The organism is Stenotrophomonas maltophilia, from assembly GCF_013464485.1.
Taxonomy (GTDB): domain Bacteria; phylum Pseudomonadota; class Gammaproteobacteria; order Xanthomonadales; family Xanthomonadaceae; genus Stenotrophomonas; species Stenotrophomonas maltophilia_AW.
Window position 1 is genome coordinate 1 of record NZ_RAUX01000016.1, and the last position, 54,588, is coordinate 54,588.

The window sequence follows — 54,588 nt, forward strand, 5'->3', positions numbered from 1 at the left end:
CCTCCCCCCCCCCCCCCCCCCCCCCCCCCCCCGGCCCGCATCCGGGAGTCGGGGCTTCCCGCGACCCACCCACCACGGAGGGGCTCCGCCGCTGGCCGGCCCGGCCGAAGGCCCGCCCTCCGCGCGATACAATGCCCACCATGAACACCCCACAGGATTCCAGCCTCGGTCGCGAGGTCAGTTACCCGTCGCAGTACGATCCCGGCCTGCTGTTTCCCATCCCCCGCAGCGGTGCCCGCGCCGAGATCGGCCTCGATGACGCCGCGCTGCCGTTCGTCGGCCATGACCGCTGGCACGCCTTCGAGCTGAGCTGGCTCGACCCGCGCGGCAAGCCGCAGGTGGCCGTGGCCACCGTGCAGGTGCCGTGCACCTCGCCGCGGTTGATCGAATCGAAGTCGTTCAAGCTGTACCTCAACTCCCTCAACAGCACCCGCATCGACAGCGCCGAGGCACTGCGCGAGCGCCTGGTGGCCGACCTGTCGGCCTGCGCCGGTGCGCCGGTCCAGGTCGAGTTCGGCCTGCCGGGCCTGCGTGAGACGCCGCTCGGTGAATCCATCGACGGGCTGGACGTGGAGATCGACTGCTACGGTCCGCCGCAGGCGGACTTCCTCGCCGCCGATGCGGGCGAGGTGGTGGAAGAGACCCTGGTCTCGGCGCTGCTGAAGTCCAACTGCCCGGTCACCGGCCAGCCGGACTGGGCCACGGTCAGCCTGCGTTACCGCGGACCGAAGATCGACCGCGCCGGACTGCTGCGCTACCTCATCAGCTACCGCGAGCACGCCGAGTTCCACGAACAGTGCGTTGAACGGATCTTCAGCGAAGTGTCTACGCGCTGCCAGCCGCAATGGCTGGAAGTGGAGGCCCGCTACACCCGCCGTGGTGGCCTGGATATCAATCCCTGGCGTGCCAGCCCCGGCATCGCTGCCCCGGCTGCGACCTATCGCGAACTGCGGCAGTAACCGCCGCAGGCGGTCGCCCGTTGTGCCGGGCCATGCCCGGCGAGCACCGCGGCCAAGCCCAGCACCGCCGGCCAGCGGCCGGCACTACCGCACACCTTCTCTCCCGATTGTTCAGCCGCCCCGGGGGGCGGCTTCACATCTGCACCATCCCCATTTAACAACCTCCATGGCACCGTGCGAACCACGTAGTCATGCAGACGGGAGTTGTGGATGAGTACCGAGAAGAAAGCCGATTTCTCCGGCGTCAGTGGCAGTGTCGACAGTACCGCCGAGCAGGTGCCGAAGGCGGACTTCTCCGGCGTCAGCGCCTCGGTGGACAGCACCGCAGACGTTGTCAGCGGCGGCACCTATACCGTGCAGAAGGGTGACTCGCTGTCGAAGATCGCCAAGCAGCATCTGGGCGACGCCAATGCCTGGAAGAAGATCTTCGAAGCCAACCGCGATGTGCTTGATGACCCGGACAAGATCTTCCCGGGCCAGACCCTGAAACTGCCGCCGAAGTAAGCCGGCCGAACGTCGTCCGACAATCCCTGGGAGGAACCCCGAATGATCAAGACCACCCCGCTCCAGACCGCCCTGATCGCCGCCCTGCTGGGCAGCGTCGCCTTGGTCGGTTGCAAGAAGAAAGAAGAGTCGACCGACAGCAACGCCGCTCCGGCAGCGACCGCTCCGGCCGAACCGGCAGCACCCGCACCGATGACCGGCGCGCCGCCGCCGATGGCCGAAGCCGCTGCAGTGAGCGTATCGGCGGTCACGGTCGGCAAGACCGCAGCCGCCGACAAGTCGGTTGCGACCACGGCATTGTTCGCACCGAAGGACGACGTCATTGTCTCGGTCAAGACCGACGGTGCCGCCAACAACGTCACCGTTGGCGCGAAGCTGACCTACCAGGACGGCCAGGTGGCCGGTGAACAGAACGCCACACTGAACACCAGCGGTGCAGAAACCACCAACGTCACGTTCAAGAATGCAAAGGGCTGGCCGGCCGGCAAGTACCGGGCCGAAGTCACCGTCGATGGCAAGGCGGCCGGAACGCCGCAGGAGTTCGAGGTCAAGTAAGTCCTGCCGACTCTCTCCCGGCAGGGCTCACGATGGACGCAGCCGCGAGGCTGCGTCCTTTTTTATTGGGCGATGCCGCTTTGGGGGCTACCGGGATACGCTGAACGGAACACGGACAGGTCGGGAGACAGGATGTTCAGCTGGATTGCGCTCACACTCGCAATGGGACCAGTAAATCTCTGGAGCTACAGTTGCGACCACTTCCTATACGGCGCCTGTGTGCGCGTGCCGACAGGCATGTCCGTGACCTACGAGGCACCTGTTGACTTTGGTCTGCACCGCATCAGGCATGATGGTAGGGAAATCGCCCTGATCTACGAGGGCGACGCCCCCGAAAAGCCTGCGTCAGGAAGCACGCCGGATCTTCGTTTCACGGACGGCGGATATGCCGTGTCGGGATACGTAAGGTCGGAAGGACGTTCCACTAGGTACGATGTCTACATTCGGCCCGGATCGTCTGACGCCGGTTCGCTGCACATCCGAGGTGCTGCAGCGACGGCTGATGAACTCGCCAGCCTGGCCGCCGTCGTTGGGGGATTCCGTGTCTGCAATTTCCAGCAAAGCAAGCGCGCACAGACGTTGACCTGTCCGAGGCGTGCCGAGTGGGGGCAGCGATTGTCGGAGTGGGTCATGCGTGCCTCCACGAGCGGGAAGTCGAACTAGCCATCAAGCCTCGGGTTCCAGACCGGAAGCGAGCCAACGACGAAACACAGCGGTCCAGTACCGCCGCGTATGGCACGGCTTTGCCCCGCGCGGCTGAAAACGCGACAATGCAGGGGTTTCCCCGCCGCGCGCCCACCCTGACGGCGACGGGGAAAGCGTGGGGCTCGGCCCCGCGCGCGACACGGTTGCACGTGGCCCGGCGCTGGCGCCGGCCTTCCCCTGAGCATTGCTACAGAGTCCAAGTCCCCCATGTCCAAGATCCTCTACACGCTGACCGACGAAGCACCGTTCCTGGCCACCCAGTCGCTGCTGCCGATCGTCGGCGCCTACACCGCCACCGCAGGCATTGTGGTGGAAACCCGTGACATCTCGCTGTCCGGCCGCATCCTGTCGCTGTTCCCGGAACTGCTCAGTGACGCGCAGAAGGTCAGCGACGACCTGGCCGAGCTGGGCCAGCTGGCGACCACCCCGGACGCCAACATCATCAAGCTGCCGAACATCTCCGCCTCGGTGCCGCAGCTGAAGGCGGCCATCAAGGAACTGCAGGACCAGGGTTACCCGCTGCCGGATTACCCGGAAACCCCTGCCGACGACCAGCAGCGCGACTACAAGGCGCGCTACGACAAGGTCAAGGGCAGTGCGGTGAACCCGGTGCTGCGCGAAGGCAATTCGGACCGCCGCGCACCGCTGTCGGTGAAGAACTACGCGCGCAAGCACCCGCACCGCATGGGCGCCTGGGCGTCGGATTCGAAGTCGCACGTCGCGCACATGGCCGCCGGTGATTTCTATGGCAGCGAGAAGTCGGCCACCGTGGCCAACGCCGGTGCGCTGAAGATCACCTTCCACGGCAAGGACGGCAGCGCCGTCGTGCTGAAGGAGAAGACCGCGGTCAAGGTCGGCGAGATCGTCGATGCCGCCGTCATGAGCCGCAAGGCACTGGCCGCGTTCATCGGTGAGCAGATCGCCGATGCCAAGGCGCAGGGCGTACTGTTCTCGCTGCACCTGAAGGCGACGATGATGAAGGTCTCCGACCCGATCATGTTCGGCGTGGTGGTCAACGAGTTCTACAAGGACGTGCTGGCCAAGCACGCCGACGTGTTGAAGCAGGCCGGTTTCGATGCCAACAACGGCATTGGTGATCTGGCCGCGCGCCTGCCGTCGCTGCCCGAAGCCACCCGCGCTGCGATCGAAACCGACCTGGCTGCCGAGTACGCACAGCGCCCGGGCGTGGCCATGGTCAACTCGGACAAGGGCATCACCAACCTGCACGTGCCGAGCGACGTGATCGTCGACGCCTCGATGCCGGCGATGATCCGCGACTCCGGCAAGATGTGGAATGCCGAAGGCAAGCTGCAGGACACCAAGGCGGTCATTCCGGACCGCTGCTACGCCGGCGTGTACCAGGCCGTCATCGACGACTGCAAGGCGCACGGTGCCTTCGACCCGGCCACCATGGGCTCGGTGCCGAACGTCGGCCTGATGGCGCAGAAGGCTGAAGAGTACGGCTCGCATGACAAGACCTTCCAGATCGTCGCCGACGGCGTGGTCAAGGTCACCGACGACGCGGGCACCGTGGTGTTCGAACACGCCGTGGAAGCCGGTGACATCTGGCGCATGTGCCAGACCAAGGACGCACCGATCCAGGACTGGGTGAAGCTGGCTGTCGAACGCGCCCGCCTGAGCAGCACTCCGGCCGTGTTCTGGCTGGATGCCGCCCGCGCCCACGACGCGCAGGTCATCGCCAAGGTCGAGCAGTACCTGAAGGACCACGACACCAACGGCCTGGACATCCGTATCCTGCCGCCGGTGGAAGCTACGGCCTTCTCGCTGGACCGCATCCGCAAGGGCGAAGACACCATCTCGGTGACCGGCAACGTGCTGCGCGATTACCTGACCGACCTGTTCCCGATCATGGAGCTGGGCACCAGCGCCAAGATGCTGTCGATCGTGCCGCTGATGGCCGGTGGTGGCCTGTTCGAGACCGGCGCCGGTGGTTCGGCGCCGAAGCACGTACAGCAGTTCGTCGAAGAGGACTACCTGCGCTGGGATTCGCTGGGTGAGTTCCTGGCCCTGGCCGCCTCGCTGGAACACCTGGGCAACCGCTACGACAACGCTGCCGCCCGTGTGCTGGCCAAGGCGCTGGACGAAGCCAACGGCCAGTTCCTGGACAACGACAAGTCGCCGTCGCGCAAGCTCGGTGGCATCGACAACCGTGGCAGCCACTTCTACATCGCCCTGTACTGGGCGCAGGCGCTGGCTGCGCAGAACGACGATGCCGCATTGAAGGCGCGCTTCGCTCCGCTGGCCAAGGCGCTGACCGACAACGAGCAGAAGATCGTTGAAGAGCTGATCGCGGTGCAGGGCAAGGCCGTGGACATCGGCGGCTACTACCGCCCGGACGTGGCCAAGGCCAGCAAGGCGATGCGCCCGAGCGCGACCTTCAACGCCGCGCTGGAGCAGCTGCGTGGCTGATCCATCGCCGCCCGCTTGACCCCGGAACCCGCGCTTCGGCGCGGGTTTCTTTTTTGGGTGGCCCCATTCGCCCCCCGTCCAGAACCGTGACTTCCGTCGGCTGTCGGAATGCCGTCAAAGGGGCATGAAACTTGCCCGCGATGGCCGTCGCAGAACCGATCGGACACCGTCTGCAACCGCTCCCGATCTGAGCAGTCGATCACGACGGCTGCCGCTGGCGATGCCCTAGCCTTGGCGACGCGAGGCCACCGGGGAGGTGGCCGCACGGGGAACACGGATGGCACGCGTGCTGGTAGTGGGAACCGACATCCAGGGCGAGCAGGCCCTGCTGCAACGGCTGCGTTTGGCGTCTGCGCTGCCGGACGGCCAGATCCGTCGCAGCCAGGACCTGGACGACTGCGACCTGCTGGTCATCCGCGATACGCCGGCGCTGCGCAATGCGGCCCTTCGCATGCGCGAGCAACGCCCGCGACTGCAGTGCTGGATCGAAGACCTGGGCGGCCAGCTGCGCGACGGCGATGGCCATCAGGACATACTTGATGACGGTGCCATCGGCCGCGCCCTGCGCGGGATGCAGTTGGCAGTGGAGCCCCTGGCCATGCACGCACCCGCACCGATCCGCCTGGCCGATGGTGCACACGCCATCACCCGCCTCCTGCGGGAGCGCCTGCCGTTGCGCCAGGGCCAGGCCCTGCTCTGCGATGCCGGAGAGCCGGTACTGCTGATGGACCTGGAACACGACCAGGCCGTGTTGTTGCAGGAGCCCGCGGCTGCGCTGGTCGAACGCCTGGCCGATGCCTTCGAGCGCCTGCAGCTGGATGCGCTGACGCCGGCGCGCCTGCATGCCCTGGCCGGTGAGCGGCCACGCCAGCCACTACGGCCCCTGCTGTGGCAGTGGGCACAACGCAGCCGCCATTGGCAGGCACTGGACGAGCGCCTGCACAGTGCTTCGGTGAAGCTGCTGCGCTGGCCCGATTTCCGCGTGCTGGGTCATGACCACGATGGCTTCCGCTTGTGCTCGTTGCTGCTCAAGCGTGCATGCACGGTAGACGAGTGCGCGATGCTGCTCGAGCTGCCGGTGGCCGCCGTGCGCGACTTCATCCATGCCGCCTACCTGTGCGGCTATGCGCAGCTGCAGTCCATGCCGGCGGCCCCGGTGACGGCGATACGTGGCAAGGGGGCCGACAGCGGCCTGCTGGCCCGCTTGTGGCGGCACCTGCGTGGGAGCGAGCGCAATGCGTGAGCACAAGGTGGTGGTGCTGGGCGGCATGGGCAGCGGCAAGTCGACCCTGGTGCGCAGCATCGCGGCCGGAGCGGTGATCGACACTGATGTGGCCAACAGTGACCGCGTCGGTGCCGACAAGGCGTCCACCACCGTGGCGCTGGACTATGCAGACATCGACCTGCCCAACGGCGAACGCCTGCGTTTGTATGGCACGCCGGGCCAGCAGCGTTTCGACTTCCTGTGGCCGATCCTGCTTCAGGGTGCCAGCGGCGCCGTGCTGCTGCTGGATGCGCGTCGTGCGGGCATTGCGACCGAACTGGAGGGCTACCTGCAGGTGCTGCAGCCGTTCGCATCGGCCTTGGCGCTGGTGGTGGCGATCACCCACCTGGACCGGGTGCCGCAGGCCGCAGTGGACGATTGGGCTGCACGCGCCTGCCTTGATGGCCAGCCGCTGCCCCTGCTGGCCGTGGATGCCCGTGACCGAGACCAGGGATTGTTGCTGATGGATGTATTGATGAGCGAAATGGAAGCGCACGCACTGGTGGCGGCGCATGGCTGACGGGCAGGTGGCGGTCCTGCCTGACGCTGGCCAGCGTGAGCGCCTGCAGCCGCTGCTGCAGGGCCTCCAGCAGCGGGTGGAAGGCGTGCGTACGGTGGTGCTGGCCAGCATCGATGGCTTTGCCCTGGTCAGCGCCGGTGCCGAAGGACGCGGCGAACGCCTGGCAGCGATGACCAGCGCGATGCTGGCGCTGGCCGCGGCGGTCGGGCGTGAACTGTTGCTGGGAGATCTGCAGACGCTGATGCTGGAGGCCGCAGGCGGCAAGGTGCTGATGCTGGCGATCCAGGCCGAAGGTCGTGCACCGCTGCTGCTGATGGCGGCCTGCGACCAGCGCAGCGTGATCGGCCAGGTGCTGTGGCAGAGCAGGGAATGTGGCCAGGCGATCCTGGCCGAACTCGGCGGACCGTGAGCCCGTCCGCAGGGGAACGAGGGGCTCGAACCAACACCGACAAGGGGTGCGACGTGGCTGGATTGAATGAATCGTTGAATGCACTGATGGGTATCGACGGCGCGCAGGCAGTGGCGCTGGTCGACTACGAAAGCGGCATGCTGCTGGGCGAGGCCGGTGCCGGCATGGACATGGAAGTGGCCGCCGCCGGCAACACCGAAGTGATCCGCGCCAAGATGAAGACCGCCGCATCGCTGAATCTCAACGACAGCATCGAAGACATCCTGATCTCGCTGGGCAAGGCGTACCACATCATGCGCCCGGTGGCGAAGAAGAAGGGGCTGTTCTTCTACATCGTGCTGGACCGTACCAAGTCCAACCTGGCATTGGCCCGGCGCAAGGTGCAGGACGTGGAGGCCGAACTGGCGATCTGAGCCATTGGCTTCGGTAGAGTCGAGCCCGCCCGACTGCTCTTTGCAACTGTAGAGCCGAGCCATGCTCGGCTGCTTCTGCCTGGATCAGCCGAGCATGGGCTCGGCTCTACACAAGCCACCCCACGCCAGCGTATGGTGAAGCCGGTCCTACCGGGTGAGCCACGCATGTCCGAGCCTGACATCGCTGCCGAGCTGGCGCCGCGCATTGCCGGCGTCATCCGCGATGGTTTCGAGCAGTACCACGCCCGCTTCGCGGCGATCTCCGCGCGCGCGCGGCAGCGCTTCGAGCAGCGCGACTGGGCCAGTGCCCGGCAGGACGCGGTCGAGCGCATCGCGCTGTACGACCTGTGCATCGCCGAGCAGATGGATGCGTTGCGCCGCCTCGCCGGTGACGCGATCGGCGAGCGCGCGCTGTGGTTGCAGGTGCACGCCGGCTACAGCGCGCTGCTGCAGGGCCTGATCGACGCCGAGCTGTACAAGACCTTCTACAACACGCTGTCGCGGCGCCTGTTCGCCACTCGTGGCGTGGACCCGGCACTGGAGTTCATCGCCTTCGATGTCGAGCCTTCCGACGCCATCACCCATCCCGTCGCGCGCCATACCTATGCCGTCTCGCCGACGCGGCCGGTGGAGGCACTGCAGCGGGTGCTGGCCGACTACCGCTTCGATGTTCCCTATGCGCACCAGCTGCGGTGCGCCGCGGCCATCGCCGTGCGCCTGCAGGACGATCTTGCCCATTGGGGTGACACGCCGGTGCGCAGCATCGAACTGCTCGATACCGTGTTCTACCGCGAGCGTCGTGCCTATCTGGTCGGCCGCGTGTTCGGCGAGCATCGGTTCTCGCCGTGCGTGATCGCGCTGGTCAACGACGAGCGTGGGCTGCGTGCCGATGCGGTGCTGACCCGGCGCCGCGACGTGGCTCACCTGTTCGGCGTGTCGCGCAGCTACTTCCAGGCCAACCTGGCCACGGTGGGCGATGCGGTGGTGTTCCTGCGCAGCCTGCTGCCAGGCAAGCCCATCGATGAGATCTACACCGTGCTGGGCCGTGCCAAGCAGGGCAAGACCGAGCGCTACCGCACCTTCTTCCGCCACTTCAACGAGCACCCGCAGGAGCGGCTGGTGCATGCCGAAGGCACGCCCGGCATGGTCATGGCGGTGTTCACGCTGCCCAGCTATCCGCTGGTGTTCAAGCTGATCCGCGACCGATTCGCCTGGCCGAAAGCGATGTCACGCCAGCAGGTGGAAGAGAAGTACGCACTGGTGTTCAACCTTGATCGTGTCGGTCGCCTGCTTGATGCACAGCCTTATCGCCACCTGCGGTTCCCGCGTGACCGCTTCGCACCGGCGCTGCTGGACGAACTGCTGCAGCAGTGCGCGCAGAGCGTGCGCATCGATGGCGATGAGGTGGAGATTGCGTTGTGCTATGTGCAGCGCCGCTTCCGTCCATTGAATCTGTACCTGCGCGAACAGGGCGGGGAGGCGATACGTGCAGCGGCGCTGGATTACGCGCAGGCGATCACCGACATGGCGCGCAACAACATCTTCCCCGGGGACATGCTGCCGAAGAACTTCGGCGTGTCGCGGCACGGGCGGGCGGTGTTCTACGACTATGACGAACTGTGCCTGGTCAGCGACTGTGTATTCCGCGCCTGGCCGCAGCCGCGTACGCCGGAGGAGGCGATGGCCGACGAGCCCTGGTTCCATGTTGGCCCGCGCGATGTGTTTCCCGAGCGCTTCGGTCCGTTCATGGGCCTGCCGGCTGCGGAGCTGGCAGCCGTGCGCGAGCACTACCGGCACCTGTTCGATCCGGGCTGGTGGCAAGGCCTGCAGGAACGCTTCGCACGAGGGGACTATCCGGATACACCGCCCTATGCGGGCGCACACCGGCTGGCCTGAGCCGGCTGTCATGGGTGTTGGGACTGAGGTACGCTCGCCGTTCATCACCAAGGATCCGGCAATGATGCGTTCCCCACTGTTTCTCGCCCTCGCGCTGGCCGTAGGTGCCGGCGCCCCCCTGCTTGCAGGCGACGCCACTGCGCAGACCGCGCGTGCTGTACGTGCGACTGCGGAAATGAGCATGGTGCTGTCCGGTCATATCGAGGTCACGCCGGAGGGCGCGGTCAGTTCGCTGGTGCTGGACCAGAAAGCCATGGTCGCCCCGAGCATCGCCTCCTTCGTGGAAGGCACCATTGGTGGCTGGCGCTTCGAACCCACGCTGCGCGATGGCCAGGCGGTGGCCACGCGGGCCCCTTTGCGCGTTCGCCTGCGCGGCAAGGCTGCGGCCGACGGCGGTTATGACATCAGCATGACCAGTGTCGACTTCAGCGAGTACGATCCGAAGGCTACTGATTCGGTGACCCCGCTGCACATGACACCGCCGCGCTACCCGGAGGCGGCCTACCGAAACGGTGGCCAGGGTGAGGTGCTGCTGTTGGTCAAGGTGGCGCGCGACGGAACTGTGGCCGACGTGGCCGCTGAGCAGGTGAACATGGCTGTGGTCGCGTCCGAGCGGACCCTGGCCAAGATGCGCGACATCCTGGCCAGAGCCAGCGTCAGCACCGCCCGCACGTGGACCTTCAAGCCGCCGACCACCGGCGAGGACAGCACCCGGGACAGCTGGACGGTTCGCATCCCGGTGAACTTCGCCCTGAACCATGATCCCAATGCAGAGGCGGAACGCTATGGCCGCTGGCGCGCCTTCATTCCGGGGCCGCGGCAGAGCGTGCCGTGGCACGAGGCGGACCCGGTCGAGCAGGCCGGCAGCGATCTGCTGCCGGAAGGCGGCGTCTACATGGTGGACGCCGCCAAGCGCGGCCTGCGCCTGCTGACCCCGCTGCAACAGAGCTGAGACCCGCTGCGGAGCCGGGCAGCCTGGCTCCGCGTCAGTCGGCGTACGGGTAGACCACCACCCGGTTGCGGCCCTGTTCCTTGGCCATGTACAGCGCCTTGTCGGCCAGCCGCAATGCCTGCTCGGCGTCGACATGGAAGCTGGGGAAGTGGGCCACGCCCAGCGATACGGTGATGGTGCCGACCGGTTCGAAGGGATGGTCGGCGATGTGCTGGCGCAGGCGTTCACCGGCCTGACGGGCCGATTCAGTACTGATGCCCGGCAGCAGCAGCAGGAACTCCTCGCCACCGGCGCGACAGAGGATGTCGCTGTCGCGCGAGTAGCGGCGCATCTGGTCGGCGATGTGGACGATGGCGTTGTCGCCGACGTCATGCCCATAACCGTCGTTGATCGCCTTGAAGCGATCGATGTCCAGCGCCAGGATCGCGAACGGGATGCCCTGCACCTGCAGCGCGTCCAGCGCCTGCTGCAGCCCGCGGCGGTTGAGCAGGCTGGTCAGCGGGTCGGTACGGCTGGCGCGGTTGAGCGTGCCGATGCGGTCCTGCAGCGCATTGAAGCTGTGCAGCACCGCCTGCTTGAGCTGGGCGACCTCGAAGTACCAGGCGCGGATGCCACTGACATGGTTGATCGCATTGCCGGTGTCCTCGCCGCCCTGCACATTGCGCGCCAGCTGCCACAGCGGCATCGAAATGCGGCGCGCGAACCACCAGGTGACCAGCAGCGACAGCAGGCCCAGCGGAATCGCGTTCCAGATCACTGCGGTCATCAACCGCGACAGCGGCTGCAGCGTGGCTTCGGTCGGGCGCTGGGCGATGATGCCCCAGCCGGTGGCCGCTACCGGCGCATAGCCGGCCAGCATCGACACACCACGGTTGTTGCGCACCTGCTGTGCGCCACGTTCACCGCGCACCACCGCCTTCACCGCCGGATTGCCGACCACGTAGTCGCCCACGCGCTTGCCATCGGCGTGGTACAGCAGACGGCCATTGCGGTCGACGACGTACAGGTAGGAGCCATCGCGGTAGTAGTGCTTGCCCAGTAACGTATGCAGTGCGCTGCGCTGGCGCAGGTACAAGGTGCCGCTTACATAGCCGCGATAGCGGCCTTGGCGGTCGAAGATCGGGTGCGACAGCGAGACCAGCAGCTTGCCGGTGGCCGACTGGTAGGGATCGCTGATCATCGGCTGGCGCGCGGCCAGCGCGGCATTGTTGCCGACACTGTGCAGCACCTCGCCCTGCAGCTGCAGGGTCTGTGGCGAGGTGGCGATCACCAGGCCGTCCGCGTCCACCACCAACGAGGAATTGAAGCTGCTGGACTGCAGCTGCAGGCGGCTGGCTTCGTCCTGTGCATGGGCCGGATCGAGGTCGGCCTCGCCCAGCCGGGTGGCGGCATAGGCCAGTTGCTGCTGCGCGGCGAGCAGGAAGTTCTGGGTGGTCTCGGCCAGCTTGGTGGCATAGACGCGGTTGGCCTCCAGCGTGTTGCCGACCAGCTGGTCGCGCTGCACCCGGTAGCTGGCCAGCAGCGTGTTGGCCAGCGCGATGATGGCGCTGAGCAGGGCCAGGGCGAGGATCAGCTTGCCCAGGTTGAGGCGGGGAGACAGCGTTCGCATGCGTCGACGGATCCGGCAGGAGGCTGGACCCGACCGGTTCTCCGGAAGGGGCGACAGCGGGAATCGGTGGCCCGGCCGTCAGGGCCGGGCAGGGGCCGGCGGATTATCGCCAAAAGCGGGCGGCGGCGAAGTGAAGTGCGTCGCCCTGCAGGCAAAAAAAAACCTGCCGCAGCGAGCGGCAGGTTTCTTCCGATACAGCCCCGTGGATCAGCGCTTCATCGAACCGAAGAACTCGTCGTTGGACTTGGTGTTCTTCATCTTGTCCAGCAGGAATTCCATCGCGGCCATTTCATCCATCGGATGCAGCAGCTTGCGCAGGATCCAGATCTTCTGCAGCAGTTCCGGCTCGATCAGCAGGTCTTCGCGGCGGGTGCCCGAACGGTTGATGTCGATGGCCGGGAACACGCGCTTTTCAGCGATGCGGCGGCTCAGGTGCACTTCGCTGTTGCCGGTGCCCTTGAACTCTTCGTAGATCACCTCGTCCATCTTCGAGCCGGTGTCGACCAGCGCGGTGGCGATGATGGTCAGGCTGCCGCCTTCTTCCACGTTGCGCGCGGCACCGAAGAAGCGCTTCGGGCGGTGCAGGGCGTTGGCGTCCACACCACCGGTCAGCACCTTGCCCGAGCTCGGCACCACGTTGTTGTAGGCACGGGCCAAGCGGGTGATCGAGTCGAGCAGGATCACCACGTCCTTCTTGTGCTCGACCAGGCGCTTGGCGCGCTCGATGACCATTTCGGCCACCTGCACGTGGCGCGCGGCCGGCTCGTCGAAGGTCGAGCTGATGACCTCGCCGCGCACGGTGCGCTGCATTTCGGTCACTTCTTCCGGGCGCTCGTCGATCAGCAGCACGATCAGGTGCACGTCCGGATGGTTGGTGGTGATGGCCGTGGCCACCTGCTGCATCATCATCGTCTTGCCCGCCTTCGGCTGCGAAACGATGAGCGAGCGCTGGCCCTTGCCCTGCGGTGCCATCAGGTCGAGGATGCGGCCGGTGATGTCTTCCGACGAACCGTTGCCACGCTCCAGGGTGAACCGGCGGCGCGGGAACAGCGCGGTCAGGTTCTCGAACAGCACCTTGTTCTTCGACGCTTCGATCGGCTCGCCGTTGATGGTGTCGACGATGTTCAGCGCGAAGTAGCGCTCGCCGTCCTTCGGGAAGCGGATGCGGCCGGAGATATGGTCGCCGGTGCGCAGGTTGAAGCGGCGGATCTGGCTGGGCGAGATGTAGGTGTCGTCCGGGCCGGCCAGGTAGCTGGCTTCGGCCGCGCGCAGGAAGCCGAAGCCGTCCGGCAGGATTTCCAGCACGCCGTCGGCGGCGACGCCGTCACCGTGGCGGGTCAGTACCTTCAGCAGGGCGAAGATCACATCCTGCTTGCGGGCGCGGGCCACGCCTTCGGAGATCTGCAGCTGCTCGGCGATTTCCAGCAGCTTCTGTGCCGGCATACGCTTGAGGTCGCTCAGCGAATAGACCGGGAAGCCTTCCGGCACGTTGGCGTGCGGGCGAGGTACGAAGGGCTGCTGCTCGCCGCCGTCGTTGGGCATGCCGTCGTCGCGGAAGCGGTTGTTGTTGCGGTCACGGTCACGGCGGTTGCGGAAGCGGTCACGGCGGTTGCCCTGGCCTTGCCCCTGGCCCTGCTGGCCGTTCTGGTTGTACGGGTTCTGGCCCTGGTTCTGGCCCTGGTTCTGGCCCCCCCCTTGGTGGTTCTGCTGCCGCGGCTGGCCGGATTCGCGACCCTCACCACCTTCGCCACCGCCACTGCTGGCAGGGGCCTCGGCGGCGGGCGCGCTCGGTGCGGGGGCGGGGGCCGGTGCCTCGGGCGCGGTGGCCAGCGGCAGGGTCGGCTGCGCCGGAGCGGCGCTGGTTTCGGCGGCTGCCGGAGCGGCGGCCTTGCTCACGCGGGGCTTGCGCACACGCTTTTCGGCGGGCGCATCGGCGCTGCCGGTTTCGGGAGTGTTATCGGACAAGAGCGTTATTCCTCGCTTGAAGGTGCGAGCGCCCGGCTGGGGCGGCGAACGTTGGGAATGGGTCTGGAAGAAACTGCGTCCAGAGGGTGCGGCACGCGAACGCGGCCGGATATGCCGACACTATCATCGGCCTGCGGCGCCGTGCAAGGGCTGCCGGGAACAGCATTCATCATGGACGCGGGGCGCCCGCCGGCAGCCGCGGGGGGCGGCTGCCGGAAAACAGCAGGATCAGGCCAGGGCCTTGTCCAGCAGGCCGGCCAGCTGAGCCTTGCCCACCGCACCGATCTGCTCGCCAACCTTCTCGCCGTCCTTGAACACGACCAGGTACGGAATCGAACGCACGTGGTACTTGGCAGCCAGCGCACGGTTGTGGTCGACGTTGACCTTGGCGATCTTGGCGCGGCCCTGGTAGGCATCGGCCAGTTCGTCCAGCGCCGGGGCGATCATCTTGCACGGGCCACACCATTCGGCCCAGAAATCGACCAGCACCGGTTCCTTGGAATTCAGTACTGCGCTATCAAAGTCGGCATCGCCGACATGTACAACCTTGTCGCTCATCTTGGTTTCTCGTCTTGGATTGCACCCGGCAGTGCCGGAGGTGGGTGAACTGGGCCATGCCCGGTGGCGCGACCCTCGTCGTTGCCTCGCGGCGCACTGCCGCGGTGCGTTCGGCGGAATGCCTGGACGCTCACGGCCGGCAGTGTACCCCTATCGCAGGGCGGGGACAGGCGCCGGCTGGAACCCAGCGTATCGTGATCGCTTCGAAGCCCGGTATGTGTCGGATTTCACTGTCTTCCCGAAGATGGGGGTGGCAGCGGGCGACACCAGCGATCCCGGCCAGGCCGTTCAAGTCCGGTGTGGCTGAGTGAAGGAAGGTTGTCTCACTGGCCGTGAGACCGTGCATTCCGGTTTGCCGGCCCGAGTGCGTTAAACTGGGGCATTGTGCGGCGCGCGGACCGGGTGGTCCCAGCCTGCCAACCCGCCGCAGGGGCCGCAGTTTGCGACGGTGCCCCTAGACGATGAAGTGCCAGCCGCCCTACAGGCCGGCGGCCATACCAAGACGGACTCATGAGCGACAAACCGCTGACCGATTTGACCTTTTCCTCCTTCGAGCTGCATCCGGCCCTGCAGGCCGGCCTTGAAGGAGCCGGATTCACCCGCTGCACCCCGATCCAGGCGCTGACCCTGCCGGTCGCGCTGGCCGGCGGTGATGTTGCCGGCCAGGCCCAGACCGGCACCGGCAAGACCCTGGCTTTCCTGGTCGCTGTCGTGAATCGCCTGTTGAGCAAGCCGGCCCTGGCCGACCGCAAGCCGGAAGACCCGCGCGCGCTGATCCTCGCCCCGACCCGCGAACTGGCCATCCAGATCCACAAGGATGCGGTGAAGTTCGGCTCCGATCTGGGCCTGCGCTTCGCACTGGTCTACGGCGGTGTCGACTACGACAAGCAGCGCGAGATCCTGCAGCAGGGCGTGGACGTGATCATCGCCACCCCGGGCCGCCTGATCGACTACGTGAAGCAGCACAAGGTGGTCTCGCTGCACGCCTGCGAGATCTGCGTGCTGGACGAAGCCGACCGCATGTTCGACCTGGGCTTCATCAAGGACATCCGCTTCCTGCTGCGTCGCATGCCGGAGCGCACCACCCGGCAGACCCTGCTGTTCAGCGCCACCCTCAGCCATCGCGTGCTGGAGCTGGCCTACGAACACATGAACGAGCCGCAGAAGCTGGTGGTCGAGGCCGAGACGGTGACCGCCGCGCGCGTGCGCCAGAAGCTGTACTTCCCGGCCGACGAAGAGAAGATTCCGCTGCTGCTGGGCCTGCTGTCGCGCAGCGAAGGCGCACGCACCATGGTGTTCGTCAACACCAAGGTGTTCGTCGAGCGCGTCGCCCGTTCGCTCGAAAAGGCCGGCTACCGTGTCGGCGTGCTGTCCGGCGACGTGCCGCAGAAGAAGCGCGAGAGCCTGCTCAACCGCTTCCAGAAGGGCCAGCTGGAAATCCTGGTGGCCACCGACGTGGCCGCGCGTGGCCTGCACATCGACGGCATCAAGTACGTCTACAACTACGACCTGCCGTTCGACGCCGAAGACTACGTGCACCGCATCGGCCGTACCGCCCGCCTGGGCGAGGAAGGCGATGCGATCAGCTTCGCCTGCGAACGCTACGCGATGAGCCTGCCGGACATCGAGGCCTACATCGAGCAGAAGATTCCGTCCGAGCCGGTCACCAAGGAACTGCTGACCGCGCTGCCGCGTCCGGAACGCCCGGCCCCGGCCGCCGGCGAGGAGGGTGAAGAGAACGAGAGCGTCGGCCAGATCTTCCGTGAAGCGCGCGAAGCCCGCGCCGCTGAGGAAGAGCGTCGTGGCGGTGGCCGCAGTGGTGGCCGCTCCGGCGGTGGCCGCGGCGAACGGCGCGACGGCGAGCGCAGCGGCGAACGCCGTTCGCGTGGCCCGCGCAAGCCGCGCGTGGAAGGCGACCAGGCAGCTGCAGCGCCGGCCGAAGGTGCCGAAGCCGCCGTAGCCCAGGCCCCGCGTCCGCCGCGCCCGCCGCGTGCCGAAGGTGCGCCGGAAGGCGCCGCCGATGGCGAGCGCAAGCCGCGCAAGCGCCGTCGTCGTCGCCACGGCCGTCCGGTCGAAGGTGCCGAGGGCGTGCAGGCCAATGCCGGCAACGGCGCCAGCCCGGTCACCCCGGTGCAGGTGGTGGCCAAGCCGGTGCGCACGGCTGCCGATACCGGTGATTCGTTCCTGACGCGCATCGGCCGCAAGATCCGCCGGATGCTGTCGGGCAACTGAGCCGCCGATGGTGGGTGCGGACCTTGGTCCGCACTGAGCCGAGCATGGGCTCGGCTCTACAGCCCCCATGCCGCCCTGTAGAGCCGAGCCTACGCTCGGCTGCTCCTGCGGCTACCACCCATCGCCCCACCATCTCCACGATGTCGCGCCGCTCCTGCATAATCGGGGCATGAGTGTCCTGCGCTTCGACAATGTCAGCAAACAGTACGCCGGTGGCCACGAGGCGCTGATCGATGTCAGCTTCGAGGTCGCGCCGGGCGAGATGCTGTTCGTCACCGGCCATTCCGGTGCGGGCAAAAGCACCCTGCTCAAGTTGATCCACCTGGACGAGCGGCCCAGCCGCGGCGCCGTGGTGTTCGACGAGCGCAACCTGCTGAAGGTGCGCGGCGGCGACGTGCCTCGCCACCGCCGCGCGGTCGGCGCGGTCTACCAGGACCATCGCCTGCTGATGGACCGCTCCATCGCCGAGAACGTGGCGCTGCCGCTGATCCTGCGCGGCACCCGCCGTGGCGACATCGGAAAGCGCGTGCGCTCGGTGCTGGAACGGATGGGCCTGGGTCATCGCGAGAAGGCGCTGCCCTCGCAGCTGTCGGCCGGCGAGCAGCAGCGGGTCGGCATCGCCCGCGCCATCGTCGGCGAACCCAAGCTGCTGGTGGCCGACGAGCCGACCGGCAACCTCGACCCGACCCTGGCGGCAGAGATCATGGCCCTGTTTGCCGAGCTGCCCTCGCGCGGCACCAGCGTGCTGGTGGTCAGCCACGACCTGCCGCTGCTGCGCCGCATGCGCAAGCGCGTGCTGATCCTCAACCACGGCCGGCTGGTGGACGACATCTCGCCGCAGGACCTGGCGGAGTAACGCATGGCGAAGAACGAAAACAGCGAAGCGGCCGCACCCTCGCGCGTGGGCGTCTGGTTCCAGCATCACGCGCACAGCGTGGTGTTCAGCCTGGGCCGCGCTTTCCGCAAGCCGTGGGCGACCCTGCTGACGGTGATGGTCATGGCATTGGCGCTGGCCCTGCCGCTGGGCCTGTCGATCGCGCTGGACAACCTCAAGCAGTTCGCCGGCAGCGTGCAGCAGTCGCGCGACATCAACGTGTTCCTGAAGGGCAATGTCGATGGCCCCGGCGCACTGCGCCTTGCCGGCCAGCTGCGCGACCGCGACGACGTGGCCGAAGTGAACGTGCGCACGCCGGAGCAGGGCCTGCAGGAACTGCGCGATGCCGGCCTCGGCGAGGCGATCGATGCGCTCAACGACAATCCGCTGCCCTCGCTGCTGGTGATCACCCCGGGCCAGGGCAAGGATGACGCACGCCTGGCGCGCGCGCTGGAGAGCCTGCCCGAGGCCGACCTGGTGCAGCACGATGCGCTGTGGCGCCAGCGCCTGGATGCCTGGCTGGCGTTCGGCGCGCGGCTGGTGCAGGTGCTGTCGGTACTGCTGGGCGTCGGCGCCGCGCTGGTGGTCGGCAACACCGTGCGTCTGGACATCCAGGCCCGTCGCGAGGAAATCGGCGTACTGCAGTTGCTTGGTGCCAGCGATGGTTTCATCCGCCGCCCGTTCCTGTACCTGGGCGCGTGGTACGGCCTGGGTGCCGGCGCGGTGGCGCTGGCCCTGATTGCTGCGGCCGGTGCCGCGCTGCGCGTGCCGCTGGCAGAACTCTCGCGCAGCTACGGCAGCCTGTTCGTGCTGCACGGCCTGGACCTGCTGCATGGCAGCCTGGTCCTGCTCGGCACGCTGCTGCTGGGCTGGCTGGGCGCGTGGCTGGTCACCGGCCACTTCCTCCGCCAGACCCGCCCGACCGACACCTGAGACCGGCATGCAACCGCAAGCGCTGAAGCACCTTGAAGGGCCCGCGACGCGGGTGATGGTGGTCGATGGTTCGAAGCTGGTGCGCAAGCTGATCGCCGATGTCCTGAAGCGCGACCTGCCGGGCGTGGAGGTGATCGGCTGCGACAGCATCGAGGACGCACAACAGGCGCTGGCGCAGGGTCCGGTGGACCTGGTGACCACCTCGCTGACCCTGCGTGATGGCGACGGTCTGGCGCTGGCGCGCATGGTCCGCGAAGCCGCCGGCCAGGCCTACGTACCGGTGATCGTGGTGTCCGGCGATGCCCAGCAGCACCTGGAGCAGCGTCGCTTCACCGAATTCGTCACCGACTATTTCGACAAGGCGCTGGGCCACGAGGCGCTGGCGACCTTCATCCGCGGCTATGTGCAGCCGCAGACCATTCCCGGCGCGACCATCCTCTATATCGAGGACAGCCGCGTAGTGGCCGAAGCCACCAAGCGCATGCTCGAACGCCAGCAGTTGAACGTGCTGCACGTGGTCAGCGCCGAAGAGGCGTTCACCCTGCTCACTGCCGAGTCGCTGGGCCGCAGCCGCCACCGCATCGACCTGGTGCTGACCGATGTCACCCTGAAGGGCGAGCTGAGCGGCCGCGACGTGGTGCAGCGCGTGCGCGTGGACTTCGGTTACGGCAAGCGCCGCCTGCCGGTGCTGGTGATGACCGGCGACGGCAACCCGCACAACCAGACCGGGCTGCTGCAGTCCGGTGCCAACGACCTGGTGCTCAAGCCGATTGAAGAGCGGCTGCTGGTCACCAAGGTGCTGTTCCAGCTGCGCCTGGCCCGTTTGAACGATGGACCCCTGATTCGATGATGGATGAAGTAGCCGACACCCCGACGATCCAGCTGGAACCAAGCTGGAAGCAGCATGTCGGTGATTACCTGCTGCAGCCGCAGATGCGTGAGCTGTCCAGCTTCCTGCGCCAGCGCAAGGCCGCGGGTGCGGCAGTGTTCCCGCCCGGCCCGCAGATCTTCGCCGCGTTCGATGCCACGCCGTTCGAGCAGGTGAAGGTGGTGATCCTCGGCCAGGATCCGTACCACGGTCGCGGCCAGGCCCATGGCCTGAGTTTCTCGGTGGCGCCGGGCGTACCGGTGCCACCGTCACTGCTGAACATCTACAAGGAGATCGAGAGCGATCTCGGTCTCCCGCGCCCCGACCACGGCTGCCTGATCCCGTGGGCACAGCGCGGCGTGCTGCTGCTCAACGCCGTGCTGACGGTAGAAGAGGGCAAGGCTGGCGCCCACCAGGGGCGTGGCTGGGAGGGCTTCACCGACCATGTGGTGGACGTACTCAACCGTGAGCGCGAAGGCCTGGTGTTCATGCTCTGGGGTGCCTATGCGCAGCAGAAGGGCAAGGTGATCGACACCCGCCGCCACCGTGTGCTGAAGTCGCCGCATCCGTCGCCCTTGTCAGCCCATCGCGGTTTCCTGGGCTGCCGGCATTTCTCGATGGCCAACGAGTACCTGCAGCGCCGCGGGCAGGCCCCGATCGACTGGTCGCTGCCGGCGCGTTCGGCCCTCTGAGCGGGCCGGGCAGGGGCCCGGCACCGCCAGGGATGAATCAGTGACCCGGTGCTGACACAGTGTCCGCCCGCCGGTAGTAGGCACGCGCGCCTTCGGCAATCACGCTCAGTGCCTGTACGCTGCCGTCGCCGCCGCGGTGGAACAGCAGCTCTGCCCCCACGCTGCCTGCCAGGAAGCGGACGGGCGTCAGCGCCTGCAGCGCGACCGGTGCATCACGCCCGGGCAGACGCAACTGCAGTCCAGTGTCGACCGACTGCACGTCCAGGGTGCTGGCCTCGAACCAGTCGGCCAGGCTGCTGCGGACATCCATCGGCAGGGCGTCATCGAGCATGAAGCGGCCGCTGAAGCCTGCGTAGCTGTCCACCAGCAGTGCCGGATCCAGCGTGCGGATAAGCGGCTTGGCGTTATGGCCGAGTGCATCGGACAAGGCATTGCGGATCTCCCCACGCAGTGCGGGACCGTTGTCGCCATTGGTCAGGATGACGAATCCATCGCCGCTCTCCGGATAGCCTTCGATGCCGGCGTGATAGCTGTCATTGCTGCCGTTGTGGAAGAAGCGGCGACTGGCACCGGCACCGGCCAGCTCCGGGCCCAGACCGCGGCCGGCCGGCGCTACTTCGCTGACCATCTGCAGGGCCAACGGCTGCGGCAGCCATCCACCCTTCGTGCGGATGCTGCGCAGCAGCGCCGCGACGAACCGGCCCATGTCGTTGGCGCTGGTCCACAGCCCGGACGCCGCCTGTTCTGGAAAGCTCTGCCAGCCGCGTGGCAGGGCCTCCGGCAGACCCTCGTTGTCGTGCGCATGGGCAACGTTGCCGTAGCCGGAAGGCAGGGGACTCTGATACGTGCTGCGCGACATGCCCAGCGGCGTGAACACCTCGCGGCGGGCGACGTCGGCGAAGGGTGTACCGGTCATGTCCTCGATCGCCAGCTGTACCACGGTGTAGCCGCCACCGGAATAGTCGACCTGCTGGCCGGGTGCGTGGATCAGGCGTATCGGTTCATTCTTTGCAGGCGCCAGCCCATCCAGTGTCTGCAGCAAGGTCGGCAGGCGTTCGGCGGGCTGATAGTCCTGGAATCCATGCACATTGAAGCCGGCGGTGTGCGAGAGCAGCATGCGCAGGTTGATCGGCGGGTGCAGTCCCTGCGCATCGGCAGGCACATGCCAGCGGCGCAGTCGGGCATCGATGTTCTCCTCCAGTGAGACCTTGCCGGCAGCAACCAGCTTCAGGGTGGTCGCCGCCGCGCCCATCTTGCTGACCGAGCCTACCGAGAACACGGTATCGGCATCCACCGCGTCGCGCGTGCCCGCCTGGCGCAGGCCATATCCGGCGGCGTACACCACCTTGCCATCGCGGATCACCGCAATGGCGGCTCCCGGTACCTTGTAATGGGCAAGGCGTTCGTCGATCGACCATCGCGGCAGCGCTGCGCCCAGCGGGGCTGTGCCGGGGCGCAGGCCATGGGCCATTGCTTGGGCAAAACGCGCAGTGTCTTCAGCGCCGGCGTCAGCGGCCATCACGCGGAACGGGGTCAGGCAGACCAGCAGCGAACACAGCACCAGGCGGTTCATCATCGACATCCTTGCAGGAATGGAAGAGGGTTGGGATCTGCGCAGGCGTTGCCACGCACGCCTGCCGCGTCCGGTCGTTGCGAATGGAACGGGGTATCGCTGCAATGCAGTAGGCAATGCAGCAGCGGCGTCAGCGTCGTTCGCGGCGGGCGCCCTGCGCCAGCAGGTAATCGCGCACGGCCGCGTTGCCGGCCTGGTTCAGCGGTGTTCGCCAGCGCCCCAGCCAGCCGTCGGCTTCCACGCCCAGGTTGATGTCGGCGCCGTGCGCGAGCAGGTACTGCACGGTGACCAGGTGACCTTCGCGCGAGGCATTGATCAGCGGTGTCTCGTCATAGGTCACGACCCGGTTGACGTCGGCACCGGCCTGCACCAGCTGCTCGACGATGGGTTGCAGGCCCAGCGCGGAGGCGACGATCAGCGGATTGCCTTCGCCCAGTGCGGCGCGATCGGGGTCGGCCCCCAGCCGCAGCAGGGCGTTGACCATCGCCGGGTCGCGTGCGCGGATGGCCTGGATCAGCGCCGTGCCATCGCCGAGCATGCGCGCGTCGAGATCGACGCCTGCTGCGGCCAAGGCGTGGACTTCGGCGATCCCATGCGTACTGGCAGCCCGCAGAAGATCGTTGATGCGCGTGTCGGAGGAAACGGGCGCCGACGGTGGTGCCAGTCGTGGTGAGACGGCTACCGCAGTGGCGGTGCAGCCCAGCAGAAGCGTCAGCCCGAGCATCAGCAGGCTGCGGCGCCGCGGTGCCGGTGGTGCCGTCTCGACGAGCTGATCGATGCGCTGCGCCAGCTGGCTGCGCGCGCCGAACATGCCCAGCGCCAGCGTCGGCGCCTCCTCGCGCAGGGCCTGCAGCTGTTCGACACTGGCCAGCAGGGAGCCTGCATAATCCAGCGGTTCGCGCGCCTGCAGCGCGGCACGCGCATCGCAGGCCATTTCGCGCAGTACCGCCAGGCGTGCTTGGGCAACGTGCAGGAGCGGATTCCACCAGAACAGTGCTGTTCCTGCCCGCAGCAGCGTGCTTGTCCACAGGTCGCGGCGCTGCAGGTGTGCAACCTCGTGGCGGACGATGTCGCGCAGCACGCTGTTGTCCAGGCGGGCCAGCAGCGGGCGCGGCAGCAGGATTGTTGGGCGCCACAGGCCGACGACCATCGGCCCGTCGACGGCGCAGGTAGCGATCGTCACGTGGGCGGGCACGATGTCGGCCAGGACCGCGCGCAGTCCGGCGGATGCCGGTTGCGCCAGCCGCCGCAGCCGGCGTGCCTGCAGCATCGCGTCCAGCAGGCGCATGCCCAGCCACAGGGTGCCCAGCAGCCAAAGCGCCGCCAGCACGGTGGACAATGTCTTCGGCAGTTCGACGTAATAGATGTCGGGTTGTCGTCCGGCCTCGTAGACGGCCTCGGCCATCGTTGCCCCCTCGCCAGGCATGGGGTGGAGCGCCGGAGCCGTCGGCGCGGGCAGGGGCAGCGTAGTCGACCAGCCTGGCAGGAAGGCACTGAGCGGCAGCAGCAGGGCAATCGCCATCGCGGCGGTCAGCAGCCAGGAACGTTGTTCGGCACTGAGGGCTCGCCGCCGAGCGAGCCACAGCGCTGGCAGCAGCACAACTGCGGACAACAGCAACTGTCGAACGCCCAGTGCCATCACCAGGTCGATGAGGTTCATTCCTTCCTCCCGGCCCTGGCATCGCTGATGCGCTGCTGCAGTGCCTGCAGTTCGTTGCGGTCGATTTCGCGTTCGTCCACCAGGTGCTGTGCCAGCACGTTCGGTGAGCCGTCGAAGAACTGATGCAGCAGATGGTCGAGCGCTTGCCGGCGGGCCTGCTCGCGGCTGAGCGTGGCGTGATAGATGTAGGCGCGACCTTCCTGGCGATGACTGACAAAGCCTTTCTTCGCCAGCACGTTGAACATGGTCAGCACCGTGGTGTACGCGACCGGCTTGTGTTCGCCGAGCACATCAGCCACTTCGCGCACGGAGGCTTCGCCCTTGTCCCAGAGGATGTCCAGGATGGCCTGCTCGGCCGGCGTGGGGGTCTGGGAGACGGGACGGGCCATGGCATCTACGTATGAATTAGTTGATGCATCGGAGCATGCCGCTGTGGGGCTGTCAACGGGTTTCTTAGTAGTAACGCTCCGTCGCTGTGGGGGCTCGGGCCTGAACACCTGGCAACATCCCCGGCCCTGAATGGGCCTCCAGGCCTACCCGTTCAGCTCCGCTTGACCGGAATCGGCCGGGTTCCGGTGGGTAATTGCTTGAATTCCAAGGGATTGTGAATCCCGAAAAGCGTGCTCGCCACTGTCATCAAATCGCGCTACGGTAGGGCTCTGTTTGGGACCAGTGTTGCATCAATAGGATGCTGGAACTTTTTCCTCCTTTAGCAGTCCAAATCCCGGACTGCTAAGATGGGTGCCTATGAGCCAGAACACCTCTACTGCCCTTGTGGCAAACAATCTCCCGATTCCCAGTGCGCTCGGTTCGCTGGACGCCTACATCGGTGCCGTGCACCAGATCCCGGTGCTGTCGGTCGATGACGAACAGGACCTGGCCCGTCGCTTCCGCGACGGCAACGATCTGGACGCTGCACGCGAGCTGGTGCATTCGCACCTGCGCTTCGTGGTGCACGTAGCCCGCGGCTACAACGGCTACGGCCTTGCCCTGGGCGACCTGATCCAGGAAGGCAACATCGGCCTGATGAAGGCGGTCAAGCGCTTCGATCCCGAAATGGGCGTGCGCCTGGTCTCCTTTGCCGTGCACTGGATCCGTGCCGAGATGCACGAGTTCATCCTGAAGAACTGGCGCATCGTGAAGGTCGCCACCACCAAGGCGCAGCGCAAGCTGTTCTTCAACCTGCGCAAGTCGAAGACGCGCCTGGGCTGGATGAACGCGGCAGAGGTCAGCGCGGTGGCCAAGGATCTGAACGTGTCCGAGCGCGAGGTCATGGAAATGGAGTCGCGCCTGTCCGGTCGCGATATCGGTTTCGATGCGCCGACCGACGAGGACAACGAACACGCACCGCCGTCGCCGGCTGCGTTCCTGGTTGCCAACGACGAAGATCCGTCGATGGCCTATGAGCGTGCCGACAGCGAAGACAACCAGATGCAGCTGCTGCGCGAAGGCCTGGCCGAGCTGGATGCGCGTTCGCGCGACATCATCCGCCGCCGCTGGCTGGATGCCGACAGCAAGGTGACGCTGCAGGAGCTGGCCGACGAGTACGGCGTGTCGGCAGAGCGCATCCGTCAGGTTGAAGCGAACGCGCTGAAGAAGATGAAGGCGCTGTTCACCGCGTAAGGCGGGAGGGCGTTGAAGCCATGAAAAGGCCCGGCATTGCCGGGCCTTTTCTTTTTGGTGGCGTTCTCATCCACGCATGGCGTGGATCTACTGACGCTAGGTAGATCCGCGCCACGCGTGGATGCCCTGATGCCGCGTGGGCCTCAGCCCTCGCGTGTGATCGCGCGCCAGCCGATGTCGTTGCGGTGGAACTCGTTGGCCCACGTCACCTTGGCCACACCGGCGTAGGCATTGGCATGCGCATCACGCACGCTGTCGCCCAGCGCGGCCACGCACAGCACGCGCCCACCAGCGCTGAGCACCTGGCCCTGCGCGTCCAGCGTGGTGCCGGCATGGAACACCTTGGCACTGGCCGGCACGTCGGCCAAGCCGGAAATCACATCGCCGGTGATCGGTGCTTCCGGGTACGGCTTCGCCGCCAGTACCACGCCCAGCGATGGGCGCGCATCCCACTGTGCCTCGATCTGGTCCAGGCGGCCGTCGATGGCCGCTTCCACCAGCTCCACCAGGTCCGACTGCAGGCGCAGCATCACCGGCTGGGTTTCCGGATCGCCGAAGCGCACGTTGAACTCGATCACCTTCGGCGCGCCGCTGGCATCGATCATCAGGCCTGCATAAAGGAAGCCGGTGAACGGAATGCCGTCGGCGATCATGCCCTGCACGGTCGGGTTCACCACTTCACGCATCACCCGTGCATGCACCTCCGGCGTCACCACCGGGGCCGGCGAATAGGCGCCCATGCCGCCGGTGTTCGGGCCGGTATCGCCGTCGCCGACGCGCTTGTGGTCCTGCGAGGTGGCCATCGGCAGCGCATGCATGCCGTCCACCATCGAAATGAAGCTGGCTTCCTCGCCGTCGAGGAATTCCTCGATCACCACGCGTGCACCGGCATCGCCGAACGCGTTGCCGGAGAGCATGTCACGCACCGCGTCTTCGGCTTCGGCCAGGGTCATTGCGACGATCACGCCCTTGCCAGCGGCCAGGCCATCGGCCTTGACCACGATCGGTGCGCCCTTCTCGCGGATGTAGGCCAGGGCGGCGTCCACGTCGGTGTGCACGGCGTAGAACGCGGTGGGGATGTCGTGGCGGGCCAGGAAGTCCTTGGCGTAGGCCTTGCTGCCTTCCAGCTGCGCGGCAGCGGCGGTCGGCCCGAAGATACGCAGGCCAGCAGCGCGGAAGCGGTCGACCACGCCGGCCACCAGCGGTACTTCCGGGCCGACCACGGTCAGCGCCACGCCCTCGGCCTGTGCCAGCGCCAGCAGGCCGTCGATATCGGTGACCTTGACCGCCACGTTGCGGCACTTGTCTTCGCTGGCGGTGCCGGCGTTGCCGGGTGCCACGAGCACTTCACTGACGCGGGAGGACTGGGCCAGCTTCCATGCCAGGGCGTGTTCGCGGCCGCCAGAGCCGATGACGAGGATCTTCATGGGACAGGGTTCTCGGGTACGAAGAAGAAAAAGCCGGGCAGGGCCCGGCTTCGTGATGCGGATCAGTGGCGGAAGTGGCGCACGCCGGTGAACACCATGGCCAGGCCATGTTCATCGGCGGCGGCGATCACTTCGGCATCGCGCATCGAACCGCCCGGCTGGATGACCGCCTTGATGCCGGCGGCGGCAGCGGCATCGATGCCGTCGCGGAACGGGAAGAACGCATCGGAGGCCATCACCGAGCCCTCGACCACCAGGTTCGCGTCGGCGGCCTTGATGCCGGCGATGCGCGCCGAGTACACGCGGCTCATCTGGCCGGCGCCGACACCGATGGTGCGGCTGTCCTTGGCATAGACGATCGCGTTGGACTTCACGAACTTGGCCACCTTCCAGGCGAACAGCAGGTCGGTGAACTGCTTGTCGGTCGGCGCCAGCTTGCTGACCACCTTCAGTTCGTCGCGGGTCATGCCGCGGTTGTCCGAGGACTGCAGCAGCAGGCCCGAGCCGACGCGCTTGCTGTCGAAGTTGTTCAGGCCATCGCCGTGCGGGATGCGCAGCACGCGCACGTTGGCCTTCTTCTGTGCGTATTCCAGCGCGGCCGGCTCGTAGTCCGGGGCAATCAGCACTTCCACGAACTGGCGATCCAGGATCACCTTGGCAGTGGCGGCGTCCAGCGGCTTGTTGAAGGCGATGATGCCGCCGAAGGCGCTGGTCGGGTCGGTGGCGTAGGCCAGCTCGTAGGCATCGCCATTGCCGGCACCGACCGCCACGCCGCACGGGTTGGCGTGCTTGACGATGACGCAGGCCGGTGCATCGAACTGGCGCACGCATTCCCACGCCGCGTCGGCATCGGCCAGGTTGTTGTAGCTCAGTTCCTTGCCCTGCAGCTGCTGGAAGGTCGCCAGCGTGCCCGGCACCGGGTACAGGTCGCGGTAGAACGCGCCGCTCTGGTGCGGGTTCTCGCCGTAGCGCAGGTCCATCACCTTCACGAAGGTGGAGTTCATCTGTGCCGGGTACTCGGTACGCGCCGGCACCGCAGCGTCGGTGGCGGTGACCGCCGACAGGTAGTTGCTGATCGCGGCGTCGTACTGGGCGACGCGGTTGAACGCGGCCACCGAGAACGCGAAGCGGGTGGCGGCCGACAGCTGGCCGCCGTTGGCCTCCAGTGAAGCCAGCAGCTCGGCGTACTGCGACGGATCAGTAGCCACCGCCACGCGGGCAAAGTTCTTGGCCGCCGAACGCAGCATGGCCGGGCCGCCGATGTCGATGTTCTCGACCGCGTCGGCCAGGGTGCAGTCGGCCTTGGCGGTGACCGATTCGAACGGATACAGGTTCAGGACCAGCAGGTCAATGGCACCGATGCCGTGCTCGGCCATCACTGCATCATCCAGGCCCGAACGGCCCAGCAGGCCGCCGTGCACCATCGGGTGCAGGGTCTTGACCCGGCCATCCATCATTTCCGGGAAGCCGGTGACGTCGGCCACGTCCTTCACGGCCAGGCCCGCATCGCGGATCGCCTTGGCGGTGCCGCCGGTGGACAGCAGCTCCACGCCGCGTGCCGCCAGCGCAGTGGCCAGCTCGACCAGGCCGGTCTTGTCGGAAACGGAGAGGAGGGCCCGACGGACGGGCAACAGATCAGCAGTCATGGGGACAGGGCAATCGGCAGCGGAGCGGGGCCGATATTGTAGGCGGTGGGGGCCGGTGGCGGGCGTCGCAGGGCGAAATCGGCGGCCGGCACGGGGCTGTGGCCGCCTTCGGCACAGCCCGGTGGGGCGCAGACTGCAAGCAGTTCGATGCGGCGGCACCGCCCCGATCGGGTAGGCTGTGCCCGGACTGCCAAGGATCCGCAGGGACAGATCGTGTCGATCTATGTATTGAAAGGACGTTTCCAGGACCTGCTGCGTCCGGCCGTGCGCGGCCTGCACCGCACAGGAATCACCGCCAACGCAGTGACGGTGGCGGCCGCCGTGGTCTCGCTGTTGGTGGCCGCCGCGGTGTGGTGCTGCGCGCCGGCCCAGCCCCTGCTGTACCTGCTGCTGCCGCTGTGGATGCTGCTGCGCATGGCGCTCAACGCCGTGGACGGCATGCTGGCCCGCGAATTCGGCCAGCAGTCGCGGCTGGGCGCCTATCTGAACGAATTGTGCGATGTGATCGCCGACGCGGCGCTGTACCTGAGCCTGCTCAGCGTGCCGGGCGTGCGCCCGGAAGCGCTGTGGCTGCTGGCCTGGACCGCGGCGCTGAGCGAATACGCCGGCGTGCTGGGGCTGATGGTCGGTGCCAGCCGCCGCTATGACGGCCCGATGGGCAAGAGCGACCGCGCCTTCGTGATCGGTGCGCTGGGCCTGCTGCTGGCGTTTGAGTGGGTTGGCGCGATGACGGTCACTGGCGTGGCCGCGGCCATGGCGATGCTGTGCGTGCTGACGATGATCAACCGCGTCCGTCGCGGACTGCGGGAAACGGCGGTTTCGCCGAATTAATCAAGCAGATACAAAAAGACAATCAGGAGATTGCATGCGTCAGGCGCAGGAACGGGAATTCCACAGCTTCGACCAGGTACCGCTGTTCTACCGGTACTGGGCGGGCACCACCGCAACGCCGGCCACCAAGGCCATCGTGCTGCTGCACCGCGGCCACGAGCACTCCGGCCGGGTCACCCACCTTGTCGATGAGCTGGACCTGCCCGACACGGCCTTCTTTGCCTGGGATGCGCGCGGCAATGGGCGTTCGCCGGGCGTGCGTGGCGATGCCCCCGGATTCCCTGCGCTGGTGCGTGACCTGGACAGTTTCATCGCCCACATCGGCAGCGAACATGGCATCGCGGTGGAAGACGTCGTGGTGATCGCGCAGAGCGTGGGCGCGGTGGTTGCCGCCACCTGGGTGCACGATTACGCACCGCGCCTGCGTGCGCTGGTGATGGCCTCGCCGGCGTTCAAGGTGAAGTTGTACGTGCCGTTTGCACGCCCGGGCCTGGCATTGATGCAGAAGCTGCGCGGCAACTTCTTCGTCAACAGCTACGTCAAGCCGCAGTGGCTGACCCATGACCCGGCGCGGGTGGAAAGCTACCGCACTGATCCGCTGATCACCCGGCCGATCTCGGTGCGCGTGCTGCTGGGCCTGTACGAAGCGGCCGACCGTATCGTGGCCGATGCGCAGGCGATCAGCGTGCCGGTGCAGCTGCTGGTGTCCGGCTCGGATTTCGTCGTGCACCGCGGCCCGCAGGACCGCTTCTACGAACGCCTGTCCAGCCCGATCAAGGAGCGCGTGCACCTGCCGGGCTTCTTCCATGACACGCTGGGTGAACGTGATCGGGCGCCGGCGCTGGCGCGCATCCGCAGCTTCATCCAGGCGCGCTTCGCCGAACCGCTGCGCGAACTGTCGCGACGCGATGCGCATCGCCATGGGCCGACGTTTGAAGAGTCTGAAGTCCTGGCCTGGCCACCCGAGCGCAGCAGCCTGGCCGACCTGCGCTGGCGCGTGGTGCGTAGCGGCCTGCGTTTTGGCGGCACGTTGTCCGAAGGCATCGCGCTGGGCCTGAAGACCGGTTTTGATTCCGGCAGTACGCTGGACTACATCTACCGCGACGAAGCACGCGGCAAGGGTCCGCTCGGCCGCATGGTCGACCGCAACTACCTGGATGCAATCGGCTGGCGCGGCATCCGCATCCGTGGCCAGCACCTGCAGGAACTGCTGCGTGATGCGGCCCAGCGACTGCGCGGGCAGGGCACGCCGGTGCGCGTGCTGGACGTGGCCGCCGGCCATGGCCGCTATGTGCTGGAAGCGCTGGGCCAGGGCGAACAGCGTGCGGAGCGCATCGTGCTGCGTGATTTCAGCGATCTGAACGTGACCCAGGGCCAGGCCCTGATTGAACGCCTGGGGGCGGCCGACATCGCCCGCTTCGAGCAGGGTGATGCATTCGACCCGGCGCAGCTGGCGAAGGTCGATCCGGCGCCGACGCTGGCGGTGGTATCGGGCCTGTACGAACTGTTCCCCGACAACGATGCCGTGCTGTGCTCGCTGAAGGGCATCGCCGCAACGGTTCCGGTCGGCGGCTATCTGGCCTATACCGGCCAGCCCTGGCACCCGCAGCTGGAATTCATCGCACGCGCACTGACCAGCCATCGCGGTGGTGCAGCGTGGGTGATGCGTCGCCGTACCCAGCAGGAGATGGATGAGCTGGTGCGCCTGGCCGGCTTCGAGAAGGTGGCGCAGCGGATCGATGAGTTCGGCATCTTCACCGTGTCGCTGGCGCGCCGGGCTGCATGATGGCGACGTTGGCCGCAACGCCGCTGGCCGTGGAAAGGCGTCCCTGGCGGCGCGCCCTGTTGTGGCTGGTCCTGCTCGGTCCGTTCTTCTTTGCCAGCTATGGCTTCGCCAACTGGATGGCCGGCCGCCATGCCGAACTGCCGGTGATGGCGTTCGCCTGGGAGACGCGCATTCCTTTCGTGCCGTGGACGATCGTGCCGTACTGGTCGATCGACCTGTTCTACGCGGTCTCCTTCTTCCTGTGCCGGCAACGGTTGGAACTGGACCGGCACGCGCTGCGGCTGTTCAGTGCGCAGCTGATCGCCGTGAGCTGCTTCCTGCTGTGGCCGCTGCGCTTCAGTTTCGAGCGGCCGGAGATCGGCGGCGTGTTCGGTTGGCTGTTCGATGTGCTGCTGGGCTTCGACAAGCCGTTCAACCAGGCGCCGTCGCTGCACATCGTGCTGCTGATCGTGCTGTGGGTGAAGTTCGCGCAGTACCTGCACGGCCTGTGGCGCTTGGTGCTGCATGTGTGGGCATTGCTGATCGGCGTCTCGGTGCTGACCACGTTCCAGCATCATTTCATCGATGTTCCGACCGGCCTGCTGGCGGGGTGGTTGTGCGTGTGGCTGTGGCCGGAGCAGGGCACGCCGCCGCTGCACGCCTGGCGCACTGCGCGTGATGCCAAACGTTGGCGATTGGCTGCGCTGTACCTGCTGGCGGCCGCTGTATTGCTGGTGCCGGTGGTGCTTCTGCGCGGCGCGGCGTTGTGGCTGCTGTGGCCGGTGGTGTCGTTGCTGCTGGTGGCGCTGGCGTATGCAGGGCTGGGTGTGGCGTTGTTCCAGAAGCGTGCCGATGGTCGCCTGACCATGGCGGCACGCTGGCTGCTGGCACCGTACCTGGGCGCCGCCTGGATCAATTCGCGGCTATGGACGCGGCGTGCGCCGCAGCCGGTGCCGGTGATGGACGGCGTGTGGCTGGGACGCATTCCCTCCGAGGCATTGCCGGCACCGCTGGTGGGCGTGGTCGATGCCTGTGCCGAGCTGTCCTGCCGCGCGCCGGGCGCGGTGTATGCCAGCGTGCCGATGCTGGACCTGGTGGTGCCCACGCCGGAACAGCTGCGCGAGGCGGCCGAGACCATCGAGCGGCTGCGGGCGCAGGGGCCTGTGCTGGTGTGCTGCGCACTGGGTTATTCGCGCAGCGCCGCCAGCGTGGCGACGTGGCTGCTGCGCACGGAGCGTGCCGTGGATGTCGAGGCGGCGGTCGTGATCGCGCGTGCTGCGCGTCCTGGCATCGTGCTGGGGACGGCCCATCTTCGTGTCATCACCGAGGCGGCGGGAGCGCACATATGAGTACGGTTCCCGATCTGGCGACCATGCAGCTGCTGTTGCGGCAGGGGCGTTGGCCGGCAGGCCTGTCGCTGGGGCTGCTGCTGGTGGCATTGCTGCTGCTCGGCACCGAGCCGGGCCTGACGATGTTCGCCGCAGGGTTGCTGCTGGCCAGCATGTTTGCGGGGGTGGCACAGACGTATCACGCGTGGCGGGTGGCGCTGGACGCCAGCCTGCTGCAGCTGCTGCGCGATGAGGGCCTGGACGGCGATGCCGCTGCGCGCCGTATCGACCAGCTGCTGCACGACAGTGGCCTGCGCCGCACACAGCCCGACGCGCCGCTGCGCGGCTGGGACGTGCGCTGGGCGGGCATGCGCCGTCTGCTGCTGCGCCAGTATCTGTTGACGGGGGGGCAACTGGTGCTGCTTGTGTTGGCCGTGCTGTGGCCGCAGACGTGAACGGGAGGGACCGATGTTCGCCGAACTGATTGCCCGCGCCTGCAGTGGTGCGATTCATGTAGTGACCGGTGCACGCGCGCTGTGGATCGGTTGTGCGCCGTCCAGCGAGCGTCGCGTCTACTATGGCAACCACGCCAGCCATGGTGACTTCGTGCTGATCTGGTCGTCGATGCCGCCTGCGCTGCGGCGCCAGGTACGCCCGGTGGCTGCAGCCGAGTACTGGCAGCGCGATGGCCTGCGCCGTTACCTGATCGATGCGGTGTTCAACGGCGTGCTGGTCGAGCGCGAGGCCGGCCATCGCCAGCAGGATCCGCTGCAGGCCCTGCGCGATGCCGTGGACGAGGACTGCTCGTTGATCCTGTTCCCGGAAGGCACGCGCAACGTGGGCGATGAGCCGTTGCTGCCGTTCAAGAGCGGCATCTACCACCTGGCCCGGCAACGCCCGGAGCTGGAATTCGTTCCTGTGTGGATCGACAACCTGAAGCGGGTGATGCCCAAGGGCCGCTTCCTGCCACTGCCCTTGCTGTGCACGGCCACCTTCGGCACGCCGTTGCGGTTGCAGGCCGACGAGGACAAGGCCGCCTTCCTGGCCCGCAGCCGCCAGGCGCTGCTGGACCTGGCGCCGAATGGAGGGCGCGCATGAGTTTCCTGATCGATGTGTCCGGCGACCTGGCAACGCAGAGCGTGGGCCAGCAGACCGGGCTGCTGTTCGCCGGCGTCGGTGCGGTGCTGGTACTGGCCACGCTGGTGGCCGAAACGCTGCGCTGGCGCCAGCGCGGCCGGCCCAGCGCGGTGATCGCCAACCTGGTGTCGCGCATCCGCGCCTGGTGGGTGATGGCGATCGTGGTCGGGCTGGCGCTGTTCTTCGGCCGCGCCGGGGTGATCGTGCTGTTCGCGATCATCTCGCTGTTCGCGCTGCGCGAGTTCATCACCCTCGCACCGACCCGCTCGGGCGACTACTACGCGCTGCTGGCCGCGTTCTACATCGTGCTGCCCTGGCAGTACTACCTGGTGTGGATCGACTGGTACGGCATGTACACGCTGCTGATTCCGGTCTATGCGTTCCTGTTCCTGCCGATCCTGTCGACCATCGGCGGCGACACCACGCACTACCTGGAGCGCACGGCGAAGGTGCAGTGGGGGCTGATGATCTGCGTGTTCTGCATCTCGCACGTGCCGCTGCTGCTGAACCTGCACGTGCCCGGCCATGATCCGTCGCGCAACGTGCTGCTGTTCGCCTTCCTGGTGATCGTGGTGCAGTCCTCGGACGTGCTGCAGTACATCTGGGGCAAGCTGCTGGGCAAGCACCTGATCGCGCCGAAGCTGTCGCCGTCGAAGACGGTGGAGGGCTTCGTCGGCGGCGTGCTCAGTGCCAGCGCGCTGGGCGCGGCGCTGTGGTGGATCACCCCGTTCACGCCGCTGCAGGCGTTCGGCCTGTCGCTGCTGATCAACCTGATGGGGTTCTGGGGCGGCCTTGTGATGTCGGCGATCAAGCGTGATCGTGGCATCAAGGACTGGGGCCACATGATCGAGGGCCATGGCGGCATGCTCGACCGGCTGGATTCGGTATGTTTCGCCGCGCCGGTGTTCTTCCATGTGGTGCGGTACTACTGGAAGGCGGGCGGCAGCGGTTGACTCTGCCGGGCTTCCATCCACGCATGGCGTGGATCTACGGGTAGTGCCGGCCGCWGGCCGGAAACTGCCACATMCTGCCATCGTCATGGGGTTGCCGGCCAGCGGTCGGCACTACCCACGCGCGCTTACGCGCTGATGCCGTATTCCTTCAGTTTCTTGCGCAGCGTGGCGCGGTGGATGCCGAGCATCGCGGCGGCGCGGCTCTGGTTGCCTTCGCAGTGGTTGAGGACTTCCACGAACAACGGGATTTCCATCTCGCGCAGCACGATCTCGTAGACATCGTCCGCGTCGCAGCCATCGAGGTCACGCAGGTAACGGCGCACGGACTGGGCGACGTGTTCACGCAGCGGTGGCCGGGGAGCGCCACGACTGTTGTCAGGACGAGAAAGGACAGCGTTCAAGGGGGTTCCCGATTCGGTTGGCCCGTGCGCGCGGAGCGCGCGGCCGGACGAGGTGGTGGCGGCCAGTCTAGCGCGAGCGTGCCCGGCCTGCCACGGTCGGACGCCCGTGCCCGGTCAGAGGAAGTCGAAGGTGAATGCGACGGTGGACGCGGCGGGCTCCTGTACACGGAAGGCGACGCGCGCGCTCTGGCCCGGTTCCAGCACGGCTGCGCCAGGGGGCTCGCCCAGATACTGCGCTGGCGTGAACACGCCGCTGCCGATCACCCGGCCATCGGCATCGGACAGTGACAGGCGCAGGTCCGGCCACGCCTGTGCCCAGCGTGCATCGTTGCGGATGCTGGCCTGCACCTGTAGTACGCCAGCCTGTCCGGGCAGCGGTCGGATTTCGCGGCTGGTCATGGTGAACGCGGTCGGCTCATGCCAGACCGGCAGGGTGCAATGCAGGACGCCGCACAGTGCGCCAAGCCACGCGCGGTTGCCGGCGTCGGCGGCCAGTCGAGCGCGGTCGGCCAGCACGCTCTGCAGTACCAGCAGCAATGCCAGCCCGGCGACCAGAAGCCAGTGCCAGCGGGGTACTGGCAGCGCGCGCGCGCGCGGGGTGCCGAGGAAGCTGGGGGCATCACTGGCGACCGCTGTTGCCTGCGCCGCGACCGGCGCCGGTTCGATGGCCGCTGCATCATCAACGATGACAACGTCATCGTCGTGTCGCATCTCTGTCGCTGGTGGGCGTGCCAGGTCGATGGGCTCGGCTGGCACCTGCTCCACAGGCATTGCGTGCCCGGCTTCGTCCTGCGCGCGCGCATCGGTTGCAGGCGCAGGCTTACCCTCCGGCGTCGTGCGCAGGAAGGTGGCCAGGGGACGGCGCGGTGGGTTCGGCTCGGACATGCTCAGGGCGCGGGCTCGGATCCAGCGGTCATTCAACCACGATCAGGCGCGGCGCACGCCGGTGATGCGCATCCAGTCACCATCCTGGGTGGCCTGCAGATCGTCGAACCATGCTGCATAGCGCTGCAGCAGTTCGCCTTCCTGGCCATGCAGGATGCCGGACAGGGCGATGCGGCCACCGGCAGCAACGCGCGCAGCCAGCAGTTCGGCCAGCGCGTCCAGCGCCGAGGCGAGGATGTTGGCGACCACGATCGGATAGGTCGCGACCGGTTCGTCCTGTGGCAGGTACACGTGCATGCGGGCCTGCTCGCCATTGCGCTCGGCATTGTCGGCGGTCGCGACCAGCGCCTGCGGATCGTTGTCCACGCCGATGGCTTCGGCGGCGCCCAGCTTCAACGCGGCCAGCGCCAGGATGCCGGAGCCGCAGCCGAAGTCGAGCACGCGCTGGCCCTGCAGCAGGCCATCCACGGCCAGCTGGTCCAGCCAGCGCAGGCACAGCGCGGTGGTCGGGTGGGTGCCCGATCCGAATGCCAGGCCCGGGTCCAGCCGCACCACCGCGGCGTCGGCGGCCTGCGCGGCCTCCGGCAGTTCATGGTTCCAAGGCACGATCCAGGTGCGGCTGCCGAAATCCATCGGCTGGAACTGGTCCAGCCAGGCGCGCTCCCAGTCTTCGTCCTCGACCGCGCGGAAGCTGCCGCTGCTCCAGTCCAGTTCCGGATCGAAGGATTCCAGTGCGGCCAGCAGCAACAGCGCGTTGCTGTCGGCGGGGAACAGCGCGCTCAGCACCAGCGTGTCCCACAACGGGGTCTCGCCGACGCCCGGTTCGAGGATGGCCTGTTCGTTGCTGGTATCAGCCTCGGCATCAAGCAGGGTCACGGCCAGTGCGCCAACGTCCTCGAGCGCATTTTCATAGCGGGGCTGGGTGGCTTCGGTGCAACGCAGGGTCAGTTCCAGGAACGGCATGGCGGTGGGGGCAATCGCGGGAAAGGGGGTCATGCTAGACCATCGCGGCGTCTCCGTATTGCATGAGATCTCGCCCTCGGATGAACGAAGCCGATTCAGACAGGCCCGCAGGGCCTTGCTAGACTTGGTGCTTTCCTGTGTGCCGCATCGCCACTGTCGCCAATGGCCTTCGCCCCGACCCTGAAAACTTGGTTGCTCGTGCTGCCGGCCGTGGCCGTGCTGGGCGTGGCCGGTTACCGGGCGAGCGGCCATGCAGCGGCATCCTTGCGAGCGCCGGCGGACCTGTCGGGAGTGGTGGCCAGCGACGGTGCTGCGCCGTTGCCGGTGATGCCGGAGGCGCTTGCCCGTCGCCTGGCGCCGTTCGAGCGTGGCAATACGCTGCCCTCGGGCCTGCCCCTGGATGTCCGTGCCGACATTGAAGACGCCACCGATCTTTATGCCTATGCACAACGGCTGCGTGCGCAGGCGGACGAGGGCAACCACGAGGCACGCTGGATGCTCAGTCGTGTCTACGACTATTGCGCGCAGTATGCAGTCGATCCCGGCGGCTACCGCTTGGACAACAACGTGCTGGCCGGGCTGGGCCTGACGGCCTCACCGGCAATGGTGCAGGCGCGCGAACGCGTCGCGCAGCGTTGCGGTGGTTTCGTTCCCGGCGACAAGCTGGGCACGGCGCTGGTGCTGGCCGAACGGCGCAAGGCGGCTGCTCAGGGCAACCTGGCCGCGGAGGCCGCGCTCTTTGCCGAGGGCGAACCCCTGCAGGACAGCCCCGAGTACCGGCGCGACCTGGCTGAACGGGTGCGCGCCTCGCGCGATCCGGAGGCTTTCATGGCGATCGCGCCGGGCATGGGTGTGCGTGCATCCGGTGACCGTGCGCTTGACGGCCTGGTGGCGGGCGAGCAGCTCAGTGAACTGGCATGGCGGCTTGCCGCCTGCGAACTCGGTCTACCGTGTGGGGCCGACAGTGTGCTGGTGAACAGTTTTTGTGCGAACGGAGGGATCTGTTCGCAGGATGGGACGCAGGATTTCCGGGATTTCGTGTATGACGCTGCGGTGTCGCGGCAGGGCGCTGAGAAGATGAAGGAATGGATCAAGCGACTGGTTGGAAAGAGGAACGAGCAATGAACTACCGCCGATTCCTGCACGGGGCCAAGTTCTGGTTCTGGGTGGCCCTGTTCGTGGCCTACTCGGCCGGCGCGGTTGGCCTGTTGATGATCGATACCTATGAAGATCGCTACCGGCATCTGTCGAAGGTGGAGCTGACCACGGTGAAGGCGCAGGAAGATGTGCGCCGTGCCGGTGCCAGCCAGGTGGCGGCGGTCTACCGCGCGCAGAGCGGCATGCCGTTCGCCTCGTTGCCGGCAGGCAGTACCTTCCAGGTGGTGTGGCCGGATGGTTCGACCGAGACCATGGTGATCGTTGATCCGACCTCGCCCAATGGCGTGCGTCCGCTGGCGAACTCGCAGATTCCGGCCGAAGCAGCCGGCAAGCGCTGATGCGCCTGCTGTAGAGCCGAGCCTACGCTCGGCTGTGCTTTCCGGCAAGCCGGGCATGGGCCCGGCTCTACAGCAACAGAAAAGGGCGGGGAAATCCCCGCCCTTTCCATGTCCAGCATCTGGAGCCGCTCAGGTCAGCGCGATCGGCTTGTTCTTGCGTTCGGCCAGGCGCTTTTCCAGGTAGTGGATGTTCTGCCCACCGGCCTGGAAGCCCTTGTCACGCATGATGCGCTGCTGCAGCGCCACGTTGGTCTTGATGCCGTCCACCACCATCTCGCTCAGCGCCACCCGCATGCGGGCGATGGCGGTTTCGCGGTCCGGGCCGTGCACGATCAGCTTGCCGATCATCGAGTCGTAGTTCGACGGCACGCGGTAGCCACTGTAGATGTGGGTGTCCACGCGCACGCCGGGGCCGCCCGGCGGATGGAAGCCGGTGATGGTGCCCGGGCTCGGCACGAAGGTTTCAGCATCTTCGGCGTTGATGCGGCATTCGATGGCGTGGCCGGTCAGCACCACGTCGCTCTGCTTGATCGACAGCTTCTGGCCGGCGGCGATCTTCAGCTGCTCGGCCACCAGGTCGATGCCGGTCACCATCTCGGTCACCGGATGTTCCACCTGGATGCGGGTGTTCATTTCGATGAAGTAGAAACGGCCGTCCTCGTACAGGAACTCGAACGTGCCGGCGCCGCGATAGCCGATGCGGATGCAGGCTTCCACGCACACCTTGCCGATCTGCTCGCGCTGCTCGGCGGTGATGCCGGGTGCCGGCGCTTCTTCCACTACCTTCTGGTGGCGGCGCTGCATCGAGCAGTCGCGCTCACCCAGGTGGATGGCATTGCCCTGGCCGTCGGCCAGTACCTGGATTTCCACGTGGCGCGGGTTCTCCAGGAACTTCTCCATGTAGACCTCGCCATTGCCGAACGCGGCCTTGGCCTCGCTCTTGGTGGTTTCGATCGAGGTTTTCAGCGAGGCTTCGGCGTGCACCACGCGCATGCCGCGACCGCCACCGCCACCGGCGGCCTTGATGATGACCGGGTAACCGATCTCACGGGCGATCTTGGTGTTGGCGACGATGTCCTCGCCCAGCGGGCCGCCCGAACCGGGCACGCACGGCACGCCGGCGGACTTCATCGCGCGGATGGCTTCCACCTTGTCACCCATCATGCGGATGGTGTCGGCCTTGGGGCCGATGAAGATGAAGCCGGACTCTTCCACGCGCTCGGCGAAATCGGCGTTCTCCGACAGGAAGCCGTAGCCCGGGTGGATGGCCTGGGCGTCGGTGACTTCAGCGGCGGCGATCAGTGCCGGAATGTTGAGGTAGCTCTGCGGCGACGGCGCCGGGCCGATGCAGACCGACTCGTCGGCCATGGCCACGTGCTTGAGGTTGCGGTCGACCGTGGAATGCACGGCCACCGTGCGGATACCGAGGGTGTGGCACGCGCGCAGGATGCGCAGCGCGATCTCCCCTCGGTTGGCAATGACGACTTTGTCGAGCATGGCGTGCCCCTCAGCCGATCACGAACAGCGGCTGGTCGAATTCCACCGGCTGGCCGTTCTCACCCAGGATGGCGACGATGGTGCCGGACGTGTCGGCCTCGATCGGGTTGAACATCTTCATTGCTTCGATGATGGCCAGGGTCTCGCCCTCCTTGACCTGCTGGCCAACGGTGACGAAGGCCGGCTTGTCCGGGGCGGAGGACGCGTAGAAGGTGCCGACCATCGGCGAGCGCAGCACGTGGCCTTCCGGCAGGGCCGGGCCCGGCTTGGCGGTGCCGCCGGTGGAGGCTTCGGTGGGCGACTGCATCGGCATGGCCGGCGCAGCCGGGGCGGCCGGCGCGGCGTACACCGGGGCGGCGACCGGAGCGGCATAGCCGGCCACCGGGGCGCGCGACAGGCGTACCGACTCTTCGCCTTCCTTGATTTCGATTTCAGCCAGGTTCGACTCTTCCAGCAGGTCGATCAGCTTCTTGATTTTGCGGAGATCCATGGTGGCCTCTTTGCTATTGATGTCAGTGTGGTGGGAAGCGCATCGCGCTCGGGTCAAAGCAGTTCGTAGAACTCGCGCAGCTGCCGCGTACGGTCGCGCGTCTGGGTAATCAGGCACTGCATTTTCGCTGGGTTGCGCGAGGTGCCGTCTGCGTTGAAGGCATACACCGCCTCGCAGTCTGCATCGCGCAGGGTGATCCAGATGCGCTGGGCCTTCACCAGGTGCTGTTCGGCCGCCGCGCAGTGGCTGCAGCTGCCGTCGGCGGCCTGCGCCTTCAGTTCACCGCGCGCCTGCGCGTAGACGGCGTTCAATGCGCTGTCGGCATCATCCAGGCGATCGGAATCGCACATGTCGCGTTCGTAACCGCCGGTGGCCTGCGCGCAGTCGATGCCCGCAGCCGCGCGCTCGGCAGCGACACTGGCGCCGCACAGACCGGCCCACAGCAGAACGCCGGCAAGCACGCGCGGCAGCACGTTCACGCGCGGGCCGCCTGCACGCGCAGCAGTGCTGCGTCCATCGCGTAGCGGTAGCTGTCGGTGCCAAAGCCGCAGACCACGCCCACGGCCTTGTCACTGAAGTAGCTGTGCTGGCGGAACGGTTCGCGGCTATGCGGATTGGACAGGTGAATCTCGATGAACGGCACGGCCACCGCCGCCAGCGCATCGCGCAGAGCCACCGAGGTGTGGGTGAAGGCGGCGGGGTTGATCAGGATGAAAGCGGTTCCGTCGTCGCGCGCGGCCTGCACGCGGTCCACCAGCACGTGCTCGGCATTGGACTGCAGGCTCTCCACCGCGTGCCCGGCGGCCGAGGCCTGGGTGGCCAGCGCCTGGTCGATGTCGGCCAGCGTGGTGTGGCCGTAGACCTCCGGCTCGCGGGTGCCGAGCAGGTTGAGGTTGGGGCCGTGCAGGACCAGCAGCTTCGCCATGGGATCCGGAAGACGGGAAAGGGCGGCAGTCTGGCGGAACCGGCGGATGCTGTCCAGTTCGGCGAAGTTTGGCGCGTTTCAATCGTATGTTTGAAATTCCCCGGAGGGCTTGCGGCCGTATGGCGGGCGCTGGATCAAGGCGCGCTGAACGCTGTGCTGGCGGGGGGATGCGCGCATGTAGGGCGACGATGGCGGCAGGGTCATCGCAGGGGGATCCACGCCATATGTGGATGAAGGAAGTTCGATGCGCAGCAAGCTACGCACCCACCTGAAAGGCGGTTCAAGTCTCCAGCGGCACCGTCGGCACCACGTTCGGGAACACCTCTTCAAGTGCTTCCCGCTGGCCCGGCTTGGGCACCGGCCAGTTGTAGGCGTTCACCGGCTGCGCGCGGTTCACCCACAACGCGTAGTACAGATGATCGGCGCGGCCATCGCCGGTATTGGGGTGGATCAGGATGGTCAGGCCCAGGCTGTTGAGCTGCAGCCAGGGCACCAGCACCGGCAGCAGGTCGTTGCTGAAGCCGAAGTAGAACGACGGCGTGACATGGGGGCCGCGCGGCTCCAGGTTCCAGTTGCCCAGTTCCACCGGGAAGCGCTCGGTAGCCCAGCGCCGCAGCAGGGCGGCCTTCTCGAAACTGTCCTCATCGAAGTAGATGTGCGCGTGATAGCTCTTGATGTCGGTGTAGGGGCGGGGCGTGCTGGGTAACGTGGCTTCGCCGGGGCGCACGCTGACCGGACGCGGGGTGGGTTCGCCCGCGGTGGCCTCACCCCAGGGGCTGCGGCCCTTTGGCGTCGGCGGCACGATGGCGCGAAAGCCGGGGCGTCCTGGATGCGTGGTGTTCACTGTGCCCTCGTCGCGCGGGGCCGCAACGGCGGTCGTCGCACTGGCAAGGCTGCCGACAGCCAGGCCGGCTGAAGCGATCAGATGGCGGCGTGCAGGCGAGAGCAGGTCGGCCCAGTGGGCGTCATGGTCACCGGTGTCGATGAAGGTGTCGGCTGGAAAATGAGGATCCGGGTGCATGAAAGGCTCCGTAGCGGCATGCCGGGGACAGGTAAGCACGCTCGGACAGCAGCGCCGTCTGCGTCCAATAAGCTGCCGGCATCACCTCATGCACGTTCGCCCTCGCTGCCATTGAGCGCGACCCAACGGTGGGCTAGGGTGCAGGTCCGCCCCCCGGAGCCCGCCATGATCCCGCTCGACGCCGACACCCAGCGCAAGCGCGCGACGTTTCGCCAACTGCACGCACAGGGGTGCTTCGTGCTGCCCAACCCGTGGGACGTGGGCAGTGCACGCTACCTGCAGCGGCAAGGCTTCCTGGCGTTGGCCACGACCAGTGCCGGCTGCGCCTGGAGCGAAGGGCGGCCGGATGGCGCGGTCTCATTGCAGGCCACGCTCGAACACCTGCGGCTGATGGTGGCAGCGACCGCGTTGCCGTTGAATGCAGACTTCGGAGATGGCTTCGGTGCCACGCCGCAAGCGGTGGAAGTGGCGGTGGCTGCGGCAATCGATACCGGCATTGCAGCGCTGTCGATCGAGGACGCCAGTGGCGTGGCTGATGCGCCCCTGCGTCCGATCGATCAGGCGGTCGAGCGCCTGCGTGCTGCCCGTGCAGCCATCGACCGCGCGGGCGGCGACGTGCTGCTGGTCGGGCGTGCGGAGAACTTCTTCGTCGGCGTGCCGGATCTGCAGGACACGGTGCAGCGCCTGCGCGCCTATGCCGAGGCCGGTGCAGACGTGCTGTACGCACCCGGCATCACTACCGCCGAGCAGATCCGCGCGGTTGTTGCCGCTGCGGGATCGAAGCCGGTGAACCTGCTGGTCGGTGGGCCGACGCCGCTGAACCTGCAGGACATTGCCGCGCTCGGCGTGCGCCGGGTCAGCCTGGGTGGTGCGCTGGCGCGCGCCGCATGGGGAGGAATGATGCAGGCGACACAGCCGATCGTGCAGGAAGGTCGTTTTGATGGCCTGCAGCAGGCGGCCTCGGGCGCGGCGTTGAACGCCTTGTTCCGCTGACGAAAACCTCGGCGCGGGCCCAGGCCAGCACACAGCGGTAGATCCACGCCATGCGTGGATCGATGCGCCTGCGATTACAGCGCTTCCATCCCACCCTTGGGTAGCGTCACGCCAGGCTCCAGCGCTGGCAGCAGCTGTCGCAGCAGCGCGGGGTTGTCCAGCAGTGCGGCGCCGTCCAGGTAACTCCATTGCGTGCCACCGACACGGCGAACGGCCACCATGAACGAGGTGCTGCGCATCGGCGTTTCGCGCACACGAAGCAGCGACTGCCGCGGCACGAAGCAGACTTCTTCGTCACCGGCCGCGTAGGTGCGCCCCGGCACGCCAGCCTCGTCGCTGATGACGATGACCCCTGCCTTGCGCAGCGCCCTCACCGAGTCCCGGGTCATCTGTGCATAGCCTTCATCACCGCCGGCCAGGCGTTTCAGGCTGGGATGGGTGCGGGCAATGATCAGCTCGGCATCGCCACGAGCGAACGCGTTCATCATTGCCTGCGCGTCCTGGCGAAGGGTGGCCGATTCGGCCGGACTGAGCTCGCCGGCCTGGGACGGAGCGGCGGTCGTGGCCAGAAGCAGGAACAGCGGCAGGGCAAGCAGGTGTCGATACATCGTCGAATGTCTCACGGGCGGCCGCCGCACTATACGGTGAACGCGAAAACAGCGTCCCGCCGATGGCTCTGGTGTCTCTGGAGTTTCTACCTACCATTGGTAGATAGTAGATTCTGGAGATGTTCCCATGCACAGCCTCGTTGTCATCGCCCACCCTGAGCCCGCTTCGCTGACCCATGCAATTGCACAGCGCATCGGCGACGCCATCGCCACAGCCGATAGCGGCAACACCGTGGCGCACGTCGACCTGATGGCGGAAGGCTTCGACCCGCGCTTCAACCCGCAGGATCAGGCCCTCTTCCGCGGCACGGGCCCCGTCCCGCCCGATGTGGCGGCCGAGCACGCACGGCTGGACGCCGCCGATTCACTGGTCCTGGTCTATCCGCTGTACTGGTGGTCCTTCCCTGCGTTGCTGAAGGGATGGATCGATCGCGTCTTCACCCAGGGCTGGGCCTACCAGGAGGGGGCCGATGGCAAGGTACAGAAGAAGCTGCAACGCCTGGGCGTGCAACTGGTCGGCGTCGGCGGCGCGGGTGCCGAGATGATTGAACGGCGCGGCTATGGCGCGGCGATGAAGACCCAGATCGACATGGGCATCTTCGACTACTGTGGCGCGCGCGTGCTGTCGTCCGAACTGCTGCTCGACGCCGACAGCGGTGCCGCGCAGACGCATCTGCAGACCGCCGTGGAAATCGGCCGTAAAATCGGTACTCCGATGAGTTGATCACCGTGTTCCGCCGATGCCTGCCAACGCCGTTCCCACGCGCCGCCGATTGACCCGCGAGCAACGCGCCCGCCAGTTGCTGGATGTGGCCTGGGCGCTGGTTGGCGAAGAAGGCACCGACGCGTTGACGCTGGGACGGCTGGCCGAGGCGGCGGGCGTGACCAAGCCGGTGGCCTACGATCACTTCGTGACCCGCAACGGCCTGCTGGCCGCGCTCTACGATGACTATGACGGGCGGCAGACGGTGGTTTTCCACGAGCGTATCGGCCGCGCCCGGGCGCAGCTGCCCGACCGTGCGGCTGCTATCGCCTCCGGCTACATCGACTGCATCCTCAGCCAGGGCAGTGAAGTGCAGGGCATCCTCGCCGCGCTGGTGGGCGCGCCGGAACTGCACGAGGTGCGGCGGCGCTACCAGCAGGACTTCATCGACAACTGCGACGCCTGGCTGGGTCCGTTCGCCACCGATGGCTCGGTGCCGCTGGCGGGACGCTGGGCGATCCTTGGTGCGGCTGAAACCCTGTCCGAGGGCGTGGCCGCGGGCGCGCTGGACAAGACCGACGCCGAGGCCGAGCTGCAGCGGCTGATCGTGACGACGGTCAAGCGTCGCTGAGCCGCTTCGAAGGTCAGGCCCCGGCGGTACTGCCGGCCAGCGTGGCGAATCCTGCCGCCAGCTGATCGCGCACCAGTGCGTCGCGCGCGTCGCGGCTCTCAGAACCCAATACCACGGTGATCAGGCGTATCGGCTCGTCCCGCCCGCGTACCGCCCGGCATGCGGTGGCGGCCAGGCAGAAGCCTGCGGCCTGGGTGTAGCCGGTCTTCAAGCCATCCACGCCGTCATCGCCAAGCAGGGCGTTCTGGTTGTTGCGGCTGAAGCTGCCGTGCGCGAACGTGCGCTGCGCGGTGACCGCCAGGATCTGCGGATGATCGTTCAACAGGCACGCGGCCAGCACCGCCATGTCGCGCGCGCTGGACGCATGATGCGGCGTGGTGATGCCGGAGACGCTGGCGAACCAGGTGTTGCGCAGGCCGAGCTGGCGTGCGTGCCGGTTCATGCGCTCCAGGAACGCCGTCTGTGATCCGTCCAGATGGCGCGCGATCGCCAGCGCCGCGTCATTGCCGGAGACGATCATCAAGCCTTCCAGCAGGCACGCGAGGGTGACCGTTTCGCCGGGCACCAGGCCCATGCGCGTTTCATCGTCGGCGACCGCATGCACGTCGTCGGCGGCGATGGTGACTTCGTCCTCCCACCAGCGCCCGCGCTCCTCGACACATTCGTAAGCCGCGTAGGCGGTCATCAGCTTGGTCAGCGAGGCCGGTTGCCTGGCGATGTCCGCGTTGTGCTGGTGAATCACCGCGAAGGTTGCCGCATCGAGGGTGATGGACGACAGCGGTGCACGCGCAGGGGCAGGAGACGGCATGGAAACGACGATGGCAGTGGGGACCCTGGAGGATAGTGTGCGGCGGCTGCACGAAGCTGAAATATTGCAACGATATAACGTAGCATTATTGCGGGCCGACGACGGCCCGACGGGACATCCGATGACTGCACGCATTCCACGCCGCTGGCTTAACTCTTCGTTGCTGCTCGCGCTGGCCGCACTTGGCGGCTGCCAGCCCAACCTGCGCACCGAGGCTGTTTCCTCCGCCGAAGCCGGCGCCGAAGCCGGTCCGCTCAATGTGATCGTGATGATCAACGACGGTGCCGGCTGGGGTACCTGGGACGCGGCGGCCTACTGGCAGTACGGCAGCCGCGAAGGCGCACCCTATGCGGATTTCCCGCTGCGCCTGGCGGTAACCACCTTCCCGTTGAACGCCAGCAGCCAGCCGACCCGCGACAACGCACAGACGCTCGGCTACGACCCGGGCAAGGCCTGGGATGACACGCCGGTTTCCGCGCAGGACCTGCCGTTTGCCGGCTACCAGTACCTCGCCGCGGTGGCTACCGACAGTGCGGCGGCGGGCACCGCGTTGTCCTCGGGCATCAAGACCTACAACAACGCCATCAATTACAACAACGATGGTCAGCCGGTCGAGTTCAATACGCTGCGCGCCAAGCGCCTGGGCATGGCGACCGGTGTAGTGACTTCGGTGCCGTTCGCGCATGCCACGCCGGCCGCGTTCGCGGCGCAGAGCGAATCGCGCAACAGCTACCACGCCATCGCCCATCAGATGCTGGCGCAGGGCCATATGGATCTGGTGATGGGCACCGGAGGCCCGGGCTACAGCGTCGACGGCCGCGCCTGCAACGAAGGCACGGACGCCGCAAAGGCAGAGGGCTGCGCGAATCCATGGGAGTGGGTGTCGCAGCAGGATTGGCAGCAGCTGGAAGCGGGCAGCACCATTGCCGGCAATCCGGCGGGACCGTGGCGCCTGATCCGCAGCAAGGAAGCGTTCGCCGCACTGGCGCAGGGGCGGTTGCCGGCCGACCGGCCGCTGATCGGTGTACCGCGCGTGGCCAACACCCTGCAGCAGGCGCGCCAGCTGCACGTGCTGGGCAAGGATGCAGCCACGCCTTCGGGAGTGAGGAAGATCGACAGCGTGCCCGATCTGGCGACCATGACCCGCGGCGCGCTGCAGTTCCTGCAGCAGCGTTCGTCCATGGGCCTGTTCCTGATGGTGGAAGGCGGGGCCACCGACTGGGCCGCGCACACCAGTGCCTGCGGTACCGAATGGCACTATGGCCAATGCAGCGACCAGCCGCAGTACGGCCGCCTTATCGAGGAAACCGTGGAGTTCAACGACGCGGTGGCGGCGGTAGTCGAATGGATCCAACGTAACGGTGGCTGGGAGCGCAACCTGCTGATCGTGACGACCGACCACGACAACAGCATGCCGATGGGCCCGGATGCGCAGAACGTGGCCTTCGAACCGGTAAGGAACCATGGTCGCGGCCGCATGCCGGGGATGAGCTTCCGCCCTACCGGCAATCATTTCAATGCGCTGGTGCCATTGTGGGCGAAGGGCGCGGGCGCGGAGCTGCTCGGCAAGCGCGTGCGTGGCGTCGATCCGGGTTACCGGCAGCACGTGGGTTGGAATGACGGCAGCTACATCGACAACACCGATGTGGCGGCGGCGGTGCAGGAAGCGCTGCAGCGTTAGGGGTGCGCCGGCCGTTGGCCGGCAGTTGTGGGATGCCCGGTCGGCGAGGTTGCCGGCCAGCGGCCGGCACTACCGGAGGTGCTGCTGGGCTGCGGAGTCGCGGAAGGGCTGGCCAGCTGCCGGGCCAGCTCGGCGCTGGCGATGTGGCCGTGCAGGAACAACAGGCTGCTGAAGATGTTCATGAGCGTGCCTCCACTTGAGTGGATTGCACGATACGGGCAGCATGGGCGGGGAAAAAGCGACATTTCCGCAAGCATGCCTTGAGAGGAATTCAAGCTTATGTCCCGCCCTCCGCTCCATGCCCTGCAGGGCTTCGTGGCCGCCGCCCGGCTCGGCAACCTGTCGCGCGCGGCGGCCTCGATGAACCTGACCGTCAGCGCGCTCAGCCATCAGATGCGGCAGCTGGAAGAACGGCTCGGGCAGCCGCTGCTGATCCGCCAGCCGCGTGGTGTCACCCTCACCCTGGAGGGCCAGCGTCTGCTCGACCAGGTGGGGCCGCACCTGGATGCGATCAACGACGCCTTCCAGCCCTATGCCGCGCGTGCCGAGCACGTGCTGACGATCAGTGCGGTGCCGTCGATGGCGTCGGCCTGGCTGGTGCCGCGCCTGGGTCACTTCGTGGCTGAGCACCCACAGATCGAGATCAACCTGCAGTCGAGTGAACGCCTGATTGATTTCGAGCGGCAGCGCCAGTTCGACGCCGCGCTGCGGCTGGGCAGCGGGCAATGGCCGGGCCTGGTGGTGGAGCCGCTGTTCGACGAGTGGCTGGTGCCGATGGCGAGTCCGGCGCTGATCGAGCGCATGGGAGGCGTCGACCGTGTGCCGCTGGACCAATGGCCGCTGCTCGGTGACCCGGACGGGGCGTGGGGGGCTTGGTTTGCGTTGAGTGGGCAGAGACCGCCGTCGCGCTTCGTGGCGGTGTTGGATGATTCGGAGGCGCACCACAGGGCCGCATTGGACGGGGTGGGCGTGGCGCTCGGGCGGGTCACCCGTGCGCGCCTGCTGCTGGATTCCGGCCAGCTGGTCGCACTGTCCAGCCAGCGCCTGAAGACCGACTGGCCGCATTGGCTGGTGTACCCGCAACGCTCGGCCCGCCATCGTGGCTTCCTCGCGTTCCGCGACTGGCTGCACGCGCAGGCAGCTGAGCATGTGCGGCATATGGCAGGCGCGCATCTATAGCGTCGCGCCATGCTCGATCCCGCACCTGTAGCGTCGAGCCATGCTCGACTGCTCCTGCAAGAGGCCAGTCGAGCATGGCTCGACTCTACAGTCACTGCACCAGCGTGACTGCCTGCCCGGCACGGGCGAACGCATCGCCCACCAAGGGGCCGGCTTTGATCGCTTCCACTTCATCGAACAGCGCCTGCAGTGCCTCGGCCGGGCGCGAGGCCGGCGCCGCCACTGCCTGCTGGATCACGGTGAAGCGATCGGCCAGCACGCGGTGGCCGGGATGCGACCGCGCCCAGGCTTCCAGTGGCTGGCGCACGCCGGCGGCAGCATCCAGTTGCCGTTGGTCGAACAGGTCAATGGCGGCCGCAGAGGTGTCGGCGCGTTCGCTCCTGGCGTGGCGCAGCTCGCGGCTCAGGAACAGGTCATAGGCCGCTCCACGCCCCACCGCGATGCGCAGCCCCTCGCGGTCGAGGTCGGCCACCTGCTGCGCAGGGCTGTCCTCGCGAACCAGATAGGTGCCTTCGATTTCCACATACGGAGCACTGAAGGCGATGCGGTTGGCGCGTGCCGGATCGATGGCCAGGAAGGCCAGATCCCAGCCTTCTTCGCCTGCTGCGGCGACCACCGAGGCTGCGGCCTCGTGGCAGGTGAAGCGTGCCTGCACCCCCATCCGTTGCGCCAATGCGATAGCCAGTTCCAGTGAAGGGCCGCGCGGTGAGCGCGCATCGCCCTGTGCCAGCACCGGGTTGCCCAGGTTGATCGCCACGCGCAGGAAACCGTGCGGTGCCAGCGTGCTTCGATGGTCGGCCAAGGACATGCAGGACTCCACGGGGCAGGGGAGACCCAGCATGCCAACAACGGTGTCCGCGTGGCGTGGAGTCAACCGCGCGCGGCAAAGGTGCCGTGGAACCCGAGGGGCACAGCATACGGCAGCCAGGCCTGTGCCAGCGGGCGGTCATCCACATGGCGCGCATCCAGCACGGCCAGTCCACTGCGCTTGTTGACCGGGTCAAGCAGGGTGCCGATCAGCCAGCCGTCATCGGCGTTGCGGCTGCCCGGACGCGGTACGAACACATGCTCTTCGGCCATGATGTCCGCCCCGTAGTTCCACAGCTGGCGGCGCCCATACGCGATGTCGAACGCGGCCACGGCGTTGAAGTACGGCGCAGTGGCCGTGCCGTCGATGGTCGGCGCATACAGCCGTGCGCCACGTGTGTTCGTCGAGCGCGGGTCGAACAATGGGAACTCCACCGCGCTGATGCCCAACGTCTCCCAGCGGGCCTGTCCACGACGCAGGTCCAGATGCAGCTCGACCAGGCTGGCGCCACTGTTGGCCGCATGCGCGCCGTCACCGGCCATTGCTTCCTTCATCGGCGAGCGTGCTTCGTTGATGTCGTCATGCCGTACTGCACGCAGTACGATGCCGCCATCGCGGGTGAAGGCGTCGCCGAAGTGATAGATCGCCGCGAACGGCGCCTCGAACCATTGCGCCTTGTCCGGCGCATCCTTGGCGACCACCGCGATGCGCACAGGACGCTGCGGTGCGAACTGCATGCGCTCGAAGAAGCTGCCACCTGCGCCGGTGAAATCGAACGGCATCATCACGAACACCAGGTGCTGGTCGGTCATCGCGAAGGCATGCAGGTAGCCATGCTCGGGTGTTTCGATCACATTGGCGCTGCGCAGCTGGCCGTCCGCACCGATGTGCCAGACCAGCAGGCCATGGCCCCCCATCAGGCTGATCGAGCCGAAGTTCCAGAGGGTGCCGTCGCGGTCGGTCAACGGGTGCGCCGAGAACGGCAGCGCCGCCAGGTCCGGACGCCAGGTGACCGGGCCGAGGGTCTTCAGCGAATCGGGGTCCACCTCGAACGCCGAGCCGGATTCGCACAGCGCGAACAGGTGGCCGTTGATCATCGTCACCGAGGTGTTGGCCACGTTGGCATCATCGTTGTTGCGCACCGCCAGTGCACCGGGAACGCTGGTGCCGGCCGCCGGGTACTGGAAGCGGTCGGCCTTCTGTTCACGGGTGAATTTCGGCGTGGCGACCATGCGCCCGTGATGGGTCAGGCTGCCATCACCATTGAAGCGCCAGCCATGCACCATGCCGTCTCCATCGAACCAGTGGTCGTAGCGGAAGCCATCGCGCTCGGTCCACGCGGGGCCGTTGCGGTACAGCGTACCGGCCAGGCCTGACGGCAGCTTTCCCTGCAACTGCACGGTGGCCGGGCCGAGGCTTTCGCTGCCGACGCTGCGCCAGCCGAGCAGCCATGGGTGTTCCTGCATGCCCTGCGCGAACCGCGCCGGGTCGCCGGCGAAGGCGGGAGTGCTGCGCAGCGCAGTGGCACCCAGGGCCAGGCAGGCGCTGCTGCTGAGCAGGGTACGGAGGAAGCGGCGACGGTCCATGATGGCCTCGGGTCTGAATGCAGGAATCAGCGCAGGGTGATGTCGATGGCAGCGCCGGCGGCCGGCACGTCGACGCGCGCCTCGTCGAAGGTCGGCTTGCGCATCACCTGCGGGTTGTTGCTGAAGCCGTAGCCTTCCACCGGCATGCCGACCAGGTTGGTGTCGAGCTTGCCGTTGTCGTTCTCGTCGTGGGTGAGCAGCACGGCATAGCTGCCGGCCGGCACGCCCTTGAACGTGAAGTGGGCGCTGTCGCCGCTGGGCGCCGCCTGCTGGGCCTGCACGGGCTTGGCCTTGCCGTCCCAGGCGGCAGCGCTGTCGACCAGCGCAACGCGCAGGGTGCCGGTCTGCACGCGGACGTCGTGCACGGTCAGGGCCAGGTCGGCGGCGTGGGCACTGCCGGCCAGGGACAGGGTAGTCAGGGCGGTGCTGAGCAGGGCGGTGCGGATCATGGCAGTGGCTCCGGAAAAGGACGTGGTGGTGTGCTGCGGTGTGCAGCCAGTCTGCGCGGGGCACAGCGCCGGGTTCAGGGCCAGTGGTCATCGATTCGACGTGCCAGAAGTCACTTTCTGCGTTGGACCCATTGCCGGCTGCAGTCGCGGCCGTCAGCATCGGGTCATGCCCAGCCTGTTCCGTCACCTGTTGCGTCCCCTCAGCCTCGCCGGTCTGGTCACCGTGCTGGTGGTGGGCCTGTCATTCGGCGTGCAGGGCCCCGTTGCCGGCCCCAGCCAGGGGTTGCTCGGTACGTTCCTGCTGCTGTTCGTGGTGCACGGGTGGGTGGCCATGCAGACCCGCGCGCGCGCGGTGGCCGCAGTGCTGCAGGCCGTGCTGGCGATCGCGCTGGTCGCCCTGCAGCCGCGCACCGGAACCGCACCGGTACTGCTGGTGGTGCTGGTGGCGCAGCTGGCCGAGCATTGGCCACCGCGCTTTGTATTGGGTGTTGCACTGGTGGCCAACCTCGCCATGTATCTCGTGCTTCGCCACAGTGGCTTCACCCAGCCGTTGCTGGTGGTGCTGCTGTATGGCGGCTTCCAGGCGTTCGCCGCACTGACCGCGCACTACGCACGCAGCACCGCGTTGGCCCGTGACGACCTGGCCCGCGTCAATGCCGATCTTCTGGCCACGCGTGCGCTGCTGGCCGACAGCGCACGCGATGCCGAGCGCCTGCGCCTGGCGCGCGAACTGCACGATGTGGCCGGCCACAAACTCACCGCGATGCGCTTGAACCTGCGTGCGCTTGCAGCCGAACCCGTGCTGGCAGGGCGCGAAGGGTTGGTGCTGGCCGAGCAGCTGGCCGGTGAGCTGCTGGCCGACATCCGTCAGGTGGTGCAATCGATGCGCGACGACCGCGGCCTCGATCTGGCGACCGCACTGCACGCGCTGGCTGCTCCGTTCCCGCGCCCGTCGCTGCAACTGCGCATCGGCGAGGGCGTACGCGTGACCGACCCGCTGCTGGCAGAGACCGTCCTGCGCCTGGTGCAGGAAGCGCTGACCAATGCCGCCCGGCACGGCAACGCAGACACCGTCTGGTTGACGATCAACGAAGAGGACTCCCGGTTGCGCATCGATATACGTGATGACGGCCAGCGCGCCGAACGTATCCGCGAGGGCAACGGCATCGCCGGCATGCGCGAGCGTCTGGCGGCGGTACGCGGCCAGCTGGAACTGGCCCGCACCGCACAGGGCGGCATGCATCTGACTGCCTGGGTGCCGGCATGAGCGGCGGCGCGATCCGTGTTGCCTTGGCCGACGACCAGGCGCTGGTCCGCGCGGGCCTGCGCGCGCTGTTGCAGGGCCTGGGCGTGGACGTGATGCTGGAAGCCGAAGACGGCCAAGCGCTGCTGGATGCGCTGTCCACCCAGCGCGTGGACGTCGTGCTCAGTGACATCCGGATGCCCGGGATGGATGGCATCGAGGCGCTGCGACAACTGCGCGCACGCGGCGACGCCACGCCATGGCTGCTGCTGACCACCTTCGATGAGAGTGATCTGCTGCTGCGCGCCAGCGAGGCAGGCGCTCAGGGATTCCTGCTCAAGGACGCGGCACCGGCCGACCTGCGCGAGGCGATCGAGCGCGTTGCCGCCGGCGAGACCCTGCTGCTGCCGGTCAGCACCGAGCCGGTGCGCGCCCGCTACCGCTTCCATGACGAAGCACCGCCCACCGACACCTTCGGCGAGCGGGAAGTGGCGATCCTGCGCCTGCTGGCCGGTGGCTACAGCAACAAGGAGATTGCGCGCAGCCTGTTCCTGGCCGAGGGTACGGTGAAGAACTATGTCTCGGCCATCCTCGACAAGCTCGGTACCCGCGACCGCACCCGCGCGGTGCTGAAGGCGATTACCCTGCGCATCATCTGAGTTGCCGGCATCAGGAAAAAGCATGAACCCGATCCTGCACGTTGAGATCCCTGTCAGTGACCTGGCCCGTGCCATCGGGTTCTACCAGCAATGGCTGCAGGTGGACGTGGACGAGCCGATCCTGTTGCACGACTGCCGGATGGCGTACCTGCCGTTCGCCGACGACGCGGGCGGCGCCAGCATGGCGCTGGTGCAAGGCGCGGACTACCGGCCCTCCGAGCAGGGCGCGCGCATCTACATCGGCGTGGACGACCTGGGTGCCAGCCTCTCGCGCGCGCTGCAGGCAGGTGCCGAACTGCGCTTCGGTCCAGCCGATGCAGGCGAATGGCGCGTGGCCGAGATCCGCGACAGCGAAGGCAACCGCATCGCGCTGCAGGCCCGGGTGGTTCTGTAGAGCCGAGCCCACGCTCGGCTGCTGTTGGCCCAGCCGCCCAAGCTCAGCCGAGCATGGGCTCGGCTCTACAAGATCGCGGCACGTGAGCGCTGCAGCCAGTCGTTGATCGCCGGGTCCAGTCGTGGGTCGTCGGGCAGTTGCATGCCGAAACGCTGCTGCAGCACCTCGCGCACATCGCCGACATCGTGCAGCGGGCGCTTGTCGGGCGCCTGCCCGGGCCGGTACTCGGTGTAGTTGCCGCTGCCGATGGTGCGGCGCCAGTCCGGTCCGGTCAGAGAGGCGCGCAGCTGGCCGGGGAAGCTCGAATCCGGATGCGTGCACACGTACCAGTTGCCCACCACGTTGTCGATCGGTGCAGGCACCTGCAGATCGAAGCGGTACATCGCCCGCCAGCCATCGCTGGATTCGGCTGACAGCACGAAGTCGCCCTCCTCGGGCAGGCGCTGCAGCAGATAGCGCTCGTGCGGGGTGGCCTGCGGTTGCGCATCGTGCAGGCGCAGTGGCACGGTCGGGGTCAGGCTGCCGAATCCGGCGTCCACCAGCCAGTCGTCGCCGTCCACCTGCACGCGCAGGAGCAGATGGGTCCGTGCGGTCAGCTCGCTGTCCTGTGCGGCCAGCAGTACACGTGCACTGAGCGGCTGCGCATCGAAGCCCAGGGCCTGCAGCAGGGCCAGCAGGCCGCCATTGAGTTCGAAGCAGTAGCCGCCGCGACGGTCGTCGAGCAGTTTGCGCTGCACGCTTTCCAGGTCGATCGGCACCGCGTCGCGCAGCAGGCAGCTGAGGGTCTCGAACGGCAGCAGCGCGTTGTGGCGCTGCTGCAGCAGGGTCAGTCCGGCCAGGGTCAGTGGTGGCGGCGCATCCAGCTGCAGGCGTTGCAGGTAGCGCGG

Annotated in this window: 55 protein-coding genes (1 of these 55 only partly in view); 32 read left to right on the forward strand and 23 right to left on the reverse strand. The window is 67.3% G+C overall.

All coding sequences use genetic code 11. The annotated features are described in order from the left end of the window. The first annotated feature begins 140 nt into the window (after positions 1-140). From queF to D7Y61_RS07610, 10 genes are all read left to right on the forward strand, one after another. Entirely contained in the window at positions 141-959 is an 819-nt protein-coding gene (gene queF, locus D7Y61_RS07565) for an NADPH-dependent 7-cyano-7-deazaguanine reductase QueF (RefSeq protein ID WP_180865756.1), read from the forward strand. A 210-nt stretch (positions 960-1,169) separates the two neighbouring features. Continuing rightward, positions 1,170-1,463, forward strand: coding sequence for a LysM peptidoglycan-binding domain-containing protein (locus D7Y61_RS07570; RefSeq protein WP_005419771.1), 294 nt, complete (start codon positions 1,170-1,172; stop codon positions 1,461-1,463). Positions 1,464-1,505: 42 nt separating this feature from the next. Beyond that, on the forward strand, positions 1,506-2,018 hold the full coding sequence (locus tag D7Y61_RS07575; RefSeq protein WP_032130280.1) for a hypothetical protein: 513 nt from the start codon (positions 1,506-1,508) through the stop codon (positions 2,016-2,018). A 912-nt stretch (positions 2,019-2,930) separates the two neighbouring features. Next, entirely contained in the window at positions 2,931-5,153 is a 2,223-nt protein-coding gene (locus D7Y61_RS07580) for an NADP-dependent isocitrate dehydrogenase (RefSeq protein WP_180865757.1), read from the forward strand. Positions 5,154-5,430: 277 nt separating this feature from the next. Then, the gene (locus tag D7Y61_RS07585) at positions 5,431-6,396 is read left to right on the forward strand and encodes a hypothetical protein (protein WP_180865758.1); all 966 of its coding nucleotides are present in this window, start codon (positions 5,431-5,433) and stop codon (positions 6,394-6,396) included. Further along, entirely contained in the window at positions 6,389-6,937 is a 549-nt protein-coding gene (locus D7Y61_RS07590; protein ID WP_180865759.1) for a GTP-binding protein, read from the forward strand. Before D7Y61_RS07585 ends, D7Y61_RS07590 begins: the two co-directional genes overlap by 8 nt. Then, a complete protein-coding gene (locus D7Y61_RS07595) occupies positions 6,930-7,346 on the forward strand; it encodes a roadblock/LC7 domain-containing protein (RefSeq protein WP_180865760.1) in 417 nt (138 codons plus the stop codon). The genes D7Y61_RS07590 and D7Y61_RS07595 overlap by 8 nt, the downstream gene beginning before the upstream one ends. A 53-nt stretch (positions 7,347-7,399) precedes the next feature. After that, on the forward strand, positions 7,400-7,759 hold the full coding sequence (locus D7Y61_RS07600) for a hypothetical protein (protein ID WP_005419760.1): 360 nt from the start codon (positions 7,400-7,402) through the stop codon (positions 7,757-7,759). Between the two features lie 165 nt (positions 7,760-7,924). Next, positions 7,925-9,655: a bifunctional isocitrate dehydrogenase kinase/phosphatase gene (aceK, locus tag D7Y61_RS07605; protein WP_180865761.1), complete on the forward strand. Its 1,731-nt coding sequence runs from the start codon at positions 7,925-7,927 to the stop codon at positions 9,653-9,655. A 61-nt stretch (positions 9,656-9,716) separates the two neighbouring features. Further along, positions 9,717-10,607, forward strand: coding sequence for an energy transducer TonB (locus D7Y61_RS07610; protein ID WP_180865762.1), 891 nt, complete (start codon positions 9,717-9,719; stop codon positions 10,605-10,607). A 34-nt stretch (positions 10,608-10,641) separates the two neighbouring features. Here the strand turns inward: D7Y61_RS07610 and D7Y61_RS07615 are convergent, their stop codons facing one another. The 3 genes from D7Y61_RS07615 to trxA all read right to left on the reverse strand — a co-directional run bounded on the left by D7Y61_RS07615 (position 10,642) and on the right by trxA (position 14,739). Beyond that, the gene (locus D7Y61_RS07615) at positions 10,642-12,216 is read right to left on the reverse strand and encodes a sensor domain-containing diguanylate cyclase (protein WP_180865763.1); all 1,575 of its coding nucleotides are present in this window, start codon (positions 12,214-12,216) and stop codon (positions 10,642-10,644) included. Between the two features lie 207 nt (positions 12,217-12,423). Beyond that, positions 12,424-14,181, reverse strand: a complete 1,758-nt coding sequence (rho, locus tag D7Y61_RS07620) for a transcription termination factor Rho (protein WP_180865764.1) — start codon at positions 14,179-14,181, stop codon at positions 12,424-12,426. Between the two features lie 228 nt (positions 14,182-14,409). After that, the gene (gene trxA, locus D7Y61_RS07625; RefSeq protein ID WP_005411275.1) at positions 14,410-14,739 is read right to left on the reverse strand and encodes a thioredoxin; all 330 of its coding nucleotides are present in this window, start codon (positions 14,737-14,739) and stop codon (positions 14,410-14,412) included. A gap of 510 nt (positions 14,740-15,249) precedes the next feature. Here trxA and rhlB point away from each other — a divergent pair. The 5 genes from rhlB to ung all read left to right on the forward strand — a co-directional run bounded on the left by rhlB (position 15,250) and on the right by ung (position 20,338). Beyond that, positions 15,250-16,971, forward strand: coding sequence for an ATP-dependent RNA helicase RhlB (gene rhlB, locus D7Y61_RS07630; protein WP_180865765.1), 1,722 nt, complete (start codon positions 15,250-15,252; stop codon positions 16,969-16,971). A gap of 169 nt (positions 16,972-17,140) precedes the next feature. Then, on the forward strand, positions 17,141-17,827 hold the full coding sequence (gene ftsE, locus D7Y61_RS07635; RefSeq protein WP_180865766.1) for a cell division ATP-binding protein FtsE: 687 nt from the start codon (positions 17,141-17,143) through the stop codon (positions 17,825-17,827). A 3-nt stretch (positions 17,828-17,830) separates the two neighbouring features. Next, on the forward strand, positions 17,831-18,778 hold the full coding sequence (gene ftsX, locus D7Y61_RS07640) for a permease-like cell division protein FtsX (RefSeq protein WP_180865767.1): 948 nt from the start codon (positions 17,831-17,833) through the stop codon (positions 18,776-18,778). A gap of 7 nt (positions 18,779-18,785) precedes the next feature. Then, positions 18,786-19,628, forward strand: a complete 843-nt coding sequence (locus D7Y61_RS07645) for a response regulator (RefSeq protein WP_180865768.1) — start codon at positions 18,786-18,788, stop codon at positions 19,626-19,628. Beyond that, entirely contained in the window at positions 19,625-20,338 is a 714-nt protein-coding gene (gene ung, locus D7Y61_RS07650; protein ID WP_180865769.1) for a uracil-DNA glycosylase, read from the forward strand. Before D7Y61_RS07645 ends, ung begins: the two co-directional genes overlap by 4 nt. Before the next feature lie 37 nt (positions 20,339-20,375). Here ung and D7Y61_RS07655 read toward each other — a convergent pair whose 3' ends face one another. The 3 genes from D7Y61_RS07655 to D7Y61_RS07665 form a co-directional block, all read right to left on the reverse strand. Beyond that, on the reverse strand, positions 20,376-21,911 hold the full coding sequence (locus D7Y61_RS07655) for a serine hydrolase domain-containing protein (protein ID WP_258010290.1): 1,536 nt from the start codon (positions 21,909-21,911) through the stop codon (positions 20,376-20,378). Positions 21,912-22,041: 130 nt separating this feature from the next. Further along, positions 22,042-23,571: a M56 family metallopeptidase gene (locus tag D7Y61_RS07660; RefSeq protein WP_180865771.1), complete on the reverse strand. Its 1,530-nt coding sequence runs from the start codon at positions 23,569-23,571 to the stop codon at positions 22,042-22,044. Next, complete coding sequence (locus D7Y61_RS07665; RefSeq protein ID WP_100474111.1) at positions 23,568-23,960, reverse strand: BlaI/MecI/CopY family transcriptional regulator; 393 nt, start codon at positions 23,958-23,960, stop codon at positions 23,568-23,570. The genes D7Y61_RS07660 and D7Y61_RS07665 overlap by 4 nt, the downstream gene beginning before the upstream one ends. A 358-nt stretch (positions 23,961-24,318) precedes the next feature. Here D7Y61_RS07665 and rpoH point away from each other — a divergent pair, with 358 nt between their 5' ends. Further along, a complete protein-coding gene (gene rpoH / locus D7Y61_RS07670) occupies positions 24,319-25,194 on the forward strand; it encodes an RNA polymerase sigma factor RpoH (RefSeq protein WP_049428989.1) in 876 nt (291 codons plus the stop codon). A gap of 143 nt (positions 25,195-25,337) precedes the next feature. Here rpoH and purD read toward each other — a convergent pair whose 3' ends face one another. Together purD and purH are read right to left on the reverse strand one after the other, a co-directional pair. Next, on the reverse strand, positions 25,338-26,621 hold the full coding sequence (gene purD, locus D7Y61_RS07675) for a phosphoribosylamine--glycine ligase (RefSeq protein ID WP_180865772.1): 1,284 nt from the start codon (positions 26,619-26,621) through the stop codon (positions 25,338-25,340). A gap of 62 nt (positions 26,622-26,683) precedes the next feature. Next, the gene (gene purH / locus D7Y61_RS07680) at positions 26,684-28,267 is read right to left on the reverse strand and encodes a bifunctional phosphoribosylaminoimidazolecarboxamide formyltransferase/IMP cyclohydrolase (protein WP_180865773.1); all 1,584 of its coding nucleotides are present in this window, start codon (positions 28,265-28,267) and stop codon (positions 26,684-26,686) included. A gap of 213 nt (positions 28,268-28,480) precedes the next feature. Here purH and D7Y61_RS07685 point away from each other — a divergent pair, with 213 nt between their 5' ends. From D7Y61_RS07685 to D7Y61_RS07710, 6 genes are read left to right on the forward strand one after another with little or no spacing between them, the layout of a single operon-like run. Continuing rightward, positions 28,481-29,098, forward strand: coding sequence for a CDP-alcohol phosphatidyltransferase family protein (locus tag D7Y61_RS07685; RefSeq protein ID WP_180865774.1), 618 nt, complete (start codon positions 28,481-28,483; stop codon positions 29,096-29,098). A gap of 34 nt (positions 29,099-29,132) precedes the next feature. Further along, positions 29,133-30,884 carry a bifunctional alpha/beta hydrolase/class I SAM-dependent methyltransferase gene (locus D7Y61_RS07690; protein WP_180865775.1) on the forward strand — a complete coding sequence of 584 codons (1,752 nt, stop codon included), beginning with the start codon at positions 29,133-29,135 and terminating at the stop codon, positions 30,882-30,884. Then, complete coding sequence (locus D7Y61_RS07695; RefSeq protein ID WP_180865877.1) at positions 30,884-32,212, forward strand: phosphatase PAP2/dual specificity phosphatase family protein; 1,329 nt, start codon at positions 30,884-30,886, stop codon at positions 32,210-32,212. Before D7Y61_RS07690 ends, D7Y61_RS07695 begins: the two co-directional genes overlap by 1 nt. Further along, entirely contained in the window at positions 32,209-32,646 is a 438-nt protein-coding gene (locus D7Y61_RS07700) for a hypothetical protein (protein WP_180865776.1), read from the forward strand. The genes D7Y61_RS07695 and D7Y61_RS07700 overlap by 4 nt, the downstream gene beginning before the upstream one ends. A gap of 13 nt (positions 32,647-32,659) precedes the next feature. Then, on the forward strand, positions 32,660-33,289 hold the full coding sequence (locus tag D7Y61_RS07705) for a lysophospholipid acyltransferase family protein (RefSeq protein ID WP_005411260.1): 630 nt from the start codon (positions 32,660-32,662) through the stop codon (positions 33,287-33,289). Continuing rightward, the gene (locus D7Y61_RS07710; protein WP_180865777.1) at positions 33,286-34,281 is read left to right on the forward strand and encodes a phosphatidate cytidylyltransferase; all 996 of its coding nucleotides are present in this window, start codon (positions 33,286-33,288) and stop codon (positions 34,279-34,281) included. Before D7Y61_RS07705 ends, D7Y61_RS07710 begins: the two co-directional genes overlap by 4 nt. A gap of 125 nt (positions 34,282-34,406) precedes the next feature. Here D7Y61_RS07710 and fis read toward each other — a convergent pair whose 3' ends face one another. From fis to prmA, 3 genes are all read right to left on the reverse strand, one after another. After that, the gene (fis, locus tag D7Y61_RS07715; RefSeq protein WP_005419706.1) at positions 34,407-34,682 is read right to left on the reverse strand and encodes a DNA-binding transcriptional regulator Fis; all 276 of its coding nucleotides are present in this window, start codon (positions 34,680-34,682) and stop codon (positions 34,407-34,409) included. Positions 34,683-34,796: 114 nt separating this feature from the next. After that, positions 34,797-35,567 (reverse strand): DUF3426 domain-containing protein, encoded by a 771-nt coding sequence (locus D7Y61_RS07720; protein ID WP_180865778.1) that lies wholly within the window; start codon positions 35,565-35,567, stop codon positions 34,797-34,799. A 42-nt stretch (positions 35,568-35,609) separates the two neighbouring features. Next, positions 35,610-36,530 (reverse strand): 50S ribosomal protein L11 methyltransferase, encoded by a 921-nt coding sequence (prmA, locus tag D7Y61_RS07725; RefSeq protein ID WP_071229373.1) that lies wholly within the window; start codon positions 36,528-36,530, stop codon positions 35,610-35,612. A 162-nt stretch (positions 36,531-36,692) separates the two neighbouring features. Here prmA and D7Y61_RS07730 point away from each other — a divergent pair, with 162 nt between their 5' ends. Further along, positions 36,693-37,655 carry a hypothetical protein gene (locus D7Y61_RS07730; protein ID WP_180865779.1) on the forward strand — a complete coding sequence of 321 codons (963 nt, stop codon included), beginning with the start codon at positions 36,693-36,695 and terminating at the stop codon, positions 37,653-37,655. Further along, positions 37,652-38,026 (forward strand): hypothetical protein, encoded by a 375-nt coding sequence (locus D7Y61_RS07735; RefSeq protein WP_180865780.1) that lies wholly within the window; start codon positions 37,652-37,654, stop codon positions 38,024-38,026. The genes D7Y61_RS07730 and D7Y61_RS07735 overlap by 4 nt, the downstream gene beginning before the upstream one ends. Before the next feature lie 129 nt (positions 38,027-38,155). Here D7Y61_RS07735 and accC read toward each other — a convergent pair whose 3' ends face one another. From accC to D7Y61_RS07760, 5 genes are all read right to left on the reverse strand, one after another. Beyond that, on the reverse strand, positions 38,156-39,523 hold the full coding sequence (gene accC, locus D7Y61_RS07740) for an acetyl-CoA carboxylase biotin carboxylase subunit (protein WP_010481079.1): 1,368 nt from the start codon (positions 39,521-39,523) through the stop codon (positions 38,156-38,158). Positions 39,524-39,533: 10 nt separating this feature from the next. Beyond that, positions 39,534-40,013, reverse strand: a complete 480-nt coding sequence (accB, locus tag D7Y61_RS07745; RefSeq protein WP_180865781.1) for an acetyl-CoA carboxylase biotin carboxyl carrier protein — start codon at positions 40,011-40,013, stop codon at positions 39,534-39,536. A 53-nt stretch (positions 40,014-40,066) separates the two neighbouring features. Continuing rightward, positions 40,067-40,492, reverse strand: a complete 426-nt coding sequence (locus D7Y61_RS07750; RefSeq protein ID WP_180865782.1) for a lysozyme inhibitor LprI family protein — start codon at positions 40,490-40,492, stop codon at positions 40,067-40,069. Then, on the reverse strand, positions 40,489-40,938 hold the full coding sequence (gene aroQ / locus D7Y61_RS07755; protein WP_180865783.1) for a type II 3-dehydroquinate dehydratase: 450 nt from the start codon (positions 40,936-40,938) through the stop codon (positions 40,489-40,491). The genes D7Y61_RS07750 and aroQ overlap by 4 nt, the downstream gene beginning before the upstream one ends. A 280-nt stretch (positions 40,939-41,218) precedes the next feature. Beyond that, the gene (locus D7Y61_RS07760) at positions 41,219-41,959 is read right to left on the reverse strand and encodes a DOPA 4,5-dioxygenase family protein (RefSeq protein ID WP_180865784.1); all 741 of its coding nucleotides are present in this window, start codon (positions 41,957-41,959) and stop codon (positions 41,219-41,221) included. A gap of 165 nt (positions 41,960-42,124) precedes the next feature. Between D7Y61_RS07760 and D7Y61_RS07765 the strand changes: the two genes are divergently transcribed. Continuing rightward, positions 42,125-42,952 (forward strand): isocitrate lyase/PEP mutase family protein, encoded by an 828-nt coding sequence (locus D7Y61_RS07765; protein WP_180865785.1) that lies wholly within the window; start codon positions 42,125-42,127, stop codon positions 42,950-42,952. A gap of 74 nt (positions 42,953-43,026) precedes the next feature. Here D7Y61_RS07765 and D7Y61_RS07770 read toward each other — a convergent pair whose 3' ends face one another. After that, a complete protein-coding gene (locus D7Y61_RS07770) occupies positions 43,027-43,560 on the reverse strand; it encodes a hypothetical protein (RefSeq protein WP_180865786.1) in 534 nt (177 codons plus the stop codon). Between the two features lie 127 nt (positions 43,561-43,687). On the opposite strand from D7Y61_RS07770, the gene D7Y61_RS07775 reads away from it, so the two are divergent. Further along, positions 43,688-44,284 carry an NAD(P)H-dependent oxidoreductase gene (locus D7Y61_RS07775; RefSeq protein WP_180865787.1) on the forward strand — a complete coding sequence of 199 codons (597 nt, stop codon included), beginning with the start codon at positions 43,688-43,690 and terminating at the stop codon, positions 44,282-44,284. Positions 44,285-44,300: 16 nt separating this feature from the next. Then, positions 44,301-44,894 carry a TetR/AcrR family transcriptional regulator gene (locus D7Y61_RS07780; protein ID WP_180865788.1) on the forward strand — a complete coding sequence of 198 codons (594 nt, stop codon included), beginning with the start codon at positions 44,301-44,303 and terminating at the stop codon, positions 44,892-44,894. 13 nt (positions 44,895-44,907) lie between these two features. On the opposite strand, the gene D7Y61_RS07785 is transcribed toward D7Y61_RS07780, so the two are convergent. Next, positions 44,908-45,702 (reverse strand): D-alanyl-D-alanine carboxypeptidase family protein, encoded by a 795-nt coding sequence (locus D7Y61_RS07785; RefSeq protein WP_180865789.1) that lies wholly within the window; start codon positions 45,700-45,702, stop codon positions 44,908-44,910. Positions 45,703-45,823: 121 nt separating this feature from the next. Between D7Y61_RS07785 and D7Y61_RS07790 the strand changes: the two genes are divergently transcribed. After that, a complete protein-coding gene (locus tag D7Y61_RS07790) occupies positions 45,824-47,383 on the forward strand; it encodes an alkaline phosphatase (RefSeq protein WP_180865790.1) in 1,560 nt (519 codons plus the stop codon). On the opposite strand, the gene D7Y61_RS07795 is transcribed toward D7Y61_RS07790, so the two are convergent. After that, positions 47,380-47,565, reverse strand: coding sequence for a hypothetical protein (locus D7Y61_RS07795; RefSeq protein ID WP_180865881.1), 186 nt, complete (start codon positions 47,563-47,565; stop codon positions 47,380-47,382). The genes D7Y61_RS07790 and D7Y61_RS07795 overlap by 4 nt on opposite strands. Positions 47,566-47,662: 97 nt before the next feature. On the opposite strand from D7Y61_RS07795, the gene D7Y61_RS07800 reads away from it, so the two are divergent. Beyond that, positions 47,663-48,562, forward strand: a complete 900-nt coding sequence (locus D7Y61_RS07800) for a LysR substrate-binding domain-containing protein (RefSeq protein WP_180865791.1) — start codon at positions 47,663-47,665, stop codon at positions 48,560-48,562. Positions 48,563-48,653: 91 nt separating this feature from the next. Here D7Y61_RS07800 and D7Y61_RS07805 read toward each other — a convergent pair whose 3' ends face one another. The 3 genes from D7Y61_RS07805 to D7Y61_RS07815 all read right to left on the reverse strand — a co-directional run bounded on the left by D7Y61_RS07805 (position 48,654) and on the right by D7Y61_RS07815 (position 51,405). Beyond that, positions 48,654-49,370, reverse strand: a complete 717-nt coding sequence (locus D7Y61_RS07805) for an ABC transporter substrate-binding protein (RefSeq protein WP_180865792.1) — start codon at positions 49,368-49,370, stop codon at positions 48,654-48,656. A 62-nt stretch (positions 49,371-49,432) separates the two neighbouring features. After that, complete coding sequence (locus D7Y61_RS07810; protein WP_180865793.1) at positions 49,433-50,956, reverse strand: carotenoid oxygenase family protein; 1,524 nt, start codon at positions 50,954-50,956, stop codon at positions 49,433-49,435. Positions 50,957-50,982: 26 nt separating this feature from the next. Further along, on the reverse strand, positions 50,983-51,405 hold the full coding sequence (locus tag D7Y61_RS07815) for a DUF2141 domain-containing protein (protein WP_180865794.1): 423 nt from the start codon (positions 51,403-51,405) through the stop codon (positions 50,983-50,985). Positions 51,406-51,571: 166 nt separating this feature from the next. Between D7Y61_RS07815 and D7Y61_RS07820 the strand changes: the two genes are divergently transcribed. From D7Y61_RS07820 to D7Y61_RS07830, 3 genes are read left to right on the forward strand one after another with little or no spacing between them, the layout of a single operon-like run. Beyond that, positions 51,572-52,672 (forward strand): sensor histidine kinase, encoded by a 1,101-nt coding sequence (locus D7Y61_RS07820; protein ID WP_180865795.1) that lies wholly within the window; start codon positions 51,572-51,574, stop codon positions 52,670-52,672. Further along, entirely contained in the window at positions 52,669-53,307 is a 639-nt protein-coding gene (locus D7Y61_RS07825; RefSeq protein WP_180865796.1) for a response regulator transcription factor, read from the forward strand. The genes D7Y61_RS07820 and D7Y61_RS07825 overlap by 4 nt, the downstream gene beginning before the upstream one ends. Positions 53,308-53,329: 22 nt before the next feature. Continuing rightward, a complete protein-coding gene (locus D7Y61_RS07830) occupies positions 53,330-53,701 on the forward strand; it encodes a VOC family protein (protein ID WP_180865797.1) in 372 nt (123 codons plus the stop codon). 65 nt (positions 53,702-53,766) lie between these two features. Here the strand turns inward: D7Y61_RS07830 and D7Y61_RS07835 are convergent, their stop codons facing one another. Next, on the reverse strand, positions 53,767-54,588 hold the 3' portion of the coding sequence (locus tag D7Y61_RS07835; protein ID WP_180865798.1) for an arylamine N-acetyltransferase family protein. Its footprint extends 18 nt past the window's final position; the window shows 822 of its 840 coding nt (coding positions 19-840); the start codon falls outside the window, past its right edge — the gene reads right to left on this strand; the stop codon is at positions 53,767-53,769.

Bases quoted from the DNA above. Each gene is read 5' to 3' on its own strand.
- queF (WP_180865756.1), top strand. From the start codon at position 141: ATGAACACCCCACAGGATTCCAGCCTCGGTCGCGAGGTCAGTTACCCG.
- D7Y61_RS07570 (WP_005419771.1), top strand. From the start codon at position 1,170: ATGAGTACCGAGAAGAAAGCCGATTTCTCCGGCGTCAGTGGCAGTGTC.
- D7Y61_RS07575 (WP_032130280.1), top strand. From the start codon at position 1,506: ATGATCAAGACCACCCCGCTCCAGACCGCCCTGATCGCCGCCCTGCTG.
- D7Y61_RS07580 (WP_180865757.1), top strand. From the start codon at position 2,931: ATGTCCAAGATCCTCTACACGCTGACCGACGAAGCACCGTTCCTGGCC.
- D7Y61_RS07585 (WP_180865758.1), top strand. From the start codon at position 5,431: ATGGCACGCGTGCTGGTAGTGGGAACCGACATCCAGGGCGAGCAGGCC.
- D7Y61_RS07590 (WP_180865759.1), top strand. From the start codon at position 6,389: ATGCGTGAGCACAAGGTGGTGGTGCTGGGCGGCATGGGCAGCGGCAAG.
- D7Y61_RS07595 (WP_180865760.1), top strand. From the start codon at position 6,930: ATGGCTGACGGGCAGGTGGCGGTCCTGCCTGACGCTGGCCAGCGTGAG.
- aceK (WP_180865761.1), top strand. From the start codon at position 7,925: ATGTCCGAGCCTGACATCGCTGCCGAGCTGGCGCCGCGCATTGCCGGC.
- D7Y61_RS07610 (WP_180865762.1), top strand. From the start codon at position 9,717: ATGATGCGTTCCCCACTGTTTCTCGCCCTCGCGCTGGCCGTAGGTGCC.
- D7Y61_RS07615 (WP_180865763.1), bottom strand. From the start codon at position 12,216: ATGCGAACGCTGTCTCCCCGCCTCAACCTGGGCAAGCTGATCCTCGCC.
- trxA (WP_005411275.1), bottom strand. From the start codon at position 14,739: ATGAGCGACAAGGTTGTACATGTCGGCGATGCCGACTTTGATAGCGCA.
- rhlB (WP_180865765.1), top strand. From the start codon at position 15,250: ATGAGCGACAAACCGCTGACCGATTTGACCTTTTCCTCCTTCGAGCTG.
- ftsE (WP_180865766.1), top strand. From the start codon at position 17,141: ATGAGTGTCCTGCGCTTCGACAATGTCAGCAAACAGTACGCCGGTGGC.
- ftsX (WP_180865767.1), top strand. From the start codon at position 17,831: ATGGCGAAGAACGAAAACAGCGAAGCGGCCGCACCCTCGCGCGTGGGC.
- D7Y61_RS07645 (WP_180865768.1), top strand. From the start codon at position 18,786: ATGCAACCGCAAGCGCTGAAGCACCTTGAAGGGCCCGCGACGCGGGTG.
- ung (WP_180865769.1), top strand. From the start codon at position 19,625: ATGATGGATGAAGTAGCCGACACCCCGACGATCCAGCTGGAACCAAGC.
- D7Y61_RS07655 (WP_258010290.1), bottom strand. From the start codon at position 21,911: ATGAACCGCCTGGTGCTGTGTTCGCTGCTGGTCTGCCTGACCCCGTTC.
- D7Y61_RS07660 (WP_180865771.1), bottom strand. From the start codon at position 23,571: ATGAACCTCATCGACCTGGTGATGGCACTGGGCGTTCGACAGTTGCTG.
- D7Y61_RS07665 (WP_100474111.1), bottom strand. From the start codon at position 23,960: ATGGCCCGTCCCGTCTCCCAGACCCCCACGCCGGCCGAGCAGGCCATC.
- rpoH (WP_049428989.1), top strand. From the start codon at position 24,319: ATGAGCCAGAACACCTCTACTGCCCTTGTGGCAAACAATCTCCCGATT.
- purD (WP_180865772.1), bottom strand. From the start codon at position 26,621: ATGAAGATCCTCGTCATCGGCTCTGGCGGCCGCGAACACGCCCTGGCA.
- purH (WP_180865773.1), bottom strand. From the start codon at position 28,267: ATGACTGCTGATCTGTTGCCCGTCCGTCGGGCCCTCCTCTCCGTTTCC.
- D7Y61_RS07690 (WP_180865775.1), top strand. From the start codon at position 29,133: ATGCGTCAGGCGCAGGAACGGGAATTCCACAGCTTCGACCAGGTACCG.
- D7Y61_RS07695 (WP_180865877.1), top strand. From the start codon at position 30,884: ATGGCGACGTTGGCCGCAACGCCGCTGGCCGTGGAAAGGCGTCCCTGG.
- D7Y61_RS07700 (WP_180865776.1), top strand. From the start codon at position 32,209: ATGAGTACGGTTCCCGATCTGGCGACCATGCAGCTGCTGTTGCGGCAG.
- D7Y61_RS07705 (WP_005411260.1), top strand. From the start codon at position 32,660: ATGTTCGCCGAACTGATTGCCCGCGCCTGCAGTGGTGCGATTCATGTA.
- D7Y61_RS07710 (WP_180865777.1), top strand. From the start codon at position 33,286: ATGAGTTTCCTGATCGATGTGTCCGGCGACCTGGCAACGCAGAGCGTG.
- D7Y61_RS07720 (WP_180865778.1), bottom strand. From the start codon at position 35,567: ATGTCCGAGCCGAACCCACCGCGCCGTCCCCTGGCCACCTTCCTGCGC.
- prmA (WP_071229373.1), bottom strand. From the start codon at position 36,530: ATGCCGTTCCTGGAACTGACCCTGCGTTGCACCGAAGCCACCCAGCCC.
- D7Y61_RS07730 (WP_180865779.1), top strand. From the start codon at position 36,693: ATGGCCTTCGCCCCGACCCTGAAAACTTGGTTGCTCGTGCTGCCGGCC.
- D7Y61_RS07735 (WP_180865780.1), top strand. From the start codon at position 37,652: ATGAACTACCGCCGATTCCTGCACGGGGCCAAGTTCTGGTTCTGGGTG.
- accC (WP_010481079.1), bottom strand. From the start codon at position 39,523: ATGCTCGACAAAGTCGTCATTGCCAACCGAGGGGAGATCGCGCTGCGC.
- accB (WP_180865781.1), bottom strand. From the start codon at position 40,013: ATGGATCTCCGCAAAATCAAGAAGCTGATCGACCTGCTGGAAGAGTCG.
- aroQ (WP_180865783.1), bottom strand. From the start codon at position 40,938: ATGGCGAAGCTGCTGGTCCTGCACGGCCCCAACCTCAACCTGCTCGGC.
- D7Y61_RS07760 (WP_180865784.1), bottom strand. From the start codon at position 41,959: ATGCACCCGGATCCTCATTTTCCAGCCGACACCTTCATCGACACCGGT.
- D7Y61_RS07765 (WP_180865785.1), top strand. From the start codon at position 42,125: ATGATCCCGCTCGACGCCGACACCCAGCGCAAGCGCGCGACGTTTCGC.
- D7Y61_RS07770 (WP_180865786.1), bottom strand. From the start codon at position 43,560: ATGTATCGACACCTGCTTGCCCTGCCGCTGTTCCTGCTTCTGGCCACG.
- D7Y61_RS07775 (WP_180865787.1), top strand. From the start codon at position 43,688: ATGCACAGCCTCGTTGTCATCGCCCACCCTGAGCCCGCTTCGCTGACC.
- D7Y61_RS07780 (WP_180865788.1), top strand. From the start codon at position 44,301: ATGCCTGCCAACGCCGTTCCCACGCGCCGCCGATTGACCCGCGAGCAA.
- D7Y61_RS07785 (WP_180865789.1), bottom strand. From the start codon at position 45,702: ATGCCGTCTCCTGCCCCTGCGCGTGCACCGCTGTCGTCCATCACCCTC.
- D7Y61_RS07790 (WP_180865790.1), top strand. From the start codon at position 45,824: ATGACTGCACGCATTCCACGCCGCTGGCTTAACTCTTCGTTGCTGCTC.
- D7Y61_RS07795 (WP_180865881.1), bottom strand. From the start codon at position 47,565: ATGAACATCTTCAGCAGCCTGTTGTTCCTGCACGGCCACATCGCCAGC.
- D7Y61_RS07800 (WP_180865791.1), top strand. From the start codon at position 47,663: ATGTCCCGCCCTCCGCTCCATGCCCTGCAGGGCTTCGTGGCCGCCGCC.
- D7Y61_RS07805 (WP_180865792.1), bottom strand. From the start codon at position 49,370: ATGTCCTTGGCCGACCATCGAAGCACGCTGGCACCGCACGGTTTCCTG.
- D7Y61_RS07810 (WP_180865793.1), bottom strand. From the start codon at position 50,956: ATGGACCGTCGCCGCTTCCTCCGTACCCTGCTCAGCAGCAGCGCCTGC.
- D7Y61_RS07815 (WP_180865794.1), bottom strand. From the start codon at position 51,405: ATGATCCGCACCGCCCTGCTCAGCACCGCCCTGACTACCCTGTCCCTG.
- D7Y61_RS07820 (WP_180865795.1), top strand. From the start codon at position 51,572: ATGCCCAGCCTGTTCCGTCACCTGTTGCGTCCCCTCAGCCTCGCCGGT.
- D7Y61_RS07825 (WP_180865796.1), top strand. From the start codon at position 52,669: ATGAGCGGCGGCGCGATCCGTGTTGCCTTGGCCGACGACCAGGCGCTG.
- D7Y61_RS07830 (WP_180865797.1), top strand. From the start codon at position 53,330: ATGAACCCGATCCTGCACGTTGAGATCCCTGTCAGTGACCTGGCCCGT.